The following is a 57,671-nucleotide window of genomic DNA, read 5'->3' as shown; positions in this document are numbered from 1 at the left end:
TGCTTGATGACCGGGGTCATCAGGCCCTTCTCCGAGTCCACCGCGATACCGACGTTCTCGGTGTCGAAGTAGGTGATCGTGCCCTCTTCCACGTTGATCCGGGCGTTGATGGCCGGGTGGGCCTTCAGCGCCTGGGCCGCCGCCTTCACGAAGAACGGCATCGGGGAGAGCTTGACGCCCTCGCGCGCGGCGAAGGAGTCCTTGGCCTGGGCGCGCAGCCGCATCAGGCGGGTGACGTCGACCTCGACGACCGAGGACAGCTGCGCCTGCTCGTGCAGCGCCTTGACCATGTTGTCGCCGATGACCTTGCGGATGCGGGGCATCTTGACGGTCTGGCCGCGGAGCGGGGAGGCCTCCAGCGCCGGCGCCTTCCTGGCAGCGGCGGCGGCCGGAGCGGCGGCCACGGGGGCCGGAGCGGCGGCGGCCTTCGCGGCCTCGGCGGCGGCGAGGACGTCCTGCTTGCGGATCCGGCCGCCGACGCCGGTGCCCTTCACCGAGGCCAGGTCGACACCGTTCTCGGCGGCGAGCTTGCGCACCAGCGGGGTGACGTAGGCACCTTCGTCGGTCGCCTGGGTGGCGGTCGGCGCGGTGGGCGCGGCGGCCGGGGTGACCGGAGCCGGGGTGACCGGAGCCGGAGCGGCCGGCGCGGGGGCCGGAGCGGCGGCGACCGGAGCGGGCGCCGGGGCCGGAGCCGGGGCGGCGGGCGCCGGGGCCGGAGCAGCCGGGGCCGGCGGGGCGGCGGGCGCGGCCGGGGCAGCGGCGGCGGGCGCCGGAGCCGGGGCGGCCGGGGCGGGGGCGGCCGCCGGAGCGGCGCCCGGGGCGCCGATGACGGCGAGCTTGGCGCCGACCTCGGCGGTCTCGTCCTCACCGACCACGATCTCCAGCAGCACACCGGAGGTGGGCGCCGGGATCTCGGTGTCGACCTTGTCGGTCGAGACTTCGAGCAGCGGCTCGTCGGCCTCGACGGAGTCGCCGACCGACTTCAGCCAGCGGGTGACGGTGCCCTCGGTGACGGACTCACCGAGCGCGGGCAGGACCACGTCCGTGCCGGAGGCGCCACCGGCCGGAGCGGCGGGGGCGGCCGCGGGGGCCGGGGCGGGGGTCTCGGCGACCGGGGCGGGGGCCTCGGCGACCGGCGCGGGGGCCGGGGCGGCGGCGGGCTCGGCGGCCGGGGCGGGAGCGGCGGCGGGCGCACCCGTGCCGTCGTCGATGATGGCCAGCTCGGCGCCGACCTCGACCGTCTCGTCCTCGGCGACCTTGATCGAGGCCAGTACGCCCGAGGCGGGGGCCGGGATCTCGGTGTCGACCTTGTCGGTCGAGACTTCGAGCAGCGGCTCGTCGGCCTCGACGCGTTCGCCCTCGGCCTTCAGCCAGCGGGTGACAGTGCCCTCGGTGACGCTCTCGCCGAGCGCCGGAAGGGTTACAGAAACCGCCATGGTTTCGGTTGCTCCTTACGAATTGCGGAAGTCTGAGTCGTCGCGTGTGTCGACCGAGGGTCAGTCGTGCGAGTGAAGGGGCTTGCCGGCCAGGGCCAGGTGGGCCTCGCCGAGCGCCTCGTTCTGCGTCGGGTGGGCGTGGATGAGCTGGGCGACCTCGGCGGGCAGCGCCTCCCAGTTGTAGATCAGCTGGGCCTCGCCGACCTGCTCGCCCATGCGGTCGCCGACCATGTGGACACCGACCACGGCACCGTCCTTCACCTGGACGAGCTTGATCTCGCCCGCGGTGTTGAGGATCTTGCTCTTGCCGTTGCCCGCCAGGTTGTACTTCAGAGCGACGACCTTGTCCGCACCGTAGATCTCCTTGGCCTTGGCCTCGGTGATGCCCACGGAGGCGACCTCCGGGTGGCAGTACGTCACCCGCGGCACGCCGTCGTAGTCGATCGGGACGGTCTTCAGACCCGCCAGGCGCTCCGCCACCAGGATGCCCTCGGCGAAGCCGACGTGCGCGAGCTGGAGCGTCGGGACCAGGTCACCGACGGCGGAGATGGTCGGGACGTTCGTCCGCATGTACTCGTCGACCAGGACGTAACCGCGGTCCATGGCGACGCCCTGCTCCTCGTAGCCGAGGCCCGCGGAGACGGGACCGCGGCCCACCGCGACCAGCAGGATCTCGGCCTCGAACTCCTTGCCGTCGGCGAGGGTGACCTTGACGCCGTCGGCGGTGTACTCGGCCTTCGAGAAGAAGGTGCCCAGGTTGAACTTGATGCCGCGCTTGCGGAAGGCGCGCTCAAGAAGCTTGGAGGAGTTCTCGTCCTCGACCGGGACGAGGTGCTTGAGGCCCTCGATGACCGTGACGTCGGCCCCGAAGGACTTCCAGGCGGAGGCGAACTCCACGCCGATGACACCGCCGCCCAGGATGATCGCGGACTTCGGCACGCGGTCCAGGACGAGGGCGTGGTCGGAGGAGATGATGCGGTTGCCGTCGATCTCCAGACCCGGCAGCGACTTCGGCACGGAACCGGTGGCGAGGAGCACGTGGCGCCCCTGGATCCGCTGGCCGTTGACATCGACGGAGGTGGGGGAGGACAGCCGCCCCGTGCCCTCGATGTACGTCACCTTGCGCGAGGCGACGAGACCCTGCAGACCCTTGTACAGACCGGCGATGACGCCGTCCTTGTACTTGTGGACGGCCGGCACGTCGATGCCCTCGAAGGTGGCCTTGACACCGAACTGCTCGCTCTCGCGGGCCTGGTCGGCGATCTCGCCCGCGTGCAGCAGGGCCTTGGTGGGGATGCAACCCCGGTGCAGGCAGGTACCGCCGACCTTGTCCTTCTCGATCAGGGCGACGTCCAGGCCCAGCTGCGCCCCGCGCAGGGCCGCGGCGTAACCACCGCTACCACCGCCGAGGATCACTAGGTCGAAAACGGTGCTGGCGTCGTTCGCCACGTCACGTCCTCCATGCATGTGCGCCGTACGCCGGTCTCCAGTGACCGCGCGGCGGCTGGTGTCCGGCCGCTCTTCTTCGGCCCTGTGGGTGGGGCCCTGTCCTGCCGAGCCCCATCTTCGCACTTGTCGGAGGTGAACGAGACGCGGGGCTGGGGTGTGAGACACCACACGCAGCGCCCCGCAAGGGGCGCGGGGAACTGCGCGAGAAGCCCCCACGACCTGCGGCCGCCGTACAGCAGCACCACCCGAGCTCTTGGGCGACGGGGCCCCGCCCTACCCGCACGCGAGGCCCCGCCCACAAAACCCGACGTCAGCCCAGGTCGCCCTCAGCCGTCAGCTCCGCCAGCCGCACCAGCGTCCGCACCGCGGACCCGGTGCCACCCTTCGGCGTGTACCCGAAGGGACCCCCCTCGTTGAAGGCCGGCCCCGCGATGTCCAGGTGCGCCCAGGTGATCCCGTCACCCACGAACTCACGCAGGAAGAGCCCCGCGACCAGCCCGCCGCCCATCCGCTCGCCCATGTTCGCGATGTCGGCGGTCGGCGAGTCCATCCCCTTGCGCAGGTGCTCCGGCAGCGGCATCGGCCACGCCGGCTCGCCCACCTCGTCCGCGGCCTCGTGCACCGCGGAGCGGAACGCCTCGTCGTTGCCCATGACGGCGAACGTCCGGCTGCCCAGCGCCAGCATCATCGCGCCGGTCAGCGTCGCCACGTCCACGATCGCGTCCGGCCGCTCCGCCGACGCCGCCCACAGCGCGTCGGCGAGGACCAGCCGGCCCTCCGCGTCCGTGTTGAGCACCTCGACGGTCTTGCCGCTGTACATGCGCAGCACGTCCCCCGGGCGCACGGCGGTGCCGGACGGCATGTTCTCGGCCAGCGCCAGCCACCCGGTCACGTTGACCGCCAGGCCGAGCCGTGCCGCCGCCACGACGGCCGCGAACACCGCCGCCGCCCCGCTCATGTCGCACTTCATCGTCTCGTTGTGGCCGGCCGGCTTGAGCGAGATGCCGCCCGAGTCGTAGGTGATGCCCTTGCCGACGAAGGCGAGGTGCTTGTCCGCCTCCGCGTGCGTGTACGACAGCTTCACCAGCCGCGGGGTCGCCGCCGAGCCGCCGCCGACGCCGAGGATGCCGCCGTAGCCGCCCTTGGCGAGCGCCTTGTCGTCGAGCACCTGGATCTTGAGGCCGTGCTCCTTGGCGGCGCCCTGCGCGATCGCGGCGAACGCGGCCGGCGTGAGGTCGTTCGGCGGGGTGTTGACCAGGTCGCGGGCCCGGTTGAGCTCCTCGGAGACGGCCGTGGCGCGGGCCAGGGCCGCCTTGTGGGCCGCGTCCCGCGGCTTGCCGCCGAGCAGCACGCCCTCGGCGAGCGGCGTCCTGCCGTTCTTCGCCTTCAGGTTCTTGCCGGTGCCGGCCCCGTTGTCCTTGTAGGTGTCGAAGGAGTAGGCGCCGAGCAGCACGCCCTCGCCGATCGCGCCCACGGCGGCCGCGTCCTCGACGGGCAGCGCGAAGGCGGCCTTCCTGGCCCCGGCCAGCGCGCGGGCGGCGACACCGGCGGCCCGGCGCAGCGCCTCGGCCTCGTAGTCCGCGTCCCGGCCGGGCTCGGCGCCCAGGCCCACCGCGATGACGAGCGGAGCCTTGAAGCCGGCCGGAGCGGGCAGTTTCGTCAGTTCGCCCTCGGCACCCGAGGCTCCGAGGGTCTCCAGGACGGCGGCGAGCCTGCCGTCGTAGGCCGTGTCCACGGCTTCGGCGCCCGGGGCGACGACCGGGCCCTTGGCGCCCTTGGCGACACCGATCACGATCGCGTCGGCCCGGAGGCCGGGCGCCGCTGAGGTGCTGAGTGTGAGAGCAGTCACGGTGGTGGAATCTCGCTTCCGATGTTGAGTTGCAGTGGCCGAACGGGTGGGTCGACCGGGCCCGGGAAGCGGCCCTGGGCAATGCCCTCGGGGCGCGTTGCGACCGGGGGCCTTCACCCTGTCGGCGAACACCCGGGACGAGCCTACGCGTGTGTATGCGCTCGCTCGTTCCTACGGGCGTTCACCTGGCGGTGGCATCCGGGCCACTTGCCGTCCCGCGCCCGGCATGGGAGATCATCGACCAGGTAACCCGCCGGCCGCCCTGGAGCTCACACCGTGATGTCCCGTACCCCGCCTCTGCTCGCCCTGCTGCTCCTGCCGGTCGTGCTGTCCGGCTGCACCCGGGCCCCCGAGGACGTGGGGCGCTGGCAACCGCGGCCCGGGGTCAGCTGGCAGTGGCAGCTGAGCGGCCGTGTCGACACCTCCGTCAAGGCATCCGTCTACGACATCGACGGCTTCGACCAGTCGAAGGCGACGGTCGCCACGCTGCACGGCAAGGGCCGCAGGACCATCTGCTACATCTCCACCGGCGCCTACGAGGACTGGCGCCCCGACGCGAAGAAGTTCCCCGCGTCGGTGCTCGGCCGCGGCAACGGCTGGGAGGGCGAGCGCTGGCTGGACATCCGCCGTACGGACGTGCTGAAGCCGCTGATGGCGGCCCGCTTCGACATGTGCAGGAAGAAGGGCTTCGACGCGGTGGAGCCCGACAACATGGACGGCTACAAGAACCGCACCGGCTTCCCCCTCACGGCGGCCGACCAGCTGCGCTACAACCGGCTCATAGCCCGGCTCGCCCACGACCGGGGCCTGGCGGTGGGCCTGAAGAACGACCTGGACCAGATCCCGCAGCTGGTGCGGGACTTCGACTTCGCGGTGAACGAGCAGTGCGCCCAGTACGGCGAGTGCGACGACCTGAAGCCGTTCATCAAGGCGGACAAGGCGGTCTTCCACGTGGAGTACGAACTGCCGGCGAGCGAGTTCTGCGGCCGGTCACGGAAGTTGAGGCTGAGCTCGCTGGAGAAGAAGTACGAGCTGGGGGCGTGGCGGAAGGCCTGCTGAAGCGCCCGTCCACGGCCCTCGTTCAGTGGCCGCCGATCGAGAAGACCACCAGGGCCGCAGTAGCCGCCACCTCCGCGAGCGCCCCGAACACATCGCCCGTCACTCCGCCCAACCGCCGTCGGCAGTGCCGCAGCAGCCCGTCCGTCGCGGCCTCGGCCACCACCACCGCGAGCAGCGCCCGCAGGCTGTCGCCCGCCCCGACCAGCGCCCCGGCGCCGGCTGCCAGCAGCATCACCGCGAACGTGACCACGGTCGCCCCCACCTTGGGCACCACCCCGGCCACCGCCGCCCCCAGCCCCTCCGGCCGGGCGGCGGGCACCCCCTCCACCGCGGCCAGCGTCAGCGCCAGCCGGGCCACCGTCGCCGCGACGACCGCCGCCAGGGCACCCCGGGCCCACCCGTCGCCGTACGCCTGGGCCAGCGCGGCCACCTGGGCGAGCAGGACGAGGACGAGCGTGATGACCCCGAACGGTCCGATGTCCGACTGCTTCATGATCCGCAGGGCGTCCTCGGCGGGCTTGCCGCTGCCCAGACCGTCGGCGGTGTCGGCGAGACCGTCCAGGTGCAGCCCCCGGGTGAGCACGGCCGGTGTCGCGACGGCGGCGACCGCGGCCAGCAGCGCACTCGCCCCGAGCACCACCAGCAGCGCGCCGACCGCCCCCGCGCAGAGGCCGATCGCGAGGCCGGCCAGCGGTGCGGACAGCATGCCGCCGCGGGCCGCCTCGCGGTCCCAGCGGGTGACCTTCACGGGGAAGACGGTGAGCGTGCCGAAGGCGAAGCGGACGCCGTCCGGCCAGGGAGTCGCAGAGGTCGCAGCCACCGGCGCAGGTTACCCGGTGGTCAGCAACGGCCGGGCCCCTGGCCACCCGGCCGGGAGAACGGCCAGGGATAAAGTGCGCACATGGGACATTGGCTGGAGCGGAACATCATCGAGCCGGGCAAACTCCCGCTGCTGCTGGCCCTGACCGCCTTCGTCCTGACCTTTGTGATCACCCGGGTCATCACCCGGCTCATCCGCGCCGGAAAGGGCCCCTTCGGCAACGTGCGGGCGGGCGGCCTGCACATCCACCACGTGGTCCCCGGGGTCGTCCTCGTCGTCATCGGCGGCTTCGGCGCGGTCGCCAGTTCCCGCAACGGTCTCGGCGCGGCCCTCGCCGCGGTCGTCTTCGGGATCGGCGCGGGGCTCGTCCTCGACGAGTTCGCGCTGATCCTGCACCTCGGCGACGTCTACTGGACCGAGGAGGGCCGCAAGAGCGTCGAGATCGTCGTCATCACGGCCGCCCTGGTGGGGCTGCTCCTCGCCGGGTTCTCGCCGTTCGGCGTCAACGACCTCACGGCGGACGAACTCCAGGACCGGGGGACCGTCATCGCGAACGTGGTGGCCAACTTCGGTTTCTCCCTCGTCGCCCTGAGCAAGGGCAAGACCCGCACGGCGATCTTCGGGGTGATCGTCCCGCTGGTCGCCATCGTCGGCGCGGTCCGCCTCGCCCGCCCCGGCTCGGCCTGGGCCCGCCGCTTCTACGGCGACCGGCCGCGCGCCCGGGCCAGGGCCGGACTGCGCTCCTACCACCACGACCGCCGCTGGTCCCGGCTCACCCGGACCCTTCAGGACTGGATCGGCGGCAAACCCGACCGCCCCGAACCGGCACGGCTGCCCGGCCCTGGCCCCGGACCCGGCCCCGGACCAGGTCCTGACCCCGGCCGCCGATGACGCCGGCGGTGCCACCGTCGCCGCCCCACCGGCACCACCGTGCACAGCGCGGCCACGCCCGCGATGGCCGCCAGGTGCTCCTTGCCGGCGAGGTTGTCCTTCAGCCCCACCTCGACCACCATCGCGGCCGCCACCGCCCCCGCGGTGACGTAGGCGCCGTACCGCCAGCCCAGGTAGACCGCGAGCCCGACGACGGCGGCCGACGGCCCGGTGTCCACCACCCGGGCGTCCGCGGCCGGCAGACCCAGCGCGTGCGGCCCCAGCGCGATGCCGGCCCGGGCGTACAGCGTGCCGGCGAGGGTCGCCACGTACCCGACGGCCAGGGTCCGCCACCAGCCAAGGCACACCTCGGCGATGCCGAACACCACCAGGATCTGGAGCAGCGCGCCCCACACCGGCAGGTCCAGGGCCGGCACGAACAGCGACAGGGGGGTGCGCAGCAGTGCCGCCCAGAGGGGGTCCGCCACGCGCACCGCCCCGACGTCCTGCACGACCCGGTAGCCCCACGACTGGTTCTGGGCGAACTGCAGCAGCGCGGTCAGGCACACCGCCCCTACCGTCATCGGCACCGCCCGCAGCCGGCGCTTGGCCAGCGGGCCGCGCACGGTGGCGTACAACAGCCCCCATTCGGCGCGGCCCCAGCGGGCGGGCGGCTTCATGCGGTGGTCCTCATCCGTGCGTGTCTCGCGATGTGGCGTGGGGTGTGTCCGTCCGGGTTTCCAGGTGTTTGCGGTGCACCCACTTCGGCAGCCCCGGCGCCTCCAGGAACCCCTCGGCGCGCGCCGACGCCAGGCCGATGCGGGGCAGGTCCGCGCTCTTCTCGAAGAGCAGGAACCGGGGTTCCCAGATGGGCCGGTACTTGGCGTTGGCCCGGTACAGCGACTCGATCTGCCACCACCGGGAGAAGAAGCTCAGCAAGGACCTCCACAGCCGCAGCACCGGTCCCGCGCCGAGACGCGCACCACGTTCGAAGACCGAGCGGAACATCGCGAAGTTCAGCGAGACCTGCGTGATCCCGATCTCTCCGGCGCGGCGCAGCAGTTCGATGACCATGAACTCCATCAGCCCGTTGTCGGAGTCCCGGTCCCGCCGCATGAGATCGAGGGAGAGCCCGCCCGGCCCCCAGGGCACGAAGGAGAGCAGGGCCCGCAACTCCCCCTCCCCGTCCGTGCACTCCAGCATCACGCACCGCCCGTCCCGGGAGTCCCCGAGCCGGCCCAGCGCCATGCTGAACCCGCGCTCGGTGGCCCCGTCCCGCCAGTCGTCGGCGCGCCGGACCAGGTACGACATCTCGTCCGCCGGGATGTCCTCGTGCCGGCGGATCCGCACCGCGTACCCCGCCCGCCCGACCCGGTTGCAGGCCTGCCGTACGGTCCGCATCGCCCGCCCCTCCAGCGTGAACTCGGCGACCTCGACGATCGCCTCGTCCCCGAGTTCCAGCGCGTCAAGCCCGTGCCGCGCGTACACGGTCCCGGCCTCCTCGCTCGCCCCCATCACCGCGGGGATCCACCCGTGCGCCCGCGCCTCGCCGAGCCACGGCACGATGGCCCCCGGCCAGGCCTCGGGATCCCCGAGCGGATCGCCGGAGGCGAGGCTCACCCCGCCCACCACCCGGTACGCCACCGCCGCCTTGCCGGTCGGCGACCACACCACGCTCTTCTCCCGCCGCAGCGCGAAGTACCCGAGCGAGTCCCGCTCGCCGTGCCGCTCCAGCAGCGCCCGCAGCTGCTTCTCGTCGTCCTCGGTGATCGGGTCGACGGCGCGGCGGGAGCGGAAGGCGGCGTAGAAGACGGCGAGCACGAGGAGCGTGCTGAGCACGTTGATGACGACGTTCACCCAGTTGGGCGGGGCGATGTACGGGAACCGGGAGGGGTCGGCGGCGACCGACACCAGGCGGAGGGTGCCGTAGTGCCAGCGCTCCAGGAACGTCGAACGCGCGGCGTGCGGTGCCTGGTCGGTGGCGGTCACCAGGAGGGCGGCGAGCAGCGAGGCGGCGAGGCCGCCGCCGACGGCGACGGTGGCGGCGAGCCGCGGGTTGGACCGGTCGCCCTTCGCGTAGAACTCCCGCCGGCCGACGAGGAGCGACCCCACGAAGGCGGCGGTCAGCACGATCGAGATCCAGTTCTGCGCGTACCGCCGGATCTCCGGGAACGCCATGGCGAACGCGAACAGTGCGAGGAAGAGCCCGCTCAGCACCAGGTTGAGAATCCACGCGGCCCGCTTGCGCCGCCGCATGGTGATCGCGAGGAACGCGGTGAACACACCGGAGGCGAAGCCGGCGGTCAGCAGGTACGGCGTGAAGAAGTTCTCCTGGTTGTGCCGCCGCACGTCCTGCCCCAGCGACAGCCACACCGCGCTGAGGAAGTTGACGAAGGCGACGGCCCGCAAGTACCACACAGCAAAGGCGGCGGCCCGCCCGGAAACCCCGGCACCCCGCCGCCCCGCCGCACGTCCATCACACCGCTCCACGGCAATTCGGACATCTCCCATGGAGAGCGATCATATGGGCGTCACCACATCAAACCCCGCCACACGCCCCCTGTTTCCGCCGGGCATACGGGGGCCGCGGGGTCTCGCCGCTGCCACCACCGGTCACATGCCGGGTGCCGGACCGCTGTGGCTGGTCGCGCAGTTCCCCGCGGCCCTGAGGGGTGCCGCTGTCGGCGCCGGCACGTACCGGGTGCGGGGCCGCTGTGGCTGGTCGCGCAGTTCCCCGCGCCCCTGAGGGGCGTTTGTGCCGGTTGCCCGGGTCGGCGCCCCGCTCATCCCTGTCGGCTTCACGCTTCTGCCGGTCTCTTCTGCCCGCCGCAACGGCGATCAGCCGGGACGGCGCGCCCCGGCGGTGCCGTCCCGGCCGTGCCCCGTCGGCTCGTCAGTCCTGCGGCTTCTCCTCGGCCTCCGGCTTCTCCGGGAGTTCCGCCGCCAGTGCCGCCGCGGCCTGGACCAGCGGCAGGGCGAGCAGCGCGCCCGCGCCCTCGCCGACCGTCACGCCCTGCGAAAGGAGCGGCTCCAGGGCCATCCGGTCCAGCGCCTTCGCCTGCCCCGGCTCCCCGCTGTCGTGCCCGGCCAGCCACCAGTCCGGCGCCCGGAACGCGATCCGCTGGGCGACCAGCGCGCACGCGGCCGCCACCACCCCGTCCAGCACCACCGGCAGCTTCCGCACCGCCGCCTGCAACAGGAACCCGGTCATCGCCGCCAGGTCCGCCCCGCCGACGGTCGCCAGCAACTGCAACTGGTCCCCGAGCACCGGCCGCGCCCGCCGCAGCGCATCCCGGATCGCCGCGCACTTCCGCATCCACGCGAGGTCGTCGATGGCGAGCCCGCCCCGCCCGGTCACCACCGACGCGTCCGTCCCGCACAACGCCGCGACCAGCACCGAGGCCGCCGTGGTGCCGCCGACGCTGACGTCGCCGAGCACCACCAGATCGGTCCCCGAGTCGGCCTCCTCGTCGGCCAGCGCGCCCCCCGCCCGGAAGGCCGTCTCGGCCTCCTCCAGGGTCAGCGCGTCCTCGATGTCGATACGGCCGCTGCCCCGCCGCACCCGGTGCCGTACGACCTCCTCGGGCAGCGAGTCCGGGTCGCAGTCCAGCGCCATGTCGATGATCCGCACGGGCACCCCGAGCCGCCGGGCCAGTACCGCCACCGGGCTGGCCCCCTCCAGGATCGCCCGCACCAGCAGCTCCGCGCTGCCCGCGGGCCGTGCGGAGACGCCGAGTCCGGCGACGCCGTGGTCACCGGCGAAGAGCAGGACCCGAGGCCGTTCGACCGGCCGTACCGGTACCGAACCCTGCGCCGCGGCCAGCCACTCACCCAGGTCGTCGAGGCGGCCCAGCGACCCGGGCGGCACGATCAGCCGCTCCCGGCGCGCCTCGGCGTCACGGCGCACACCGCCGTCGGGACGCTCGATCAGATCGGTGAAGTCGTCGAGATTAAGCGAGCTCATTCGCCGAACAGTACCGGCACCGAACGAACGCTTCGGCGCCAGATCGACACCACACCCGCACGGCGCCTTGGCACGGAAGATCGGTATCCCATACGTTCCGGTTTGCAGTGGATTGCGTTCATGGAGTACAGGGAGCTACAGGGAGCCGCCCATGCCGCCGCCCACGCCCGAACCCGCCCCGGGCCCCGACCGGTTCCACGAGCCGCGCCGCGAGGACTGCCCCTGGTGCGGCTCCAGGCGCCTGCGCACCCGCCTGCGCACGCCCGACCTCCTCCACCACCGGCCCGGCACGTTCACCGTCGACGAGTGCCGGGACTGCGCCCACGCCTTCCAGAACCCCCGGCTGTCCCCGGCGGGCCTCGCCCTCTACCACCGGGACTTCTACGACGGCCGCCTGGAGGACTACGCCGACCGCCTCCACGCCACCCGCGGCGGCCGCCGCCGGCACCGCGCCGCCGCCCGCGTGATGCTGGCGGTGCCGGAGCCGGAGAGCTGGCTGGACGTCGGCACCGGCCACGCCCACTTCCCACGCCAGGCGAAGGAACTCTTCACCTACACGTCCTTCGACGGCCTGGACCCGACCCTGCGCGTGGCGCGGGCCCAGGCCGAGGGCCACATCGAGGAGGCCCACTGCGGCTACCTGGCCGCCCCGGAGGTGCTGGCCCGGCTGCGCGCCCGCTACGACGTCGTCAGCATGTTCCATCACCTCGAACACACCCCCGACCCGCGCGCCGAACTCCGCGCCGCCCTCACGGCGCTGCGCCCCGGCGGCCATGTCCTGATCGACGTCCCGAACCCGCGCAGCGCGTACGCCCGGCTCCTCGGCAAGTGGTGGATCCCCTACGGCCAGCCCCGCCATCTGCACCTGATGCCGCTCGACAACCTACGGGCGGAACTGGAGTCCCAGGGCTGCGAGATCCTCAGAACCGACCGGAGGTCGCCCCACACGCCGTACGACATCTCGGCGGCGCTCGGCCTGGCCCTGGGCCGGCTCCTGCCGAAGCGATGGCTGCGGGCGGCGGCGCCGCTGATCGCCGCGGCGAGCGCCGCCGACCACGCCCTGGCCCCGCTGCTGCGCCGGACGCCGTTCTCGAACGCGTACCGGATCGTCGCGAGAAAGGGGTGGTGAGGGCCGTCGCGCGGCTGCGGGCCGGTGGGGGCGGGCCGCGCAGTTCCCCGCGCCCCTCAGGTTTCAGCCGCGGGCAGTCGTGCCTCCCCCAGTGCCTTGAGGGCCTGGGAGGTACCCCCAGACGGCACGGGTGGGCGGCACCCGGCAAGCGCCGGTGAGCGTCCCCACCCCGGCCCCACTACCTCAGCACCACCACCTGCCCCGCCACCACCAGCACCACCTGCTCGCACTCGTCCGCGAACGCCGCGTTCAGCCGCCCCAGCTCATCCCGGTACCGCCGCCCCGACGCCGTGGCGGGCACGATCCCCGACCCCACCTCATTGGAGACCGCGACCACCGTCCGCCGACTCGCCCGCACCGCGTCCGTCAGCTCCCGCACCCGCTCCCGCAGCGCCTTCTCGCCGCCCGACGCCCACTCCGTGTCGTCCCACGCCCCGACGGAGTCCATCGCGTCCGTCAGCCACAGCGACAGGCAGTCGACCAGCAACGGCGGCCCGTCCTCCGCCAGCAACGGCACCAGGTCGCACGTCTCCGTCGTACGCCACGACCCCGGCCGCCGCTCCCGGTGCGCGGCCACCCGCTCCGCCCACTCGGTGTCCCCGCCGCGCGTACCGCCGGTGGCGACGTACAGGACGTCGGGGAAGGACTCCAGCCGCCGCTCGGCCTCCACGGACTTCCCGGACCGGGCCCCGCCGAGCACCAGCGTCCGCCGCGGTACGTCGGGCACGTCCTCGTACACCCCCACCGTCAGCGTCGTACCGTCCGGCACCGCCCGCGCGCCGGCCGCCGCCAGCCGCCGGCTCAACTCCGGGCCGGGCGGCACGTCGTGGTCGAGATGCACGGCGACGACATCCGTGGTCGGCCCGGCCGAGCCGACCGCCCGCAGCCGCGCCAGCGCGTCGGGGCGCCCCACGACGTCGAGGAGCAGCAGGTCGTACGAGTCCGCGCTCCCGTTCGCCAGCCCGGCCGGCGCCCCGCCCGGCGGCAGGTACAGCAGCCGTTGTCCGTCGGGGCCGGTCACCGCGTACCCGGTGCCGCCCGCGTCCATCGCCACCGCCCGCACCCGATGCCCCGTCAGCAGCGCCAGCTCCCGCCCGTCCGGCACCCGCGCCGGCTGCGGCAGCCCGGCCGGTACCTCGACGGCGGGCCCGTCGTGCGGGTGCGACAGCAGCACCTGCCGTACGCCGCCGAGCGACCGCCCGGCCCGTGCCGCCGCGAACGCCGCGCCCGGCGTCAGATCGAGCAGCAGCGTCCCGTCGACGAGCACCGCGGTGGCGGCCCGCGCGTCCGCCCCGACGGCACACGCGCAGACCGCACAGGAACAACCGGGCCGAGGCAGCCCAGCGGGACCACCGGTACCGAGCAAAGTCACTTCCACGCCTCGATTTTCACCCGTCCCGACGGTTCCCGCTCCGGCGGACACCCCTGCGACGCGCCCCAAGGGGCGCGGGGCCGTATTCACATGCGGCTCCGCCGCGTGGGCGCGACAAGCCCCCACCGGCCCGGAACCGGCCCACAACCAGCGGAGTCGTATCGACGCCCCCGTCCCACGGCATACGATGCATCAGTTGGATCAAAGGGAGGCCTACATGGCGGCATGGACGTGGCGGTTCGAGAAGGCCGACGGGACGGAGGTCCAGCCCGCGGTGGAGCCCGAGGAGTTCACCACACAGGGCGACGCCGAGTCGTGGCTCGGTGAGCAGTGGAAGGCCCTGCTGGCCGGCGGCGCCGACCAGGTGCGGCTCTACGAGGACGCCACCGAGATCTACGGCCCGATGAGTCTGCACGCCGACGAGTCCTGAGACGTGCCGGTCCGGGGCGGCCGCCGTCGGCCGCCCCCGCCGGCGCCGGGTCACTGCTCGCCCAGCGTCACCTCCACCGTCCTGGTGATGCCCTCCCGGCTGTAGGTCACCGCCGTCTTCTGCCCCGGCCGGTCCGAGGCGAGCGACTCGGCCAGTGAGGTGATGGTGGTGATGCCGTCGTGACCCACCTTGGTGATGATGTCCCCGGGGCGGATGCCCGCCTTGTCGGCCGCGTCGCCCGGCTTCACCGTCACCACGGCCACCCCGGCCGGCTGGTAGTCCACGTCGACGACCGTGCGCCCGGTGATGCCGAGCGCGGCCCGGCCCGAGTCGGTGACCTTCCCCTGCTTGATGATCTGGTCGGCGACCGTCGTCACCATCGACGCCGGGATGGCGAACCCGATCCCCGGTGCCGCGCTGCCGCCCAGGTTGGGATCGCTCGCGGCCAGCGTCGGAATGCCGACGACCTGGCCGTCCAGGTTGACCAGGGCGCCCCCGCTGTTGCCGGGGTTGATGGCCGCCGAGGTCTGCACCATGTTCGGGATGGTGGCGCCGGTCCCGCCGCCCGCGCTGTTCTCGCTGACGGTCCGTCCGGTCGCCGACACGATCCCCTCGGTCACGCTGGACGACAGCCCGAGCGGTGACCCCATGGCCAGCGTGATCTGCCCGACCTGGACCTTCTCGGTGTCCCCGAAGACGGCCGCCTTCAGGCCCTGCGGGATCCTGTCGAGCCTGATGACCGCCAGGTCCTGCTGGGGATAGGAGTACACCAGGGTCGCGGTGAGCGGTTCCTCCGTGTTGGCGGTCGTCACCTTGAACTTCTTCTCGTCCCCCACGACATGCGCGTTGGTGACGATGTGTCCGTCGCCGTCGTAGACCACGCCCGAGCCCAGGTCGCTGCTGGCCTGGATCTGTACGACCGACGGCAGGACGTTCTTGATCACCTTCTGGTACTGGTTCTGCAGATCGGTCGCCGCCGGCGGGACGGCCGCCGCCCGGACGGCCGAGGTGTCCGCCGTCGCGTCGCTGCCGAAGGCGGAGCACCCGGAGACGAGGGCGAGGCAGCAGCAGCCGAGCGCGGCGGCCGTACGGAGGGTCCGGCGGGCAGGGGAAGCGTCCATGCCCCGAGTCTCGCCGCGGCGGTGACGCTCCGGCGCGTGCTGCTGGCCCGAACGAGCGGCACCGCGGCAGGAGTCAGCCGCGGACCCCGCACAGGTGCAGCAGTGCCGCGACCGCCCGGTACGGATCCGTCCGCCCGGCCCGCTCCTCCACCGCGAGCAGCGTCTCCAGGCCGGCGGGTGGTTCGGCGTCGTCCGCGGCGGTGTCCGTGAACACCCGTACCCCGTACCAGGACTGCAGAGGTGCGCCGATGCCGGCGAGGGCTCCGGTGAGCGTGCTCAGCCGGTCGGCCCGGACGTCCAGGCCCAGCCGGTTGCGGTAGGAGACGGTGTCGAAGGCGTCCAGGGCGCCCGCCCAGTCGCCGCTCAGCCCCGGCCGCATGGCCAGCGCGTCGGCGTTGCGCACCAGCAGGGACAGCAGCCCGCCCGGGGCCAGCATCCGGGCCAGCCCGGCGAGCAGCGCGTCCGGCTCCGCGACGTACATCAGCACCCCGTGACAGAGCACCACGTCGAAGCTGCCCGGCAGGAAGTGGACGCCGGTGTCCCGCCCGTCCCCCTGAACGATCCGCACCCGCTCGCGGATGCCTTCCGGCTCACCGGCCAGGGCCTCCCGCGCGGCCGCGACCATCGTCGGTTCCCGCTCGACGCCGGTCACGTGGTGACCGGCCCGGGCCAGCCGCAGCGCCTGCGTGCCCTGGCCCATCCCCACGTCGAGCACCCGCAGCCGCTGCCCGACCGGGAACCGCCCGGCTATCTGCTCGTCGAGCTGCCGGGCCACCAGCTCCTGCCGTACGACATCACGCAGCCCGCCCAGCCTGGTCAGCCAGGCCTTCGCCGCACCCCCGGAGAACGGCTCTGCGCTCAGGGCCGCTCTCCGCGCTTGACCTGCGGCTTGGGCAGCCGGAGCCGGCGCATCTGGAGGGAGCGCATCAGGGCGTAGGCGACGGCGCCCTTCTTGTTCTGGTCGGGGAAGCGCTCGGCGAGACGCTTGCGCAGCCGCAGGCCGCTGATCGCCGCGTCGAGCACGATGAGCACGATCACGACCAGCCACATCAGCAGCGCGATGTTCTTGATCGCCGTGTTGTTGACCACACTCATGACCAGGATGACCACGGCCAGCGGCAGGAAGAACTCCGCCACGTTGAAGCGCGAGTCGACCCAGTCGCGTGCGAACCTGCGGACCGGGCCCTTGTCACGGGCCGGCAGGTACCGCTCGTCGCCGGTGGCCAGCGCCTGGCGCTGCCGCTCCATGGCGGTGCGCCGCTCGTCGCGCTGACGCTTGGCGGCGTCCTTGCGCGTCGTCGGCGTGCTGGCCACGCTGCGCCGCTGGGTCTGGGCCTCACTGCGCTTGGGCGTGGGCCTGCCCTTGGGGGCCTGCGGGTCTCGGGTCTGCTTGGAGTCGGTCATGCCCGCCTTGTCGGCGGGGGCCTTCTCGTCCTTGGCGCGGCTACGGAACACAAAACCCAAGGGTAAGGGGTGGTGGGGTGTGGGCCCTAGTCCGGCGGGGAACGATCCCGCAACGCCAGTCGTCTCCATGGGGGACAGAGGGGACGTTGCAGGCGCTTCGCTCGGGGGCTCACCTACTACCTGTGCCGGAGCGGAGCTGTCGGTAGTCGTCCTTGGGGATGAGCGCATCGGTCCCCGAACAGTGCGGTAATGGAGGCAGGGCCCGTACTGTGGGTTCTGTCGCAGGATCGGTGAGCTGGAGTCCGTCAGAAGGGGGCGCGCGAAGCCCATGAGCGGTGTCATGAAGCGTATGGGGATGATCTTCCGCGCGAAGGCGAACAAGGCCCTGGACAGGGCCGAGGACCCGCGCGAGACCCTCGACTACTCGTATCAGAAGCAGCTGGAACTGCTGCAGAAGGTCCGCCGCGGCGTCGCCGACGTGGCGACCAGCCGCAAGCGCCTCGAACTCCAGCTGAACCAGCTCCAGCAGCAGTCCACCAAGCTGGAGGACCAGGGCCGCAAGGCGCTCGCCCTCGGCCGTGAGGACCTCGCCCGCGAGGCGCTCTCCCGCCGCGCCGCCCTCCAGCAGCAGGTGACCGACCTGGAGACGCAGCACGCCACCCTCCAGGGCGAGGAGGAGAAGCTCACCCTCGCGGCCCAGCGCCTGCAGGCCAAGGTGGACGCCTTCCGTACGAAGAAGGAGACCATCAAGGCCACCTACACCGCCGCCCAGGCCCAGACCCGCATCGGCGAGGCCTTCACCGGCATCTCCGAGGAGATGGGCGACGTCGGCCTCGCCATCCAGCGCGCCGAGGACAAGACGCAGCAGCTCCAGGCCCGCGCCGGCGCCATCGACGAACTCCTCGCCTCCGGCGCCCTCGACGACCCGACCGGCACGGCCAAGGACGACATCGCCGCCGAGCTGGACCGCCTCTCCGGTGGTACGGATGTGGAACTGGAGCTGCAGCGCATGAAGGCCGAGCTCGCCGGAGGTTCGCCCCAGCAGGCGATCGAGGGCGGCACCGGCCAGGGCCAGCAGTCGCAGCAGCCGCAGGACACCCCGCGCTTCGACAAGCAGTAGCCGACGCCTGGAGGGCGAGATGGCCGACATGGTCGTGAGGATCATGGGGGAGGGCCAGGTGAGGCTGGCCGACAGCCACCTCACCGAACTCAACAAGCTGGACGACGAGCTCCTCGCGGAGATCGAGTCCGGCGACGAGGCAGCCTTCCGCCGCACCCTGACCGCTCTCCTGGACAAGGTCCGGGACCTGGGCGCACCGCTCCCGGACGACGCCCTGGAACCCTCGGACCTGATCCTCCCCTCCCCGGACGCGACCCTGGAGGAGGTCCGGGCACTGCTGCGGGACGACGGTCTCATTCCAGGCTGACGGCTGGGAAACAGCCCGTCCGGCGTTCGAGGACGAGGCCGTCCAGGCCGAAGCGGGGGTCTGGGGCGGCAGCCCCCGCGGGCGGTGCCCGCCGCGGGCCGAACCGACAGTTCCGGCCCGCACGAACCAGCCGTACTGTTCACAGCGTGAGCCCCTTCGAGAGAGCCCGCTGCAGAGCCGGCGCCCATCCGCTCGCCGTGGACGCGGTCATCGCCGCGGGCGCCCTCGTCTGCATGGTCGTGAGCTCCTTCGCCGCCCCGCACGGCGCACACGGCGTCGCCTGGGGCATCCGCACCCCGGCCCCCCTCAGCCTGGTCCTGATGACGCTGGCCGCCGCGGCCCTGGTCTTCCGCCGCCACGCCCCGAAGACGGTCCTCGCGGTCACCGGCGCCGCCTCCGTCGCGGAGTGCGTCACCGGCGACCCCCGCGCCCCCGTCGCGATGGCGGCCGTGATCGCCCTGTTCACCGTCGCCGCCACCACCGACCGCCGCACCACCCTGCGGGCCGGACTGCTCACCATGACCGTGCTGACCACCGCCGCGATGGTCGCCGGCCCCCTGCCGTGGTACGCCCAGGAGAACCTCGCGATCTTCGCCTGGACCGGCATCGGCGCCACCGCCGGGGACGCCGTCCGCAGCCGGCGGGCCGTCGTCCAGGCCATCCGCGAGCGTGCCGAGCGCGCCGAGCGGACCCGTGAGGAGGAGGCCCGCCGCCGGGTCGCCGAGGAGCGGCTGCGGATCGCCCGGGACCTGCACGACGTGGTCGCCCACCACATCGCCCTGGTCAACGTGCAGGCGGGAGTCGCCGCGCATGTCATGGACAAGCGGCCCGACCAGGCCAAGGAGGCCCTCGCCCACGTCCGCGAGGCCAGCCGCTCCGCGCTGAACGAGCTGCGCGCCACCGTCGGTCTGCTCCGCCAGTCCGGCGACCCCGAGGCGCCCACCGAGCCCGCCCCCGGCCTGCACCGTCTGGAAGAGCTGGCCGACACGTTCCGCAACGCCGGCCTCCAGGTCGAGGTCGCCCGCGCCGACCAGGGCACCACCCCGCCCGCCGCCGTCGACCTGGCCGCCTACCGGATCATCCAGGAGGCCCTGACCAACGTGCAGAAGCACGCCGGACCCCATGCCAAGGCCGAGGTCAGCGTCGTACGCGTCGGACCGCACATCGAGGTCACCGTCCTCGACAACGGCTCCGGCGAGGACACCGCCCCCGAGGCGGGCGGCGGCCACGGCCTGCTCGGCATGCGCGAGCGTGTCACCGCCCTGCGCGGCACCCTCACCACCGGCCCCCGCTACGGCGGCGGCTTCCGCGTCCATGCGATCCTGCCGGTCAAGACCGGCACCGACGACCGTACGAGCGGTCGTACGAGGGGCCGTACGGCCGCCCTGGGGGATTCCGTATGACGATCCGTGTCCTGCTCGCCGACGACCAGGCACTGCTGCGCAGCGCGTTCCGGGTGCTCGTCGACTCCGAGTCCGACATGGAGGTGGTCGGCGAGGCCTCCGACGGCGCCGAGGCGGTGCGGCTGACCAAGGAGCGCGAGGCCGACGTCGTCCTGATGGACATCCGGATGCCGGGCACGGACGGGCTGGCCGCCACCCGGCTCATCAGCGCCGACCCCTCCCTCGTCCATGTCCGTGTCGTGATCCTCACGACCTTCGAGGTCGACGACTACGTCGTCCAGGCGCTGCGCGCGGGCGCCTCCGGCTTCCTCGGCAAGGGCAGCGAACCCGAGGAACTCCTCAGCGCCATCCGCCTCGCCGCCGGTGGCGAGGCGCTGCTCTCCCCGACGGCCACCAAGGGCCTGATCGCCCGTTTCCTCGCGCAGGGCGACCTCGGTGACGCCGGCCGCGACCCGGCCCGCACCGAGCGGCTCGACGCGCTCACCTCCCGGGAGCGCGAGGTCCTGGTGCAGGTCGCCGGCGGGCACTCCAACGACGAGATCGCCGAACGCCTCGAAGTCAGCCCGCTGACCGTGAAGACGCACGTCAACCGGGCCATGGCCAAGCTGGGCGCGCGGGACCGGGCGCAGCTCGTGGTGATCGCCTACGAGTCGGGACTGGTCCGCCCGAGGACGGACTGATCTCCACCCGGGCGTACCGCGAGCGGAGTAGGGGCCGGACAAGGCAACGGGCCGACGGCGAAGGCCGGACTCACCCCGGCCGCCCTCGCCCAGTTGCTCCAGGCGGCCGGCGCGACCGTCGCGGCCGGTGGGCCTGCCGTCCGCGGAGCCTGCCCCGGCGGCCGACGAGCCCGAGCCCGCGGCCGTGTGACGGTCCCGTGATCGGCGGCCGTACCCGGAATACCACCGGGTACGGCCGCCGACGCGTTTTCCGTTCCGTATGCTGACGCCTCGAACAGCCATGCGGCGAAGAGGAGTTTGAGCGTGCCGCTGCGCAAGGACGACCCGAGGTCCGTCGGCGGTTACAAGCTGGTCGACCGGCTCGGGGCCGGCGGCATGGGCGCCGTCTACCGGGGGCGGTCGCGCTCCGGGCGTGAGGTCGCCGTCAAGGTGGTGCACGCCCAGTACGCCGAGGACCCCGTCTTCCGCTCCCGGTTCCGGCAGGAGGTCGAGGCCGCCCGCCGGGTGAGCGGCGCCTTCACCGCGCCCGTCGTGGACGCCGACCCCGAGGCCGCCCGGCCCTGGATGGCGACCCAGTACGTGGCCGGGCGCTCGCTCGCCGACCGGCTGCGCGACCGGGGCCCGGTACGCGGCGTCGAACTGCGGCGGCTGGCCCTCGGGTTGGTGGAGGCACTGCGGGACATCCACCGGGCCGGGGTGGTGCACCGGGACCTCAAACCGGCCAACGTGCTGATCGCGGAGGACGGTCCCCGCGTCATCGACTTCGGCATCTCCCGCGCGGCCGAGAACCACCACACCCTCACCGAGACGGGCCAGATGATCGGCACCCCGCCGTTCATGTCCCCGGAGCAGTTCACCGACGCCCGCACCGTCGGTCCCCCCTCGGACGTCTTCTCGCTCGGCGCGCTGCTGGTCTACTGCGTCACCGGGCGCGGCCCCTTCGACGCCGACAGCCCCTACCTGACCGCCTACCGGGTGGTCCACCACGAGCCCGTACTCGACGGCGTGGGCGGCCCGCTGCGCACGGTCTTGGAGCGCTGTCTGCACAAGGAGGCCGCCCACCGGCCCGAACTGGACCAGTTGGCACAGGAGTTGGCGACCGCCCTGCCCGAACCGGCGGCGGGCGACCCGGCGGTGTACGAGTCGCCGGAGGACGATCCGCGCACCATGGGGCTGCGCGGCGAGGCCTGGCCGGCCGGCGCGGCGACCGGCCAGGGCGCCGACTTCGACCGGACGACCGGCACCGGCTCCGGCCGCCGCCGGGGCCGGGGCCGGGGCCGGGTCCGGGGCCGCCGTACTCTCTGGACGGCGGTCGGCACGGTGGGCGCGCTGACGCTGGGGCTGCTGGGGTACATCCGGTTCGGACCGGGTTTCCCGGACGACTCCCGGACGGCGAGCTCCTCCTCGGCCTCGCGCTGGGCCGCGGTGCCCACCGGCTGGCGGGCCTGGCAGACGACGGTGTACAAGCCGGCGGACCGGGGCGAGGTCAAAGCGCTGGGCTCGGCGGCGGAAGGCCAGTCGGACTGCCTGAGCCAGGGAGCCAGCGTCTACTGCGGAGGCCACGGCGTCCTGCCGGTACGGCTGGACGGCCGGACCGGCAGGACCCTCTGGCGCGCCGGGCTCGCGGCGCCGGGCGACGACCCCACCCAGTACGACTCCTGGGTCCTCGGGGTGTACGACGGCATCGTCCTCGTCCGGGAGACGATCACCGAAGAAGGCGCCGCGGACAACCCGACCCACATCGTCGCCCTCGACGCGACGAGCGGCTCGCAACTGTGGAGCCGCAAGGTCAACGACGAGAACGTCGACCTGATCATGGCCGGCGACGTCGTGCTCACCGCCGAGAGCGACGGCCGGACGGTGACGGCCCGCTCCCCGCGCACGGGCGAGGCGCGCTGGGCCATGACGCTTCCGGCCCGTGACTACTGCACGTTCCTGTCGGCGGGCACCGACCTGTACGCGCAGTGCTTCCCCACCGAGCAGAACGCCAAGTACTCCGCGCTCCTGCAGCTGGACCGCGCCGACGGAACAGTCCTCGCGCGTCGGCAGATCCCCTTCGAGAGCGGCTTCCTCGGCGTCGTCGACGGCCATCCGGCCATGGTCCTGGCCGACGAGGAGAGCGGCTCGACGTCCCTGCAGGACTCCACGTTCGCCAAGATCCTCCTGACGGACCCGACGACCGGCGGTCAGACGACGACGAAGCTCGCGAAGACGTACCAGGGCTCGGTGACCCTCGCCTCGGACACCCTGTGGATCACCGGCGCGAACGGCGAGGTGGCGGCGGTGTCCCCGCTGACCGGCAAGGAACTCTGGCACACCCGCACCAGCGTGGAGAACTCCGGCTCCCCGACGTACGACTCCCGCACCCACACCCTCTACCTGGCCAGTCCCAGCGGCCGGGTGGCGGCTCTGGACACCCGCAAGGGCACCCTCCTGTGGGAGACCGCCCCCCGCGTCGGCACGGCCTCGACGGACGACGCGTCCGATCCCAAGGCGCTCCTCTACGGAGGCGTGGTGACCGTCATGACCCCCGACGGCACCCTCTTCAGCCTCGACCCCGCGCACCCCGAGCGGAAGTCCGGCCCGGGGTGACACACGGTGTGAACGGCTGCGGCGACGGCTACGGCAGCGCCAGCATCCGTTCCAGCGCCAGCCTGGCGAACGCCTCCGTCTCCTTGTCCACCTCGATGCGGTTGACCAGGTTGCCCTCGGCCAGCGACTCCAGGGTCCACACGAGGTGGGGGAGGTCGATGCGGTTCATGGTCGAGCAGAAGCAGACCGTCTTGTCGAGGAAGACGATCTCCTTGCCCTCCGGAGCGAAACGGTTCGCGAGGCGGCGGACCAGGTTCAGCTCGGTGCCGATCGCCCACTTGGAGCCGGCGGGCGCGGCCTCCAGCGCCTTGATGATGTACTCCGTCGAGCCGACGTGGTCCGCCGCCGCCACGACCTCGTGCCTGCACTCGGGGTGGACGAGGACGTTGACACCCGGGATGCGCTCGCGGACGTCGTTGACCGAGTCCAGGCCGAAGCGGCCGTGCACCGAGCAGTGGCCGCGCCACAGGATCATCTTCGCGTCGCGCAGCTGGTCGGCCGTGAGGCCGCCGTTCGGCTTGTGCGGGTTGTAGACCACGCAGTCGTCCAGGGACATGCCCATGTCCCGGACGGCGGTGTTGCGGCCCAGGTGCTGGTCGGGCAGGAACAACACCTTTTCGCCCTGCTCGAAGGCCCACTCCAGCGCCCGCTGCGCGTTCGACGAGGTGCAGATCGTGCCGCCGTGCTTACCGGTGAACGCCTTGATGTCGGCGGACGAGTTCATGTACGAGACCGGGACCACCTGCTCGGCTATGCCGGCCTCGGTCAGCACGTCCCAGCACTCGGCGACCTGCTCGGCGGTCGCCATGTCCGCCATCGAGCAGCCCGCAGCCAGGTCCGGCAGGACCACCTTCTGGTCGTCCGAGGTCAGGATGTCGGCGGACTCGGCCATGAAGTGCACACCGCAGAACACGATGTACTCCGCCTCCGGGCGGGCGGCCGCGTCCCGGGCCAGCTTGAAGGAGTCGCCCGTGACGTCGGCGAACTGGATGACCTCGTCGCGCTGGTAGTGGTGGCCGAGCACGAAGACCTTGTCGCCGAGCTTCTCCTTGGCGGCGCGGGCCCGCGCGACCAGGTCCGGGTCGGACGGGGAGGGCAGGTCGCCGGGGCACTCGACGCCCCGTTCGCTCTTCGGGTCGGCCTCACGGCCGAGCAGCAGCAGGGCGAGCGGAGTCGGCTGTACGTCGAGCTCCGTGGTCTGGGCGGTGGTCACGACACGCACCCTTTCTACTTTTCGTCGTTCTGACGTTATCTATCATAACTGCTTCACGTCACTTTGACGATGGCGATAGCGTCGATGTGACATCAATCCCGGTGCCGCACATGTGCGAGCATGAAGAGGTAGAGAAGAAGCGAGAACGCGAGAACGCGAACGCCGCGGCCCGGAATGAATCAGCGGACCCGCCGGTTGCACTCGTCGGCAAGCAGACTCCGTACAACCCGGGAGAGATGTAGATGTCCGTATCGGACGAGACCAGCACCGCCACCGACGGCATCATCCTGAGCGACGCCGCCGCGGCCAAGGTCAAGGCCCTGCTCGACCAGGAAGGTCGTGACGACCTCGCCCTGCGCGTCGCCGTCCAGCCCGGTGGCTGCTCCGGCCTGCGCTACCAGCTCTTCTTCGACGAGCGTTCCCTCGACGGCGACGTCGTCAAGGACTTCGGCGGGGTCAAGGTCGTCACCGACCGCATGAGCGCTCCGTACCTGGGTGGCGCGTCGATCGACTTCGTCGACACCATCGAGAAGCAGGGCTTCACGATCGACAACCCGAACGCGACCGGTTCCTGCGCCTGCGGCGACTCCTTCAGCTGAGCCGAAGGGCGAACGGCACGAAGAAGGCGGCGGCCCCTCGTCCTGAGGGGCCACCGCCTTCGTGCGTACGTGCTCAGCCCACCTGCGGGTCCAGCGTCGTCGCCTTCTCCTTCGGGACGGCCCTGCCGTCCGTGCCGACCACCTTCCGGCCGTCCAGCGGCGCGTCCAGGCGGATCGTCTGGTGGTACTGCTTGGCGATCATGACGCAGATCTTGTCCGGCCACGGCGTCGCGGTCACCTTCACCACCACCTGCTCCGAGCCCTCGTCCGCCGTCGCCTTGTAGTCGGCGCACACCCCGCCGGTGAAGGCGACGGTCAGATCGCGGCCGTCGGCCGTGTAGCCGTCCACCTTCACGTCCCTCGTGCTGCCCGCCGAGGCGCTCGCGCTCGCACTCGCCGAGGGCGCCGGCGTCGAGGCGGACGCCAGGTACTTCGGGTCCACCGCCGGATAGGTCACGGTGTACGAGTCCGCCGCGCCGCGCACCTGGAACAGCCAGGACGGGACCAGCGCCTGCCGGCCGCCGACCGACTGCGACGCCAGCCCGAACACCGCCTTGTCGATCACGGCCGAGGACGCGGACGGCGTCGACGCGCCGCACGGCTGCTCCAGCCGGTCCTTCAGCGGTACGGAACTTGCGCAGCCCCCGATGCCCATCCGGTGGCCGGAGACCGGCGCCGCGTTCAGCAGGGCCAGCGTCTTCGCGGCGCTCAGCACCGGATACGTGTCGCCCTTCGCCGGCGTGGCGAGCATCCCGTTGCCGCCGACCACCTCGCCCTGCTCGCCGACGGTCAGCCCGGTCGCCCAGCCGTAGGTCGGCAGCCCGCCGACCACCGGTTCGGCGTTCACCACCCGCTGGGCGCCCATCACCTGGCTCGCGTCGAGCTTCGCGGCGTCCTGGCCGAGCGCCTTCAGCACCGGCGCCGCCGCCTTCTCGGCGGCTGCGACGCTCACCGGGTCACCGGCGGGCGCCATCGGGTCCTGCCCGCACACCGGGCCGCTCTTGCAGTTGTCGGTGCCCGGTGCGTAGCGGCTGTACGTCCAGATACCCGGGGCGGTCCGGTTCACCTGGAGGCTCCCGCCGGAGCCGTCGTTGTCGGTGCCGACCTTCCAGACCTGGCCCTCGGCCACCGGCGTCCCCTCGACCCCGAGCGCCTTCGCGAGCGCGGCGACCCGGTCCTCGGAGACCGCGCCGGAGGGCTGGTAGACGGCGGCCGAGCCGGGGCCTGCGGGCAGCGTCCCGCTCGCCCGGTAGGTCACGCCGTAGGGGTTGGGCTCGCCCGGGGCTATGCCGTTGCCGCCGGAGGAGTAGCCGTCCAGGGCGAGGGGCGGGGGAGTGGACCCGCCGGACGCGCCCGCGCCCGCGCCGGTACCGCCGCCGGAGCCGGTGCTCGCGGCGAGGTAGGCACTGCCACCGCCGATCAGGAGGACGGCGGCGGCCACGGAGGCGATGACGAGGACGGGGGAGCGGCGGCGGGAGGCGGCGAGGTCCTCGGTGTCCGCCTCGGCTTCGGCCTCGGGCGCCGTCTCGGAAGCCTGGGGGGCATGGGAGGCACTGAGAGCCGCTTCCGGCTCGGCGGGGGAGTCCGAGGGCTCCGGGGCGGCCTCGGCGGCAGGGGCCACGTCCGGCTCGGGGGTCTCCTCCGGTTCCGGAACCTCTGCTGCGGCGGGCTCGGCGGGCTCGGCGGGCTCGGTGGGCTCGGTGGACTCCGCGGTGGGCTGCGCGTCGGCCTCTTCGGCCTCGGCGGCGGCTTCGGCCTCGGCAGCCTTCGGCGACTCCGTTGCCTGCCGGTCCTCGGGGGGCTCCCCGGTGCTGCCCGCGGCCGCGCCGTCGTCGTTCTCGGGTCGCTCGCTCTTCACCGCATCGCTCCTTGCCGTGTCGTATCCCGCCTCCCCCTCGCGGGGGACGGCGATGGGACGCGGGAGGGGAGCGCGCGGTTCCCTGGGAACGCGCCGGGCGAGACTCAGTCGCCGTAGTCGGACATCGCGTCCAGAAGCCTGGCGGACTTCTTCGGCACGGTCACCCCGTGGATGAGTGACGGCGGCACCGGACGGGCATCGCTGTGATCAGGAACCGCCCAGTGCCGGGCCATCCGGGCGCAGTCCCCGCGCAGCGACGCGAGGTCGCCGTCGAGGTCGGCCGGAGCGGGGGCGTGGACCTTGAGGTTCGTCATGACGGCACCGTACGCACGTCAGGGGCTGCGAAGAAAGATCTACTATCGGGTAGTTTTGGCACCTTCAGGGTGCCCACGCCGACCCGGTAGCGTTAACTGTCAATTACGCCTCCCCGTCAGGAGAGTCTCCGCCGTGCGCATCGCAGTCACCGGCTCCATCGCCACCGACCACCTCATGACCTTCCCCGGCCGCTTCGCGGACCAGTTGGTCGCGGACCAGCTGCACACGGTCTCGCTGTCCTTCCTGGTCGACAACCTGGACGTCCGCAGGGGCGGCGTCGGCGCCAACATCGCGTTCGGCATGGGACAGCTCGGCACCCGGCCGATCCTGGTCGGCGCGGCGGGTTTCGACTTCGACGAGTACCGGGCCTGGCTCGACCGGCACGGCGTCGACACGGACTCCGTCCGCATCTCGGAGACCCTGCACACCGCGCGCTTCGTGTGCACGACCGACGCCGACCACAACCAGATCGGCTCCTTCTACACGGGCGCGATGAGCGAGGCCCGGCTGATCGAGCTCAAGACGGTGGCCGACCGGGTGGGCGGACTCGACCTGGTCCTGATCGGCGCGGACGACCCGGAGGGCATGCTCCGTCACACGGAGGAGTGCCGGGCCCGGGCCATCCCCTTCGCCGCCGACTTCTCCCAGCAGATCGCCCGGATGAACGGCGACGAGATCCGGATACTGCTGGAGGGCGCGACGTACCTCTTCTCCAACGAGTACGAGAAGGGGCTCATCGAGACGAAGACCGGCTGGAGCGACGAGGAGATCCTCGCGAAGGTCGGCCACCGGGTGACGACGCTCGGCGCGCGCGGGGTGCGGATCGAGCGGGTCGGCGAGGAGACCATCGAGGTCGGCTGCCCCGACGAGGAGCGCAAGGCCGACCCGACGGGCGTCGGCGACGCGTTCCGCGCGGGGTTCCTCTCGGGCCTCGCGTGGGGGGTCTCGCTGGAGCGGGCGGCTCAGGTGGGCTGCATGCTGGCGACTCTCGTCATCGAGACGGTGGGTACGCAGGAGTACCAGCTGCGTCGGGGCCACTTCATGGAGCGGTTCACGAAGGCGTACGGGGACGAGGCCGCGGAAGAGGTTCGGGGCTACCTGGTCTGATCTGGGCCGCGGGTGCGCGGGGGCTGGTGGCGCCCACGCGGCGGCAGCCGCAGGTCGACACAGCCCCGCGCCCCCAAGGGGGGCGGTCAGGTGAGCCGGCGTACCAAGTAGGCCGTTCCTTTTACCGCCGCTTCCTCACCCTCGTACCGCTGGCCCCGCATCTCGCACCACGCCGGGATGTCCAGGCGGGCCGCCTCGTCGTCGGACAGGACCCGTACCCTGCCGCCCACCGGCACGGTGCCGATGACCTTCGCCAGCTCGATGACCGGGATCGGGCAGCGCTTCCCGAGTGAGTCGACGACCACTTCCTCCGTCTGCTGCACGGTCGTCGCCGGCACCGGCGCGCCCAGCTTCTCCCGCACCCCCGCCACCACCCCCGGCAGCACCTCCAGGAACCGCTCCACATCCGCCTCCGTCGCCCCCGTCGGCAGCGACACCCGTACGTTCCCCTCGCTCAGCACTCCCATCGCCTTGAGCACATGGCTCGGTGTCAGGGTGCTGCTCGTGCAGGACGATCCGGACGAGACGGAGAAACCCTCCCGGTCCAGCTCGTGGAGCAAGGTCTCTCCGTCGACATAGAGACAGGAGAAGGTGACGATCCCGGGCAGCCGCCGCTCGGCATCGCCCACCACCTCCACGTCCGGCACCAACTCCGGCACCCGCGCCCGGATCCGTGCCGTCAGCCCCCGCAGCCGTACCGCCTCCTGTTCGGCCTCCGCCCGTACGGCCCGCAGCGATGCGGCGGCGGCGACGACCGCCGGCAGGTTCTCGAAGCCGGGCGCCCGCCCCGACTCCCGTTCGTCCGAGGCGCCTTGGACGGCGAACCGCACCCCCTTGCGCACGACCAGCAGCCCGACCCCGCTCGGCCCACCCCATTTGTGCGCACTCGCCGTCAGCAGCGACCAGTCGCCCGCCACCCGCCCCCACCCCAGCGACTGCGCCGCGTCCACCAGCAACGGCACCCCGGCCGCGCGGCACACCTCGGCCACCTCCGCCACCGGCTGCACGGTGCCCACTTCGTGGTTGGCCGACTGGAGGCACGCGAGCGCGGTGTCGGGCCGCAGGGCAGCCTCATAGGACCCGGCCTCCACGCCACCTGTCCGCCCCACCGGCACCTGGGTCACCGCCCCGCCCTCCGCTTCGAACACCTCGGCCGAATGGAGTACCGAGGAGTGTTCGACGGCTGACACGATCAGGTGACGTCCGGTCCGGCGCCGCCCGGCCAACGCGCCCGCGATGCCCGTATGGACGGCCCGCGTCCCGGACGGCGTGAACGCCAGCTCGTCCGCCCGACAGCCGACGGCCTCGGCAGCCGCCTCCCGCGCGGCGTCCAGCAGCATCCGCGCCTTGCGCCCTTCCCGGTACAGGCGCGATGGATCCGCCCACCCGTCGTCGAGCGATGCCAACAACGCCTGACGGGCGACGGGATGAAGGGGAGCGGCCGATGCGGCGTCGAAGTAGGGCACACAGCAACGTTAAAACGCCCTGCACCGAACAGGGGCGCGGGCTGTGCCGAGATGCGGCTCCGCCGCGTGGCGCGACCAGCCACAACGCACCCGCACCCGCACCGCAAACCGCGACAACCCGAGCTATTGGGCGCCCATTCCCACCCCAACCGAGTGACAGGCGACGCGTATGCCCCCCTCCCCGCGACCCCCTGAATCGCGTCGGCTAGGGTTTGGTCCGCATAAACATCCAAACCCCTGCCCGACGCAGGGCGGCGACCGACCAGCGAGAAGGCCGCAGCCGACCGCGCGGGCGAGACTCTCGGGAAGGCGCTACGTGAGTCCCAACGGCTCCGACCGCTCGCCGCGGCGCCCGATGCGGCGGAAGCTGCTGCAGGCAATGACCGCGGGCCTGGTCCTGGCGACCGCTACCGGTTGCACATACAAGGACTTCCCCCGCCTTGGTATGCCCACCCCGACCACGGAAGAGGCTCCGCGGATCCTCTCCCTGTGGCAGGGCTCCTGGGCCGCCGCGCTCGCCGTCGGCGTGCTGGTGTGGGGTCTGATCATCTGGAGCGCCATCTTCCACCGGCGCAGCCGCACCAAGATCGAGGTCCCGGCCCAGACCCGGTACAACATGCCGATCGAGGCCCTGTACACGGTGGTGCCGCTCATCATCGTCTCGGTGCTGTTCTACTTCACGGCCCGCGACGAGACGAAGCTGCTCAGCCTCACCGACAAGAAGCCCGACGTCACGGTCAACGTGGTCGGCTTCCAGTGGAGCTGGGGCTTCAACTACATCACGCCCGTCGACGGTGTCACCGGTGACGCGAAGACCGACACGAACCTGGACGCCATTCCGGACCGGTTCAAGAAGGACTTCCCGGCGGCCGCCGGCGGTGTCTACGACGTCGGCACGCCGGGCACGAAGAACCCGCAGACCGGCAACCCCGGTCCCACGCTCTGGCTGCCCAAGGGCGAGACCGTCCGCTTCGTCCTCACCTCGCGTGACGTCATCCACTCCTTCTGGGTGGTGCCGTTCCTGATGAAGATGGACGTCATCCCGGGCCACACCAACGCGTTCCAGGTGACTCCCAACCAGGAGGGCACCTTCCTCGGCAAGTGTGCCGAGCTCTGCGGCGTCGACCACTCCCGGATGCTGTTCAACGTGAAGGTCGTCTCGCCTGAGCGTTACCAGCAGCACCTCAAGGACCTCGCCAAGAAGGGGCAGACCGGTTACATTCCCGCCGGCATCGCGCAGACGAGCCACGAGAAGAACCGGGAGACGAACAACCTGTGAGCATCCTCAACGAACCCCAGGGTGCCGCGGCAGCTGAGGACTCGTACGAGAACGAGCTGCCGGTCAGGCGCAAGCAGCCCGGCAACGTGGTCATCAAGTGGCTCACCACCACCGACCACAAGACCATCGGAACGCTGTATCTGGTCACGTCGTTCGCGTTCTTCCTGATCGGCGGTGTGATGGCGCTGCTGATGCGCGCCGAGCTCGCTCGCCCCGGTCTGCAGATCATGTCGAACGAGCAGTTCAACCAGGCGTTCACGATGCACGGCACGATCATGCTGCTGATGTTCGCGACGCCGCTGTTCGCCGGCTTCACGAACTGGATCATGCCGCTGCAGATCGGCGCGCCGGATGTCGCCTTCCCGCGGCTGAACATGTTCGCCTACTGGCTCTACCTGTTCGGCTCGACCATCGCCGTCGGCGGCTTCCTCACCCCGCAGGGTGCGGCCGACTTCGGCTGGTTCGCCTACTCCCCGCTGTCGGACGCGGTCCGCTCGCCGGGCATCGGCGCCGACATGTGGATCATGGGTCTGGCCTTCTCCGGCTTCGGCACCATCCTCGGTGCGGTCAACTTCATCACCACGATCATCTGCATGCGTGCCCCGGGCATGACGATGTTCCGCATGCCGATCTTCGTGTGGAACGTGCTGCTGACCGCCGTCCTGGTCCTGCTCGCCTTCCCCGTCCTCGCCGCCGCGCTGTTCGCGCTGGAGGCGGATCGGAAATTCGGGGCACATGTCTTCGACGCGGCGAACGGCGGAGCGCTGCTCTGGCAACACCTCTTCTGGTTCTTCGGACACCCAGAGGTGTACATCATCGCGCTGCCGTTCTTCGGCATCATCAGCGAGGTCATCCCGGTCTTCTCCCGCAAGCCGATGTTCGGCTACATGGGCCTGATCGCCGCGACGATCTCGATCGCCGGTCTGTCCGTGACGGTGTGGGCGCACCACATGTACGTCACCGGCGGTGTGCTGCTGCCGTTCTTCTCCTTCATGACCTTCCTGATCGCGGTACCGACCGGTGTGAAGTTCTTCAACTGGATCGGCACCATGTGGAAGGGCTCACTGTCCTTCGAGACACCGATGCTCTGGGCGACCGGCTTCCTGATCACCTTCACCTTCGGTGGTCTGACCGGTGTCATCCTGGCCTCGCCGCCGATGGACTTCCACGTCTCCGACTCGTACTTCGTGGTGGCGCACTTCCACTACGTGGTCTTCGGTACGGTCGTCTTCGCGATGTTCTCCGGCTTCCACTTCTGGTGGCCGAAGATGACGGGCAAGATGCTCGACGAGCGGCTCGGCAAGATCACCTTCTGGACGCTGTTCATCGGCTTCCACGGCACCTTCCTGGTGCAGCACTGGCTGGGTGCCGAGGGCATGCCGCGCCGGTACGCCGACTACCTGGCGGCCGACGGCTTCACCACGCTGAACACGATCTCGTCGATCAGCTCCTTCCTGCTCGGCCTGTCGATCCTGCCGTTCCTCTACAACGTGTGGAAGACGGCGAAGTACGGCAAGAAGGTCGAGGTCGACGACCCGTGGGGCTACGGCCGGTCGCTGGAGTGGGCGACCTCCTGCCCGCCGCCGCGGCACAACTTCGTCACCCTGCCGCGGATCCGCAGCGAATCCCCGGCGTTCGACCTGCACCACCCTGAGATCGCCGCCCTGGAGCAGCTGGAGCACGGCCACGCCGCCACCGCTGTCGCGGGCAGCAAGGAGGCCGGCAAGTGAAGATCCAGGGCCGCATGTTCGTGTGGCTTGCCGTCTTCGTCCTCGCCATGGCGATCGTCTATGGCGTGTGGTCGAAGGAGGCGGCCGGCACCACGGCACTCTTCATGGCCTTCGGCCTGTGCATCATGATCGGCTTCTACCTGGGCTTCACGGCCTCGCGGGTGGACGCCGGTGCCCAGGACAACAAGGAGGCCGACGTCGCGGACGACGCGGGCGAGATCGGCTTCTTCAGCCCGCACAGCTGGCAGCCGCTCGCCCTCGGCGTCGGCGGCGCGCTGGCCTTCCTCGGTGTCGCCGTCGGATGGTGGCTGCTGTACTTCGCGGCGCCCATCATCGTGATCGGTCTCTTCGGCTGGGTGTTCGAGTACTACCACGGTGAGAACCGCACCCAGTAGGCACGCGCCGAGCGCACCGGGAGCCCGGACCCTCCGTCAGGAGAGTCCGGGCTCCCGCCGTTCCCGGCCCGGTCCGGGCCCGGACCCGCCTTCGATGCGGTGGCGGTCCCTCGTCCGGACCACCTGTCGTGCCGGTCCGGAAAACATCTCATAGCGTGACAATATGAGTCACTCTCCGTGCGCCCGTACCGTCGTCAGCTGCGCCCTGCTGGTGATCGCCCTCGGCGCGGGCGTCACCGCCTGTGGGTCGGACGGCAACCCCCTCGCGGACAAGCCGTACGACGCGGCGGACCAGATCACCTTCAACACCCCCACCGGGGCGGGGAAGCGGGCCGACCCCGACAAGCCCCTGGAGGTCGTCGCCAAGAGCGACGAGGACCGCATCACGGACGTCACGGCCGAGGACGCCACCGGTCGCCATGTGGCGGGCGAACTCGACGCCGACGGCCACCGCTGGCACAGCACCTCCCCGCTGGCCGCCAACGCCCACTACACGGTCCAGGTGAGCACCGAGGACGAGGACGGCGCGCCCGGCCGCAAGGTCCTCACCTTCGACACCAGCATGCCCACCACCCGGCAGCGGCTGAAGGTCACCTTCGGCCCGAAGGCGGGCGAGTACGGCGTGGGCCAGCCGGTCACCGCCCAACTCGACCACGAGGTCAAGGACAAGGCCCAGCGCGCCGTCGTCGAGCGTGCCCTGAGGGTCGACTCCATCCCGGCCGTGGAAGGCTCCTGGTACTGGGTGAGCGACAAGGAGCTCCACTACCGGCCCAAGGACTACTGGCCCGCCCACGCCACCGTCCAGGTGCACAGCAACCTGGACGGCGTGCGGATCAGCGACCGCCTGTGGGGCGGCGCGGCCAAGCCCCTCACGCTCACCACCGGCGACAAACTGCTCGCCGTCACGGACGCCGGCGACCACCAGATGACGGTCTACAGGAACGACGCGGAGATCAAGCAGATCCCCGTCACGACCGGCAAACCGGGCTACGAGACCCGCAACGGCGTCAAGGTCGTCCTGGAGAAGCAGTCCTTCGTACGCATGCGCAGTACCACGGTCGGCATCGCCGCGGGCACCTCGGACTCCTACGACCTGCCGGTCTACTACGCGACCCGGGTGACCTGGTCAGGCGAGTACGTGCACGCCGCCCCCTGGTCGGTGGGCTCCCAGGGCTACGAGAACGTCAGCCACGGCTGCACCGGCATGAACACCGCGAACGCCGAGTGGTTCTTCGACACCTTCCACCCGGGCGACCTGGTGAAGGTCGTCAACTCCAACGGCAAGGAGATGGAGAACTTCGGCAACGGCTTCGGCGACTGGAACCTGGCCTGGAAGGACTGGCGCAAGGGCAGCGCCCTCACCAACGGCACCCCGGACGGCCCGAAGCCGGAGGACGCGGTGAGAGTGCAACCGGCAGCCCTTTGAAACGCCCCCAGCGGCAAGCGCCCCGTCAGGGGCGCGGGGCTGTGCTCGAAATGCGGCTACCGCCACGTGGGCGCGAACGGCCCCCACCGGCCCGCACCCGCGCACGCACCGCGCCCCACCCCCTCCTAGGCGCTCTGCAGCCTCTTCTGCCGCAACAACGAAGCCAGAGCCGACGCGAACTCCACCGGCTCCACAGGCAGCGTCACAGCCGCGTCCGCCCGGCTCCACGTGGCAAGCCACGCATCCTGCGGCCGCCCGATGAGCAACAGCACCGGCGGGCAGTTGAACACCTCGTCCTTGATCTGCCGGCACACCCCCATGCCCCCCATCGGCACGGCCTCGCCGTCCAGGACACACACGTCGATGCCGCCCTTGTCCAGCTCGGCGACCACCGCCGCGGGCGTGGCGCACTCCACGAACTCGACGAACGGCACATCGGGAGCCGGTCGCCGGCCGGCGGCCAGCCGTACCTGCTCGCGGGTGTTGGAGTCGTCGCTGTAGACCAGCACCGTGGCGGTCGGCTGCATTGTTCCTCCGAGACGTCAGCGTCGTACGAACAGGACCGATGCGCCGGATGCTACTCCCCTGGACACCTCGTCAACACCTGTTGGAACACCGCTTCGATGGGCCATCCGGGCACTACACAGGGGGCGAACACTCCGAACGGCACCCCCCGGAGTGAGCGCGAGATAAGCGACCGACATAATGTCGGTCGTGGCGACAGCAACGACAGTAGAAACCGGGCACGCGCACCCGTCGGTCAACAGGCCGAACCTCACCAGCGTCGGAACCATCATCTGGCTGAGTTCCGAGCTGATGTTCTTCGCGGCCCTCTTCGCGATGTACTTCACCCTGCGATCGGTGACCGGCGAGGCTCACTGGAAGGAGATGGCGAGTCATCTCGACATCCCCTTCTCGGCGACCAACACCACGATCCTGGTGCTCTCCTCCCTCACCTGCCAGCTCGGCGTGTTCGCCGCCGAGCGCGGGGACGTGAAGAAGCTCCGGGGCTGGTTCATCGTCACCTTCATCATGGGTGCGATCTTCATCGGCGGTCAGATCTACGAGTACACGAACCTGGTCAGGGAGGACGGGATCTCCCTCTCCTCCGACCCGTACGGTTCGGTGTTCTACCTGACCACCGGCTTCCACGGCATGCACGTGACGGGCGGCCTCATCGCCTTCCTGTTCGTCCTGGGGCGCACCTATGCGGCGAAGAGGTTCACGCACGAGCAGGCGACCGCGGCCATCGTCGTGTCCTACTACTGGCACTTCGTCGACGTCGTCTGGATCGGCCTCTTCGCCACGATCTACCTGATCAAGTAGCCGGGCCGGCTCCACGCGCCGTAGAAGCGCACTTTCCAGAAGCATCGACGCAGAAGATCCTGACACCGGGGTAATCCGTGAAAAAGCTCTCCGCACGACGACGCCATCCGCTGGCGGCGGTCGTCGTCCTACTCCTCGCGCTGGTGGGCACCGGGGGGGCCTACGCCGCGCTCGCACCGGCGAGCAAGGCGCAGGCCGATGAGACCTCCCAGTCCCTGACGATCGAGGAGGGCAAGAAGCTCTACTCGGTCGGCTGCGCCAGCTGCCACGGCACCGGGGGTCAGGGCTCGTCCGACGGCCCCAGCCTGGTGGGCGTGGGCGCCGCGGCCGTCGACTTCCAGGTCGGCACCGGCCGTATGCCGGCCGCCACCTCGCAGGGCCCGCAGGTCGTCAAGAAGAAGAACATCTACACCCAGGCCCAGATCGACCAGCTCGCGGCGTACATCGCCTCGCTGGGCGCCGGTCCCGAGGTTCCGACCAAGGAGCAGTACGGCCCGGACGGTGCCGACATCGCCAAGGGTGGCGAGCTCTTCCGCACCAACTGCGCGCAGTGCCACAACTTCGTGGGCTCGGGCGGTGCGCTGACCAAGGGCAAGTTCGCGCCGAGCCTTGAGGGTGTCGACCCGAAGCACATCTACGAGGCCATGCAGACGGGCCCGCAGAACATGCCGTCCTTCCCCGACACGACGCTGACGGAGAAGAACAAGAAGGACATCATCGCGTACCTGAACGCGGTCAACAGCAGCAACACGGAGAACCCCGGCGGTCTCGACCTGGGCGGCCTCGGGCCGGTCAGCGAGGGTCTGTTCGCGTGGATCTTCGGTCTCGGTGCACTGATCGCGGTCGCCGTCTGGGTCGCCGCTCGGACCGCAAAGGCCAAGAAGTCATGAGTAGCCAAGACATTCCAGAAGAGAACCTGCCCGCTGAGCAGGACCACGCGCACACCGCCGTGAGTGTGGCGGACGAGAAGGACCCGTTCTCGGACCCGGGTCTGCCGCCCCACGAGCACCGCATCCAGGACATCGACGAGCGGGCCGCCAAGCGGTCCGAGCGCGTCGTGGCCATGCTGTTCACGGTGTCGATGCTGGCCACCGTCGGCTTCATCGCCTCCTATGTGACGATCCCGAAAGACAAGTCGATCTTCGTCTTCCCGATCGGTCACATCAGCGCGCTGAACTTCGCGCTGGGCCTGACCCTCGGTGCGGCGCTGTTCTGCATCGGCGCGGGCGCGGTCCACTGGGCCCGCACCCTGATGTCCGACGTGGAGGTCGCCGACGAGCGGCACGCCATCTCGGCCCCGCCGGAGGTCAAGGCCAAGGTCCTGGCCGACTTCAAGCAGGGCGCCAAGGAGTCGGCGCTCGGCCGGCGCAAGCTGATCCGCAACACCATGTTCGGCGCGCTGACCCTGGTCCCGCTCTCCGGTGTCGTGCTGCTGCGCGACCTCGGCCCGCTGCCCGGCACCTCGCTGCGGCACACGGCGTGGTCGAAGGGCAAGCTGCTCGTCAACATGAACACCAACGAGCCGCTGCGTCCCTCCGACGTCGCCGTCGGCTCGCTGACCTTCGCCAAGCCCGAAGGCGTCGAGGAGTCCCAGGAGGACTTCCAGAACGTGATGGCGAAGGCCGCCCTGATGATCATCCGGCTGCAGCCGGACAACATCAAGGACAAGCGCGAGCTGGAGTGGTCGCACGAAGGCATCGTCGCCTACTCGAAGATCTGCACCCACGTGGGCTGCCCGATCTCGCTGTACGAGCAGCAGACCCACCACGTGCTCTGCCCGTGCCACCAGTCCACCTTCGACCTCTCCGACGGCGCCCGAGTGATCTTCGGCCCGGCCGGTCACGCCCTGCCGCAGCTGCGCATCGGCGTGAGCGAAGAGGGTTACCTCCAGGCGCTCGGCGACTTCGAGGAGCCCGTCGGTCCTGCATTCTGGGAGCGCGGATGAGTACTACAGAGAACACCGAGGCCCGCGAACGCGGGAAGGCACCGGCCGGCGAGCGCGTCGCCGACTGGGCCGACGGACGGCTCGGGATCTACTCCCTGGCCAAGTCCAACATGCGCAAGATCTTCCCCGACCACTGGTCGTTCATGTTGGGCGAAGTGTGCCTGTACAGCTTCATCATCATCATCCTGACGGGTGTGTATCTGACGCTGTTCTTCCACCCGTCGATGAACGAGGTGGAGTACCACGGCAGCTACGTCCCGCTCCAGGGACAGCTGATGTCCGAGGCGTTCAGCTCGACCCTGCACATCTCCTTCGACGTGCGCGGTGGTCTGCTCATCCGGCAGATCCACCACTGGGCCGCGCTGATCTTCCTCGCCGGCATGTTCGTGCACATGATGCGCGTGTTCTTCACCGGCGCGTTCCGCAAGCCGCGTGAGATCAACTGGCTGTTCGGCTTCCTGCTGTTCGTCCTCGGCATGTTCACCGGTTTCACCGGTTACTCGCTCCCGGACGACCTGCTCTCCGGCACCGGTGTCCGCTTCACCGAGGGCGCCATCCTGTCGATGCCGATCGTCGGCACGTACATCTCGTTCTTCCTCTTCGGCGGGCAGTTCCCCGGCCACGACTTCGTCGCCCGGTTCTACTCGATCCACATCCTGCTGCTGCCGGGCATCATGCTCGGCCTGGTGGTGGGCCACCTGATCCTGGTCTTCTACCACAAGCACACGCAGTTCGCGGGTCCCGGAAAGACCGAGAAGAACGTCGTCGGCATGCCGCTGCTGCCGGTCTACATGGCCAAGGCCGGAGGCTTCTTCTTCCTGGTCTTCGGTGTCATCGCGGCCATCGCGGCGACCACCCAGATCAACCCGATCTGGGCCATGGGTCCCTACCGCCCGGACCAGGTGTCCACCGGCGCCCAGCCCGACTGGTACATGGGCTTCGCCGAGGGCCTGATCCGGTACATGCCCGGCTGGGAGATCAACTTCTGGGGCCACACGCTGGTCCTGGGCGTCTTCATCCCGCTGATCCTGTTCGGTGTGGTCCTCGCGGCGATCGCGCTCTACCCGTTCATCGAGTCCTGGGTCACCGGCGACAAGAGCGAGCACCACATCCTGGACCGGCCGCGCAACGCCCCGACCCGTACCGGGTTCGGTGTCGCCTGGGTGACCGTGTACATGGTGGGCCTGGTCGGTGGTGGCAACGACCTCATCGCCACCCACTTCCACCTGTCGATCAACGACGTGACCTGGTTCGTCCGGATCTTCTTCTTCGCCGGACCGGTGATCGCGTTCATCGCCACCAAGCGCATCTGCCTCGGCCTGCAGCGCCGGGACCGCGACAAGGTGCTGCACGGCCGCGAGACCGGCATCATCAAGCGGCTGCCGCACGGTGAGTTCATCGAGGTCCACGAGCCGCTCTCGCAGGAGCAGCTGCACACCCTCACGGCGCACCACCAGTACGAGCCGGCCCAGGTCGGCCCGGCGGTCGACGAGAACGGTGTCGAGCGCAAGATCAAGGGCTCCGAGAAGCTCCGCGCCAAGCTGAGCAACGCCTACTACGGCGAGGACAACCAGATCCCGAAGCCGACCGTCGAGGAGTACAAGGAGATCACGAGCGGCCACGGCCACCACTGATCCGCGGCGTCGCCACGCCACAGCCGAAGGGCCCCCGTCCGGGGTACGGACGGGGGCCCTTCGCCGTGCCCGGAGCTGGATAGGGTAGGCCTGGAGAACCTCCCTTTCCCGTACGACGATCAGGAGCGGCCTTATGAGCGCTGTGACCCCCGCTGGAGGCGACACCGCGGCGGGCCGTTCCTGGCCCGAGGTGCTGAACGCGCTGCTGTACGGCCAGGACCAGAGCGCCGACGCGACGGCCTGGGCGATGGACCAGGTCATGCGCGGCCAGGCCACCGACGCCCAGATCGCGGGCTTCGTCGTCGCCCTGCGGGCCAAGGGCGAGACCGTCGAGGAGATCAACGGGCTCGTCCGCACGATGTACGAGCACGCCAACGTCATCGAGGTGCCGGGCCGCACGGTCGACATCGTCGGGACGGGCGGCGACGGCGCGAAGACGGTGAACATCTCCACGATGTCGGCGCTGGTGGTGGCCGGCACCGGGGCGAAGGTCGTCAAGCACGGCAACCGCGCGGCCTCCTCCGCGTCCGGTGCCTCGGACGTCCTGGAGAAGCTCGGCGTCAACCTCGACCTGACCCCGCAGCGGGTCGCCGAGGTCGCCGACGAGGCCGGCATCACCTTCTGCTTCGCCATCAAGTTCCACCCCGCGCTGCGTCACGCGGGCGCCGCGCGCGGCCAGTTGGGCATCCGCACGGTCTTCAACATCCTCGGCCCGCTGACCAACCCCGCGAAGGTCCGGGCCCAGGCGGTCGGTGTCGCGGACCCGCGTATGGCACCGGTCGTCGCGGCCGTCTTCGCGGAGCGCGGCAACTCCTCCCTGGTCTTCCGTGGCGACGACGGCCTCGACGAACTGACGACGACCGCCACGTCCCACGTCTGGACCGTCCGCGACGGCAAGGTCACCGAGGAGACCTTCGACCCCCGGGACGTCGGCATCGACCTGGTCCCCGTGGAGGCCCTGCGGGGCGGCGACCCGTCGTACAACGCGGAGGTCGCCCGCAGGCTCCTGGACGGCGAGACGGGCCCGGTACGGGACGCGGTGCTGCTCAATTCGGCGGCGGCCCTGGTGGCCTTGGACCCGGGTCCGGGCACGCTGGCCGAACAGCTCCGGGCCGGCATGTCCAGAGCGGCCGAGTCCATCGACTCGGGTTCGGCCAAGCGGGTGCTGGAACGCTGGGCGGCGGCGACGAACAAGTAGGGGCGGCGCCGTCAGGGGGCTGAGGCGCGGTACGGCACCGCCGGACCGCGCCGTCGTGGCTGGCCGCCGTTGCGGCGGAGAAGGAAACCCGGCGCCGGTGCCGATGAAATCGGCCGGCGTGCACCTTCCTTCTCCGCCGCAACGGTGCGCAACCACACGCGGCCTTCCCGGCGGTGCCGAACCGTCCTCGCCCCCATCCCGTCATCCGGACAGGAGTTGCGCGGCGGCGATCATCTCACTTACGTTTCTTCCCAGGTCATGAGTGACAGTCATGAGGCCCCGGCCGACTGTCCGGCAACCCTCCGTCCGTGGCGGGGTGCCCCGGGTGAGGACCAGGCCGTGGGCAGTGAGGTCCACGGCAAGCGCGGACCCCTCGCACACCAGGGGTCCTGGTCGTCGAGGAGCCTTCCGTGAGCAAGCGAATGCGATAGGGCCGCAGAGCCCCGCCTCCGCATCCCCCTTTTCCCCTGCCGCTGCTTGAGCGCATCCGCTCGCACGGCGGATTTCACCTGCTCACACGGGAGTTCACCCATGTCCGTCTCCACCGCTGCCGCCGCCCGGTCCGTTTGTGCCCCGCTGCCCGTTCTGGGCCGGGACGTCACCGTCCCGCTCGTCACCGGCGGCGAGGTCACCTACGCCGCCCTCGACTACGCGGCCAGTGCCCCCGCCCTCCAGCGGGTCTGGGACGACGTGGCGGCGTACGCCCCCTACTACGGCAGCGTCCACCGCGGTGCCGGCTACCTCTCCCAGCTCTCCACGGACCTCTTCGAGAACGCCCGCCGGACCGTCGCCGAGTTCCTCGACTGCCGCCCCGACGACCAGCTGATCTTCACCCGCTCCACGACGGACTCCCTGAACCTCCTGGCCCGCACCCTGCCCGCGGACTGCCAGGTCTTCGTCTTCGAGACCGAACACCACGCCTCCCTGCTGCCCTGGCAGGACACCCGGGTCACCTACCTCGACGCCCCGCGCACCCCGCAGCAGGCCGTGGCGACCCTGGAGCAGGCCCTCGCCGACCGTACCGCGCCGATCGAAGGGGGCTACGGCCCGGCCCTGGTCTGTGTCACCGGCGCCTCCAACGTCACCGGCGAGCTGTGGCCGGTGCGCGAACTGGCCGCCACCGCACACGCCCACGGCGCCCGGATCGTCCTGGACGCCGCCCAGCTGGCCCCGCACCACCCCGTCTCCGTCCGGGACCTGGACGTCGACTGGGTCGCCTTCTCCGGTCACAAGCTGTACGCCCCCTTCGGCGCCGGCGTCCTGGCCGGCCGCGCCGACTGGCTGCAGGCCGCCGAGCCCTACCTCGCGGGCGGCGGCGCCAGCCGCAAGGTCACCCGGCGCGAGGACGGGGGAGTGGCCGTCGAGTGGCACGAGAGCGCCGCGCGGCACGAGGCCGGGTCGCCCAACGTCATCGGCGCCTACTCCATCGCCTCCGCCTGCAAGGCGCTGACCGAGGCGGGCTGGGACACCCTGGTCGCCCGGGAGGAGCACCTGATCGCCGAGGTCCGCGCGGGCCTCGCCGAGGTCCCCGAGGTCAAGGTCCTCTCCCTCTTCGGCGACGACGCCCCGCGCGTCGGCGTGATCAGCTTCGTGGTGGAGGGCTGGAACAGCTCCCACTTCGCCGCCGCCCTCTCCGCCGAGTACGGCATCGGCGTCCGCGACGGCCTCTTCTGCGCCCACCCGCTGGTCAGGACCCTGCTGGGCTCCGACCCCCAGACCCAGGGCGAGTGCGGAGCGCCGGAGGCGGCACCGGGCGAGAAGTCCCTCAACGCCATCCGGGTGAGCTTCGGGGCGGGAACGCCGGACGAGCACGTGGAGCGCTTTGTGACGGCGGTACGGGAGCTGGTGACCGACGGCGCCAAGTGGACGTACCGCACGGAGGACGGCCGCTGCGTCCCGGCGGTGAGCTGACCTACCTGTTTTTTTGGGGGCGCGGGGAACTGCGCGACAAGCCACGACGCACCCGCAGGGAACCACACTGCGGGCCGGTGGGGACCGAGCGCGCACTTCCTCCCCCAGCCTTCTGCCGGGGGCACCCCCAGCGCCCCATTGGGGCGCGCTGCAGCCGGCGGCGCCTGCTAGCTGTCCAGGCCGATCGCGAACGCCGCCTCCAGGTCGTGCTGGGAGTACGTGCGGAACGCCACGTGCGTGTCCGTGGCCTCGACGCCGGGGATCTTGCTGATGGAGCCGGGGATGACCTCGGCCAGGTCCTCGTGCTGCTTCACCCGGACCATGGCGATGAGGTCGTACGTACCGGTGACGGAGAAGACCTCGCTGACGCTCTCCAGCGCGGCGATCCGTTCCGCGATCTCGGGGATCCGGTCCACGCTGGTCTTGATGAGGACGATCGCGGTGATCACGGCTGGTTCTCTCCCTCGGGTGCCGGAGCTGGGGCGGAGCTCACTTTAGTCGCCCGCCCATCGTCCACCACCGCCCTTCCAGGGCCGCGCTTCGCGCCTTTCTTTTTTCCGTACCGGACCCACGCGTAGCCGAAGCCGAGTCCGAAGCCGACCAGGTGGGCGAGGTAGGCCACGCCGGGGCCGGCCGGGGCCTGGCTCAGCGCCACCCACTGCAGGGCCGCCCAGAAGGGCAGGACGACCCAGGCCGGGAAGCGGAGCGGGAGGAAGAAGAGGAAGGGGAGGAGACTGGTCACACGGGCGCTGGGGAACAGGTAGAGGAACGCTCCGAGGACCGCCGAGATCGCCCCCGACGCCCCCACCAGCGACTGCTGGGACGTGGCGTTGGCGGCCGCGTAACCGAGCAGCGCGAGATAGCCGCAGCCGACGTAGAAGAGAGTGAACTCCACCCGGCCCATCCGTTCCTCGGTCATCGCCCCGAAGACGAAGAGGAAGAGCATGTTGCCGAGCAGGTGCACCCAGCTGCCGTGGATGAACAGCGCCGTGGCCGGGGTGAGCGCCTCCCGTGCAGGACCGGCGAACAGGTCGGCGGGCACCACTCCCCACCGCCGGAAATACGCCTGCTGGGCGGTGGCGAGGGCCTCTCCGATGCCGTAGGACGGCGTGAGGCCCGAGGCGGGGCCCAGCACGAAGATCAGGCAGCACACGGCGATCAGGGCGTACGTCATGGGCGCCGACGTCCCCCGCAGGCTGCGCAGGGTCCGGGCGGCCGTCGTGTTCCGGTTGCCGATCATGGACATAGAGCATGGCGTAACGGGATGCAGTGGTGCAGATCGCCTCGCCGCCATGGACGGGGCGGCGTCGAGTACCCGCCAGGCCGTAGGGTTACGAGCCACACGCGTCGGGGCGGCGCGTCACGGACACTAGAAGGAAGCGAACAAGCCACGATGACGGTTCCCCTGCCGACCGCCACGACGCGGTGGCGCTGCACCCTCTGCGGCAACCTCACGCGCTTCGACGTGACCCGCTCGTCCAAGGTGGTCGAGTACGTGCACCTCGACCTGGCCGGTGAGCCCAAGGTCGAGGAGCGCGAGGTGGTCAGTGAGACCATCGAGTCGGTGCGCTGCCGCTGGTGCAACGCGGTGGACCAGGTGGAACTAGTGGACAGGCCGGGCGCCGACTCCTGAGACCGGGAGCCGGCCCCGTACAGGCGATGGGGTGTGACGGATGGTGGAGACCACAGGCGGGGGGCCGGGCGACGGCACCGCCGAGGTGCTTGACCGTCCGTTGCCGGACGGTGTGCGACGGCGTGTCGTGCAGATCGTGTCGGACGGGTTCGGCGGGCTGACCGTGGCCGAACTTCCGGCGCAGCTACGGCAGTACGCCCGCTTCGCCCCCAATCGCCGGGCCAAGTTCGCCGGGAACGCCATGGCCGCCGCGCTGGAGACCGACACCCTCTTCCGGCAGCGGATCGGGGAGAAGCTGAGAGAGGCCCAGCCGGAACTGGCCGGCGCCCTGGACTCCGGCTCCCCGCCCCCGGCCGCGGACCCGCTCGATGTGGCGGCCGCGGCCTATGTGCTGCGCCCCGCCGGCTGGGTGAAGCTGGTGGCGGCGGCCGGCGAGGAGGCCCAGCGGGCCGACGCCGAGCGGGCCGACGAGGAGAGCCGGGCCGAACTGGAGCGGCTGCGCGAGGAGCTGGACCGGGCCCGGGAGCAGACCCGGTCCGAGACGGAGCGGCTGCGCACCGAGCTGGACGCGGTGAAGAAGGAAGCGGAATCGCTTCACCGCAAACTGCGGGCCGCGCTGAGCGACGTGAAGCGCGGCGAGGCGGCGCTGCGCAAGCTGCAGGTCGAGATGGAGGCGGGGCGGGCGGAGGGGCAGTTGCTGGTCTCCGCCGCCGAGAGCGAGAGCCGGCGGCTCAAGGCCCGGCTCGGCGAGGTCGAGGCGGCCCTGGAGGCCAGCCGCCGGGCCGCCCGCGAGGGGCGCAGCGTCGAGGACATGCGGCTGCGGCTGCTGCTCGACACCGTGCTGGACGCGGCCCAGGGGCTGCGCCGCGAACTGGCGTTGCCGCCGGTGTCGATGCGGCCGGCCGACACCGCGGATGCGGTCGAACCGGGACGGATGACGCCAAAGGACATCGCCGCCCGTGCCCTGTCCGAGCATGATCCGGCCATCCTCGATCAGCTACTCGCCCTGCCGCAGGCGCACTTGGTCGTCGACGGCTACAACGTGACCAAGACCGGCTATCCGCAGATGCCGCTGGAGAAGCAGCGGCTGCGGCTGCTCGGCCAGCTCTCCCAGCTCGCCGCCCAGACCGGCGCCGAGGTCACCTGTGTCTTCGACGGCGCCGAGCTGGCCGCGCCGGTGCTGCTCGCCCCGCCGCGCGGGGTCCGCGTCCTCTTCTCCAAGCCCGGTGTCACCGCGGACGAGTTGATCCGCCAGCTGGTGCGCGCCGAGCCGCCGGGCCGCCCGGTGATCGTCGCCTCCACGGACCGCGAGGTCGCCGACGGGGTCGCCAGGGCAGGTGCCCGACCGGTCGCTTCTGCGATGCTTCTGAAGCGACTGTCCTGAACGTGCAACCTGCATATGCAATGCCCGAATTGACCGAACCGTCACGCAACGTAGCGTCAATCGCGCATTACTGGTCGTGAGTTATGTGCAAAGAGTGCGTTGCGTGACCACTTTTTTGGCTGCTGGGTTTGAACTGATCACAGGTAGGTCACTAGGGTCTGGCCTCGAACCTCCACACGGGTGATCACTCAAACGAAGGAGCCCGTCTCCGTGGCGTCCCATCGTCGACCCAAGCAGCCGAACCGTGCGCGCGTGACCGTGCTCACGACCGCAGCGGCAGCCGCCGTAGTCCTCAGTGCCAACGCCGCCAACGCGGCGCCCAGCGAGAAGCTGACCAAGGACGAGGTCAAGGCGAAGGTCGACAAGCTCTACGAGGAGGCCGAGCAGGCCACCGAGAAGCTGGACGGCGCCAAGGACAAGCAGCAGAAGCTGCAGAAGGAGATCTCCACGATCCAGGACAACGTGGCTCGTGGTCAGGAGGATCTCAACAAGCTGCGGGACAGCCTCGGTTCGCTGGCCACCGCGCAGTACCGCTCCGGCGGTATCGACCCGTCGGTCCAGCTCTTCCTCTCGTCCGACCCGGACGACTACCTCGACAAGGCGTCCACGCTCGACCAGTTGAGCAGCCAGCAGGTCGAGGCCCTGAAGAAGATCCAGGACAAACAGCGCGAACTCGCCCAGGAGCGGGCAGAGGCCACCGACAAGCTCAAGGACCTCTCCGCCACCCGCACCGAGCTGGCCAAGCAGAAGAAGGCCGTCCAGTCCAAGCTCGCCGACGCGCAGAAGCTGCTGAACACGCTGACCGCCAAGGAGAAGGCCGCCCTCGACGCCGAGCAGGCCCAGGCCGCCAGCCGCGCCTCCTCCCGCGTCGACCTCGGCAACACGGGCTCCGCCTCCAGCCGGGCCGCCGCCGCCTTCGCCGCCGCCCAGTCCGTGATCGGCTCCCCGTACGTCTACGGCGCCTCCGGCCCGTCCTCCTTCGACTGCTCGGGCCTGACCTCCTGGGCCTACGCCCAGGCCGGCGTGACGATCCCCCGCACCTCCGAGGCGCAGGCCAACGCCGGCACCCGCATCTACAGCGCGAGCGACCTCAAGGTCGGCGACCTGGTCATCTTCTACGGCGACTACCACCACGTCGGCCTCTACGCCGGCAACGGCCAGGTGCTGCACGCCCCGCACACCGGCGCCGTCGTCCGCTACGAGGCGATGAGCGACATGACCTTCGAGTTCGGCGTCCGCATCTGACCCCACCGGGTTACGCCGACACCCGTACGGCCGAAGATCGACTCGCCGTGGCGCCCGAACGGGCGAATCGCGGCAACCAGAACTGACTCCACGCCCCGCCGGTGACCTGCGTCAGCGGCGGGGCGTCACGTTCTGTTGCCGTCGAGGTCTTTGGCCGTCGGCCGGTCATATGGCTAGCATCGCCGCGTCCGGCGACCGAGTTGTCGGACCTACCGCCGGACGGGCGGGAAGTCACGCCTGCGGAGGCCGCGTAGGACCAGCCCACATGGGTTGGCGGCGGCCTGTGAAACAGGAACCCGTGGTGGCGCCGCAGTGCGGTGCGGACCGGAATTCCCCGTCTTCGGGCGGGGGAGGGCGTCAAGGTCTGGCGCGTTTCCCCCTGTACCCGGGGGAGACCGTCGGCGTCCGACAAGCGGAAGGGGTGCCGTTTCCCGTGGGGTCTCATCGCCGTATCGCACCGTCGTCCGGGTTCAACCGGGGCGCCGGTGCCGCTCTCTGCGTGCTGTCGGCCACGGCCGCCGCGCTCGGTGCCGTACCGGCGAGCGCCGCCCCGCACGCCGACGGCCGGGCCGAGGTGGACCGGCTGTTCCAGCAGGCCGAGGAGGCGACCCAGGCCTACGACAAGGCCGACGAGCGGGCCGGCGCGCTGCGCCGCGAGGTGAACGACTCCCAGGACCGCGTCGCCCGCCAGCAGGAGCGCATCAACACCATGCGGGAGGCGCTCGGTTCGCTCGCCGGCGCCCAGTACCGCTCCGGCGGCATCGACCCCACCGTGGCCCTGCTGTTCTCCGACAACCCCCAGGACTACCTCGACCGGGCCTCCCTCCTCGACCGCATCGACGTCCGCCAGGCCGGCCGGCTCAAGGACCTCCGGACGGCGATGCGCGAACTGGCCCAGGAGCGCGCCGAGGCCGCCGGGAAACTCGCCGAACTGGAACGCAGCCGCAAGGCGGTCGCCTCCCACAAGGCCGTCGTGGAGCGGAAGCTCGCCAGGGCCCGGCAACTCCTCAACGCGATGCCCGCCGCCGACCGCGCCGCCTTCGAGCACGCCTCCCGCGGCGACGGCCGCGACGAGCTGCCCGGCCTCTCCGGTGCCGCCGCCCCCGACGGCCGCGCCGCCGCCGCGATCGCCGCCGCCCGTTCCGCCCTCGGCAAGCCGTACGTCTGGGGCGCGAACGGCCCCTCCGGGTTCGACTGCTCGGGCCTGATGCAGTGGGCGTACGCCCACGCCGGGATCCAGCTGCCGCGCACCTCGCAGGAGCAGCGCCACGTCGGCCGTCAGGTCCCGCTCTCCCAGGCGCAACCCGGTGACCTGGTCGTCTACCGCTCCGACGCCAGCCATGTGGCCATGTACGTCGGCAACGGCCAGGTCATCCACGCCCCCTATCCGGGCGCCCCGGTCCGCTACGACCCGGTCGGAATGATGCCCGTCTCCTCCGTCACCCGGCCCTGATTCGCGGGCTCCTACCCCTACGATCGGAAAGTGGCTGGTCGTGGACGGGCGTGGCGCTCAGGAGCGGTGGGGCTGTGTCTGCTGCTCCTGCCGCTGGTCGGATGCGGCGGCGGACAGACGCCGACCGGCACGGCGATGGCCGAGGTGCAGCAGGTCCTGGACCGCCGCGCGGCCGCGGTCCTCGGCCACGACGAGAAGGCGTACGCCGAGACCGGCACCCGGAGTTCGTACGCGAACCTGCGGGCCGTACCGCTCGCCGACTGGAGCTACCGGCTGACCGCCCTCCACACCGACGGTGCCGGCGCCACCGCCGACGCGCGGCTCAGCTACCGGATACGGGGCTACGACAAGGCGCCGGTCACGACGGACCGCACGCTCACCCTCAGCCGCACCGCCGACGGTCAGTGGTATGTCACACACGACAAGCCCGCCCGGAAGTCCGGGCAGCAGCTCTGGGACCAGGGCAGGGTGAGCGCCGTCAGGAGCGCCCACAGCCTCGTCCTCGGCGTCGGCCAGTCCGGGGCCACGCTGCGCGGCTACGCCCGGCTCGCCGACACCGCGGTCCCCGAGGTCACCAGGGCCTGGGGCAGGGACTGGACCCAGCGGGTGGTCCTGCTGGTGCCCGGGTCGCTGAACGGCATGGCCGGCCTGCTGGCCGCCCCCGCCGCCAACTACCGGGGCATCGCCGCCGTCACCACCGGCGAGGCGGGAGGGTCGGGCCAGGCCCCGGCGGACCGGGTCATCCTCAACCCGGAGGCGTACGCCGTCCTCGGCTCGGTCGGCAGGCAGGTCGTCCTCACCCACGAGACGACCCATGTGGCCACCCGCGCCCACACCACGGCGGCCACCCCGCTCTGGCTCTCCGAGGGCTACGCCGACTGGATCGGCTACCTCGACACCGGCCGTACGCCCACCGAGGTCGCGCCGGAACTCGCCCGTGCCGTCGAGGCCCAGGACGCCCCCGAGGACCTCCCGGCGGACAAGGACTTCGGTTTCACCGACGACCCCACCAAGCTGGCCCAGGCCTACGAGGGCGGCTGGCTGGCCTGCCGGATGATCGCCGGCCGCTGGGGCGAGGCGAGGCTCGGCGCGTTCTACCGGGCCGTCGGCGCGCACAGGGAGCGGGCGGGCGCGGTCGAGGACGCGCTGAAGACGGAACTCGGGACCACCCTGCCGGACTTCACCGCACGCTGGCGGGACTACGTGACGGCTCAGCTCGGCGACTGAGCTGGGCTCAGGAGGAGACCGGGGTCTCCTTCGTGCGGGTGGCCTGGGCCGGGAAGGGGGCGGTGGCGGCCTCGGCCACCGTGGAGCGCCACAGCACGCGGGCCGCCGTGGCGGTGGCCGCGAGGAGCAGGCCGTTGCGCAGGACCAGCAGGGTGATGCCGTACCAGTCGCTGACCACGACGTGCGAGAAGCCGACCGGGAACTCCAGGACCGTCACGAAGGTGGCCAGCAGGACCAGGACGGCCGGGAGGGTCATGCGGCCGGCCCGGAAGCACAGGCAGACGGCGGCCAGGCCCACCAGCCACACCATGTACTGCGGGCTGATCACCCGGCTGGTGATCGTGAACATCAGGACGGCGGTGAAGGCCGCGTCCGCGAGCGTGTGGGACCGGAAGCGGACCGCCGACAGCCGCCACAGCAGCAGCCAGCCGAAGGCGAGCGCGGTGAGCAGCAGGGCCGCCGTGCTCACCGCCTGCACGTGCGGGCCGAGGAATTCGATCGAGCCGTAGTTGAGCAGCACCTCGCCGTGCCAGCCGAAGTGCCGGGCGATGTGGAGGACCAGCGCGCCCAGCGACTCCACCTCGGTGCCCCGGTCCCGCTGGAAGGTCAGGAAGGCGAAGGCGCCCGGCATGGCCACCGCGAACAGGGCGCCGACCGCGCCCGCCGTGACCGCCGCCGCCCCCCAGGCCCGCCGCCGTACTGCCCCCACGAGCAGCAGCGCCGGCCACACCTTGACCATCGCGCCGAGGCCGGCGAGGGCGCCCATGATCCGGGGGTGCCGGGCCCCGGCGAGCAGTGCGGCGACGGCGACTGCGGTGACCATCAGGTCGTAGCGGGAGTAGACGGTGGGGCCGAGGAGCGGGACGCCGAGCACCCAGACGAGGGCGCCGCGCAGGGTGCGGCCGGGGCGCAGGCCGGCGTAGAGCAGGAGGGAGAGGACCGCCAGGTCGGCGAGGCAGGCCAGGACGAAGAAGGCGGTCGGGTAGTCCAGGAAGGGGAGGAGCGCAGGGGAGAGGATCGCCAGGGCGGCCGCGGGCGGGTACTGCCAGGTGACGTCGTCCAGCGGAAACGTTCCGTGCCGCAGGACCTCGTACCAGCCCTGGTAGATGACCGACACGTCGCTCGTGACGTCCGCGCCCGGGAACGCGAACACCTTCAGGACGAAGAGCAGCAGCACCAGCCGGGTGACACCCCAGGTGACCAGCAGCAACGCCAGGGCACGCTTCACGCCCGTCCTGTCCACCTGAGCCCCTGTCCGTCGGCGTCGCCGTGTCGAGTGGGCCACATGATCTCCCGACGTCCTGTGCGGGGGCCATGAAGCACGGCCGAACACACTGTGCGGGTAGGGTCGGCGCCGATGAACAAGACCCTGGTCGTGACCAATGACTTCCCGCCCCGGCCGGGCGGTATCCAGGCATTCCTGCACAACATGGCCCTGCGGCTGGACCCCGAGCGGCTGGTCGTCTACGCGTCCACGTGGAAGCGGGGCCGGGAGGGCGCCGAGGCCACTGCCGCGTTCGACGCGGAGCAGCCCTTCACCGTCGTACGCGACCGTACGACGATGCTGCTGCCGACGCCGGGGGCGACCCGGACGGCGGTCGGGCTGCTGCGGGAGCACGGGTGCACGTCCGTCTGGTTCGGGGCGGCGGCTCCGCTGGGCCTGATGGCGCCGGCGCTGCGCCGGGCCGGGGCGGAGCGGCTGGTGGCCACCACGCACGGGCACGAGGCCGGCTGGGCGCAGCTGCCCGCGGCCCGGCAGCTGCTCGGGCGGATCGGGGACGCGACCGACACGATCACCTATCTCGGGGAGTACACGCGGTCCCGGATCGCGGGCGCGCTGAGCGCGCAGGCCGCGGGGCGGATGGTGCGGCTGCCGCCGGGGGTGGACGAGAAGACCTTCCATCCCGGGTCGGGCGGGGACGCGGTGCGGGCGCGGCTGGGGCTGAGCGAGCGGCCGGTGGTCGTGTGCGTGTCGCGGCTGGTGCCGCGCAAGGGGCAGGACACGCTGATCCTCGCGATGCCGCTGATCCTGGCCGCCGAGCCGGACGCGGTGCTGCTGATCGTGGGCGGCGGGCCGTACGAGAAGGAGCTGCGGCGGCTGGCGCGGGAGACCGGGGTCGAGGCGTCGGTGCGGTTCACGGGGGCGGTGCCGTGGGCGGAGCTGCCGGCGTACTTCGGTGCGGGGGACGTGTTCGCGATGCCGTGCCGGACCCGGCGGGGCGGGCTGGACGTGGAGGGGCTCGGGATCGTGTACCTGGAGGCCTCGGCGACCGGGCTGCCGGTGGTGGCGGGGGATTCGGGCGGGGCGCCGGATGCCGTGCTCGACGGGGAGACCGGGTGGGTGGTGCGAGGCGGGTCCCCCGAGGAGGCCGCCGAGCGCATTGTGGCGCTGTTGGGGGACTCCGAACTACGTCAGAGGATGGGGGAGCGCGGGCGGCGGTGGGTCGAGGAGCGGTGGCGGTGGGATCTCCTTGCGGAGAGGTTGAAGGCGTTGCTGTAGAGGGTGGGGTCGCGTTTCGTCCGCGGGTGCGTTGCGGCTGGTCGCGCAGTTCCCCGCGCCCCTGTGGGGCGCGTTGTCACTAACTCTGTCGTACCTCTAGGCGGAACCGAAAAATCCGCACATGCTGCGCGCATGACAGTAAAACTGATGCAGCGTCAGCTGAGTAGGCGTCAGATTCTGGGCATGATCGCCCTCCAGACGGCCGCCGCGGCCGGTCTCACCCGTGTCGGGCTCCAGTCGGCGCAGGCCGCCGAGGAAGCGGCCGACGTCGACAACGCCACGGCCGTCGTGGTCGGTTCCGGGTACGGCGGGGCCGTGGCCGCGCTCCGGCTCGGCCAGGCCGGGATCCGGACCGTCATGATCGAGATGGGCCAGCTGTGGAACACGGCCGGCTCCGACGGCAAGATCTTCTGTTCCACCGCCGCCCCGGACAAGCGGTCCATGTGGTTCAAGGCCCGCACGGAGGCCCCGCTCGCCACCTTCCTCTGGCTGGACGTCGTCAACAAGGACATCACCCCCTACGCCGGAGTGCTCGACCGGGTCCACTACGACAACATGTCCGTGTACGTCGGCCGGGGTGTCGGAGGCGGTTCGCTGGTCAACGGCGGAATGGCCGTCACACCGCTCCAGTCGTACTTCACCGAGCAGTTCCCCACCGTGGACGCGACGGCGATGTACAACACGTACTTCCCGCGTGCCCGCACCATGCTCGGCGTCAACACCATCGACGCCACCTGGTTCGAGTCGACCGAGTGGTACCAGTTCACCCGGACGTCCCGGAAGGCCGCCACCAACACCGGGCTCAAGACCACCTTCGTGCCCAACGTCTACGACTTCGGGTACATGGAGCAGGAGGCCGCCGGCACCGCCACCAGGTCCGCGCTCGCCCAGGAGGTCATCTACGGCAACAACTACGGCAAGAAGAGCCTCGACAAGACCTATCTCGCCGCCGCCCTCGGCACCGGCAACGTCACCATCCACACCCTGGAGAAGGTGAAGGCCGTCACGCGGGCGAGCGACGGCAGCTGGCTGCTGAGCGTCGACCGGATCGACACGTCGGGCAACGTTGTCGAGAGCAAGCAGTACAGCTGCACCTACCTGTTCCTGGGCGGGGGGAGCCTCGGGACCACCGAGCTGCTTGTCCGGGCCCGGGACACCGGTGCGCTGCCCGCCCTCAACTCCAGTGTGGGGGGCGGCTGGAGCACCAACGGCAACACCATGCTCGGGCGCGCCAACCACATCTGGGACACCACCGGCGCCAACCAGGCGACCATGCCGGTGATGGGCATCGACGACTGGGCCAACACCGACAACCCGGTCTTCGCGGAGATCGCCCCGCTGCCCATCGGGTTCGAGACCTGGGTGAGCCTCTACCTGGCGATCACCAAGAATCCCCAACGGGCCTCCTTCACCTACGACTCCGCGAGCGACGGGGTGAAGCTGGGCTGGACCGCGGCCCAGAGCGCGGTCTCGGTCGCCATGGCCAAGAAGCTGTTCGACCGGATCAACTCGGCCAACGCGACGATCTACCGGTACGACCTGTTCGGGTCGAGCAGCAAGGTGTTCGCGGACGACTTCTGCTACCACCCGCTGGGCGGCTGCGTACTGGGGCAGGCGACCGACAACTACGGCCGGGTGAAGGGGTATTCCAAGCTGTACGTCACGGACGGCTCCCTCGTGCCCGGGAACATCGGCGTGAACCCGTTCGTCACCATCACCGCACTCGCCGAGCGGACGATGGAACGGGTTCTCGCCGCGGACTTCTGAGTTCCGGAGTTCCCGGATGCCTGAAGTGCCGTGCTACTTCTGGTAGATGGCCTCGATCTCGTCCGCGTAGTCCTTCGCCACCACATTGCGCTTGAGCTTCAGCGACGGCGTCAGGTGGCCCGACTCCTCCGAGAACTGGGAGGACAGAATGCGGAACTTCCGCACCGATTCCGCCTTCGACACCGCGGCGTTGCCGTCGTCGACAGCGGCCTGGATCGCAGCGTTCAGATCCGGGTCGTCACGCAGCGACGCCGCGGTGGCACCCGCCGGCTTGCCGTGGTCGGCCGCCCAGCGGCCCAGGAACTCCTCGTCGATGGTGACCAGCGCGCCCACGAACGGCCGCCCGTCGCCCACCACCATGCACTCCGCGACCAGCGCGTGCGCCCGGATCCGGTCCTCGATCACGGCCGGGGCGACGTTCTTGCCGCCCGCGGTGACGATGATCTCCTTCTTGCGGCCGGTGATCCCGAGGTAGCCGTCCTCGTCGAGGGTGCCGATGTCACCGGTGTGGAACCAGCCGTCGGCCAGCGCCTCGGCGGTCGCGGCCTCGTTGTTCCAGTAGCCCTTGAACAGGTGCTCGCCGTGCAGCAGCACCTCGCCGTCGTCCGCGATCCGGATCACCGAGCCCGGCAGCGGCTGCCCGACCGTGCCGATCTTCTGCCGGTCCCAGGGGTTGAACGCGGTCGCCGCGCACGACTCGGTCAGGCCGTAGCCCTCCAGGACCGTGAAGCCGATACCGCGGAAGAAGTGGCCCAGACGCTCGCCAAGGGGGGCGCCGCCGGAAATCGCATATTCGCCCTTGCCGCCGAGCACCGCGCGCAGCTTGCTGTAGACGAGCTTGTCGAAGGTCCTGTGCTTGATCTTCAGGCCGAGGGTGGGGCCCGACGGGGTGTCCAGCGCCTTGCTGTACGCGATCGCGGTGTCGGCCGCCTTGTCGAAGATCTTGCTCTTGCCGTCCGCCTGCGCCTTGGCGCGCGCCGAGTTGTAGACCTTCTCGAAGACGCGGGGGACGCCGAGGACCAGCGTCGGCCGGAACGCGGCCAGCTCGTCGGTGAGGTTCTTGATGTCCGGGACGCAGCCCAGCTTGATCGGCGCCATCATCGGGGCGATCTGCACGAGCCGGCCGAAGACGTGCGCGAGCGGCAGGAAGAGGAGGACGGAACACTCGCCGGTGCGGAACAGGGGCCGCAGCCGCTCCACGATGTTGCCGCACTCGGCGAAGAAGGCGCGGTGGGTGAGGACACAGCCCTTGGGGCGGCCGGTCGTACCGCTCGTGTAGACGATGGTCGCCGGGTCGTCCGCCTTCGCCTGCGAGCTGCGCTCGTCGACCGTGGCGTCGGTGACGCCCTGGCCGAGTCCGCCGAGTTCCTCCAGGGCGCCGGCCTCGATCTGCCAGACGTGCTTGAGGGCGGGCAGCGTCTCGCGCACCGACTCGACGGCGGCCGCGTGGCTGTCGAGCTCCACGATGCAGGCGGTCGCGCCGGAGTCGCTGAGGATCCACTGCACCTGCTCCGGCGAGCTGGTCTCGTACACCGGCACGGTGACCGCGCCGGCGCTCCAGATCGCGAAGTCGAGGAGCGTCCACTCGTAACGGGTCCGGGACATCAGGCCGACCCGGTCGCCCGGCTGGACACCGGAGGCGATGAGGCCCTTGGCGGCGGCGTGCACCTCGGCCAGGAAGGCCGTGGCGGTCACGTCCTGCCAGACACCCCCGACCTTGCGGGCCATGACGGCGACGTCCGGATGCTGCGCGGCGTTTCTGCGGACGATGTCGGTCAGATTGCCGTCCGCGGGGACCTCGTACAAAGCCGGAAGGCTGAACTCGCGCAAGACTGCTGCTCCTCATAGGGCGCCGGCGCCACGACGTTGTGCGATGCGACGGTGCGGTCCAAGGCTCGGGCAGGTGCTCAGGGCTCGCCACGGGCTGGAAGATCCGTTGGTTGAAATCCTGAGCACGACTGGACTGCCCGGACGTTACCCGCCGGTATGGCTTCTTCGACAGGGGGTCCCGGCGAGATGTTCGGTGCGTCACACAGGTTGGTGTTCCTTCGCGTACGGTAGTCCACGGCCTTAGTGACTGACCAGTAACCGCAGGCCCGCCCACCGCCTGTTCACGTTTGCCGCACAGGCCTACCCTTGATCACCATGGCAGCCACACCCTCCGGCACCCGAAGGACCCGCGTCCACGTGGTCAGCGACGTGCATGGCAACGTCCGTGACCTGGCCAGAGCCGGCGACGGCGCCGACGCCCTGATCTGTCTCGGCGACCTCGTCCTCTTCCTCGACTACGCCGACCACTCCCGCGGCATCTTCCCCGACCTGTTCGGCGTCGAGAACGCCGACCGCCTTGTCGAACTGCGCACCGCCCGCCGCTTCGAGGAGGCGCGGGAGCTGGGCGCCCGGCTGTGGGGCGGGATCGCCATGGACCGGGCGACGGCGATCGAGAAGGCGGTGCGCAAGCAGTACGCCGAGATGTTCGCGGCGTTCCCGACGCCGACGTACGCGACCTACGGGAACGTCGACATGCCGCCGCTGTGGCGGGAGTACGCGGGCCCGGGCACCACCGTTCTGGACGGCGAGCGGGTCGAGATCGGCGGGTGGGTCTTCGGCTTCGTCGGCGGCGGACTGCGGACCCCGATGCGCACCCCCTACGAGATCTCCGACGAGGAGTACGCGGCGAAGATCGAGGCGCTCGGCGAGGTCGACGTGCTCTGCACGCACATCCCGCCCGAGGTACCGGAGCTGGTGTACGACACCGTCGCGCGCCGTTTCGAACGGGGCAGCCGGGCGCTGCTGGACGCCATCCGCCGCACCCGCCCCCGGTATTCGCTCTTCGGGCATGTCCACCAGCCGTTGGTGAAGCGGATGCGGATCGGGGCCACCGAGTGCGTGAACGTCGGGCACTTCGCCGGTACCGGCCGGCCCTGGGCGCTGGAATGGTGACGGACCAGGACAGGGGGTGAAGTCGGCTGGTCGGGCGCGCGGTAGCCTTCACGCGGCACGCGTGTGCGCACGCCCGCGCACGCCGACCCCTTTACCGGTCCCACCGGTCCCACCGGCCCGCATCTGGAGGAGCCACGGCGATGGCGGAACACACCAGCTCGAACATCACGATCGAGGCGGCCCCGGCCGACGTCATGGCGGTCATCGCCGACTTCGGCCGTTACCCGGACTGGACCGGCGAAGTGAAGGAGGCGGAGGTCCTGAAGACCGACGCCCAGGGCCGTGCCGAGCAGGTCCGCCTGGTCATGGACGCCGGCGCGATCAAGGACGACCAGGTCCTCGGATACACCTGGACCGGCGACAACGAGGTCTCCTGGACGCTGGTGAAGTCCCAGATGCTCCGCTCCCTGGACGGCTCGTACCTGCTGAAGCCGGCGGGCGCGGGTTCGACCGAGGTCACGTACTCGCTGACCGTGGACGTGAAGATCCCGATGCTCGGCATGATCAAGAGGAAGGCCGAGAAGGTCATCATCGACCGGGCGCTGGCCGGACTGAAGAAGAGGGTCGAGTCGGGGGAGAAGTGAGGTAGGGACGCGTCGCGGGGGTACGCGTGATCGCCCGGGTGCGGGTCCGCGGTGGCCGGCCGCGCAGTTCCCCGCGCCCCTGACGGGGCGCTCTTCAGCCGCCTCCTGCACAGCTGCGGGCAGTCGTGCCGCGGGGCGGCACGGGTGGGCGCTGGGGGTCCCCCGGCCGAAGGCTGGGGGAGGCACCCTGCCAGCGCCGGTAAGCGCCCCCCCGGCCCCCCAGCGCCGGGTACCGATCAAGCGAGGCCCGCTTCAGTTACGGTTCACCCTCATGCGCACCATCCTGATCACCGGCCCGGGCGGCAGCGGCCGTACGACCGTCGCCGCGGCCACCGCCCTGCGCGCCGCAGCCGAGGGCACCCCCACCCTCGTCCTGAGCGCCGACCGCACGGACACCCTCGGCACCGTCCTGGGCGCGGCGACAGGAGCGGAGCCCACCCGTCTCACCCCCACCCTCACCGCCTGGCGCCCCGACGCGGCCGCCCGCTTCCGCGAGGACCTCACCGCCTTCCAGAGCCGCGCCGCGAA

51 protein-coding genes and 1 riboswitch (2 of these 52 cut by a window edge) are annotated in these 57,671 nt (G+C 71.2%); of the genes, 31 read left to right on the top strand and 20 right to left on the bottom strand.

What is annotated here, in order from left to right; genetic code table 11:
• From sucB to OHB00_RS14665, 3 genes are all read right to left on the bottom strand, one after another.
• Positions 1–1,436, bottom strand: partial view of a 2-oxoglutarate dehydrogenase, E2 component, dihydrolipoamide succinyltransferase gene (gene sucB, locus OHB00_RS14675; RefSeq protein WP_406434997.1) — the 5' portion only. The gene continues 376 nt to the left of window position 1, outside the view; only the first 1,436 of its 1,812 coding nucleotides appear in the window; its start codon is at positions 1,434–1,436; the stop codon falls past the left edge of the window.
• A 60-nt stretch (positions 1,437–1,496) separates the two neighbouring features.
• Complete coding sequence (gene lpdA / locus OHB00_RS14670; protein ID WP_406434995.1) at positions 1,497–2,885, bottom strand: dihydrolipoyl dehydrogenase; 1,389 nt, start codon at positions 2,883–2,885, stop codon at positions 1,497–1,499.
• Positions 2,886–3,195: 310 nt separating this feature from the next.
• On the bottom strand, positions 3,196–4,734 hold the full coding sequence (locus OHB00_RS14665; RefSeq protein WP_406434993.1) for a leucyl aminopeptidase: 1,539 nt from the start codon (positions 4,732–4,734) through the stop codon (positions 3,196–3,198).
• A gap of 279 nt (positions 4,735–5,013) precedes the next feature.
• On the opposite strand from OHB00_RS14665, the gene OHB00_RS14660 reads away from it, so the two are divergent.
• The gene (locus tag OHB00_RS14660; protein WP_406434991.1) at positions 5,014–5,793 is read left to right on the top strand and encodes an endo alpha-1,4 polygalactosaminidase; all 780 of its coding nucleotides are present in this window, start codon (positions 5,014–5,016) and stop codon (positions 5,791–5,793) included.
• 22 nt (positions 5,794–5,815) lie between these two features.
• Here OHB00_RS14660 and OHB00_RS14655 read toward each other — a convergent pair whose 3' ends face one another.
• A complete protein-coding gene (locus OHB00_RS14655; protein WP_406434989.1) occupies positions 5,816–6,613 on the bottom strand; it encodes an adenosylcobinamide-GDP ribazoletransferase in 798 nt (265 codons plus the stop codon).
• Positions 6,614–6,694: 81 nt separating this feature from the next.
• Between OHB00_RS14655 and OHB00_RS14650 the strand changes: the two genes are divergently transcribed.
• A complete protein-coding gene (locus OHB00_RS14650; protein WP_406434987.1) occupies positions 6,695–7,504 on the top strand; it encodes a hypothetical protein in 810 nt (269 codons plus the stop codon).
• On the opposite strand, the gene OHB00_RS14645 is transcribed toward OHB00_RS14650, so the two are convergent.
• From OHB00_RS14645 to cobT, 3 genes are all read right to left on the bottom strand, one after another.
• Complete coding sequence (locus tag OHB00_RS14645; RefSeq protein ID WP_406434985.1) at positions 7,399–8,163, bottom strand: hypothetical protein; 765 nt, start codon at positions 8,161–8,163, stop codon at positions 7,399–7,401. The genes OHB00_RS14650 and OHB00_RS14645 overlap by 106 nt on opposite strands.
• A gap of 10 nt (positions 8,164–8,173) precedes the next feature.
• A complete protein-coding gene (locus tag OHB00_RS14640; RefSeq protein WP_406434983.1) occupies positions 8,174–9,994 on the bottom strand; it encodes a phosphatidylglycerol lysyltransferase domain-containing protein in 1,821 nt (606 codons plus the stop codon).
• Between the two features lie 382 nt (positions 9,995–10,376).
• Positions 10,377–11,447 (bottom strand): nicotinate-nucleotide--dimethylbenzimidazole phosphoribosyltransferase, encoded by a 1,071-nt coding sequence (gene cobT / locus OHB00_RS14635; RefSeq protein WP_406434981.1) that lies wholly within the window; start codon positions 11,445–11,447, stop codon positions 10,377–10,379.
• 151 nt (positions 11,448–11,598) lie between these two features.
• Here cobT and OHB00_RS14630 point away from each other — a divergent pair, with 151 nt between their 5' ends.
• Positions 11,599–12,576, top strand: a complete 978-nt coding sequence (locus OHB00_RS14630; protein WP_406434979.1) for a class I SAM-dependent methyltransferase — start codon at positions 11,599–11,601, stop codon at positions 12,574–12,576.
• 178 nt (positions 12,577–12,754) lie between these two features.
• Here OHB00_RS14630 and OHB00_RS14625 read toward each other — a convergent pair whose 3' ends face one another.
• On the bottom strand, positions 12,755–13,954 hold the full coding sequence (locus tag OHB00_RS14625) for a bifunctional adenosylcobinamide kinase/adenosylcobinamide-phosphate guanylyltransferase (RefSeq protein WP_406434977.1): 1,200 nt from the start codon (positions 13,952–13,954) through the stop codon (positions 12,755–12,757).
• 211 nt (positions 13,955–14,165) lie between these two features.
• On the opposite strand from OHB00_RS14625, the gene OHB00_RS14620 reads away from it, so the two are divergent.
• On the top strand, positions 14,166–14,378 hold the full coding sequence (locus OHB00_RS14620) for a hypothetical protein (protein ID WP_406434975.1): 213 nt from the start codon (positions 14,166–14,168) through the stop codon (positions 14,376–14,378).
• Between the two features lie 50 nt (positions 14,379–14,428).
• On the opposite strand, the gene OHB00_RS14615 is transcribed toward OHB00_RS14620, so the two are convergent.
• From OHB00_RS14615 to OHB00_RS14605, 3 genes are all read right to left on the bottom strand, one after another.
• Positions 14,429–15,499 (bottom strand): S1C family serine protease, encoded by a 1,071-nt coding sequence (locus OHB00_RS14615; RefSeq protein WP_406434973.1) that lies wholly within the window; start codon positions 15,497–15,499, stop codon positions 14,429–14,431.
• A gap of 73 nt (positions 15,500–15,572) precedes the next feature.
• Entirely contained in the window at positions 15,573–16,274 is a 702-nt protein-coding gene (locus OHB00_RS14610; RefSeq protein ID WP_406434972.1) for a class I SAM-dependent methyltransferase, read from the bottom strand.
• An 83-nt stretch (positions 16,275–16,357) separates the two neighbouring features.
• Positions 16,358–17,032, bottom strand: a complete 675-nt coding sequence (locus OHB00_RS14605; protein ID WP_406434970.1) for a DUF3043 domain-containing protein — start codon at positions 17,030–17,032, stop codon at positions 16,358–16,360.
• A 199-nt stretch (positions 17,033–17,231) separates the two neighbouring features.
• On the opposite strand from OHB00_RS14605, the gene OHB00_RS14600 reads away from it, so the two are divergent.
• The 5 genes from OHB00_RS14600 (at position 17,232) to OHB00_RS14580 (ending at position 23,005) form a co-directional block, all read left to right on the top strand.
• Positions 17,232–18,023: a PspA/IM30 family protein gene (locus OHB00_RS14600; protein WP_093503936.1), complete on the top strand. Its 792-nt coding sequence runs from the start codon at positions 17,232–17,234 to the stop codon at positions 18,021–18,023.
• A 28-nt stretch (positions 18,024–18,051) separates the two neighbouring features.
• On the top strand, positions 18,052–18,330 hold the full coding sequence (locus OHB00_RS14595) for a hypothetical protein (RefSeq protein ID WP_406445779.1): 279 nt from the start codon (positions 18,052–18,054) through the stop codon (positions 18,328–18,330).
• A 146-nt stretch (positions 18,331–18,476) separates the two neighbouring features.
• On the top strand, positions 18,477–19,733 hold the full coding sequence (locus tag OHB00_RS14590; RefSeq protein WP_406434968.1) for a sensor histidine kinase: 1,257 nt from the start codon (positions 18,477–18,479) through the stop codon (positions 19,731–19,733).
• Positions 19,730–20,413: a response regulator gene (locus OHB00_RS14585; protein ID WP_406434966.1), complete on the top strand. Its 684-nt coding sequence runs from the start codon at positions 19,730–19,732 to the stop codon at positions 20,411–20,413. The genes OHB00_RS14590 and OHB00_RS14585 overlap by 4 nt, the downstream gene beginning before the upstream one ends.
• A gap of 303 nt (positions 20,414–20,716) precedes the next feature.
• Complete coding sequence (locus OHB00_RS14580; RefSeq protein WP_406434964.1) at positions 20,717–23,005, top strand: protein kinase domain-containing protein; 2,289 nt, start codon at positions 20,717–20,719, stop codon at positions 23,003–23,005.
• A gap of 28 nt (positions 23,006–23,033) precedes the next feature.
• On the opposite strand, the gene nadA is transcribed toward OHB00_RS14580, so the two are convergent.
• On the bottom strand, positions 23,034–24,218 hold the full coding sequence (nadA, locus tag OHB00_RS14575) for a quinolinate synthase NadA (RefSeq protein ID WP_406434962.1): 1,185 nt from the start codon (positions 24,216–24,218) through the stop codon (positions 23,034–23,036).
• Positions 24,219–24,460: 242 nt separating this feature from the next.
• Between nadA and OHB00_RS14570 the strand changes: the two genes are divergently transcribed.
• A complete protein-coding gene (locus OHB00_RS14570) occupies positions 24,461–24,817 on the top strand; it encodes an iron-sulfur cluster assembly accessory protein (RefSeq protein ID WP_030951236.1) in 357 nt (118 codons plus the stop codon).
• Positions 24,818–24,890: 73 nt separating this feature from the next.
• Here OHB00_RS14570 and OHB00_RS14565 read toward each other — a convergent pair whose 3' ends face one another.
• Complete coding sequence (locus tag OHB00_RS14565) at positions 24,891–26,675, bottom strand: hypothetical protein (RefSeq protein WP_406434960.1); 1,785 nt, start codon at positions 26,673–26,675, stop codon at positions 24,891–24,893.
• Positions 26,676–26,779: 104 nt separating this feature from the next.
• Positions 26,780–26,989, bottom strand: coding sequence for a hypothetical protein (locus OHB00_RS14560; RefSeq protein ID WP_406434958.1), 210 nt, complete (start codon positions 26,987–26,989; stop codon positions 26,780–26,782).
• Positions 26,990–27,122: 133 nt separating this feature from the next.
• Here OHB00_RS14560 and OHB00_RS14555 point away from each other — a divergent pair, with 133 nt between their 5' ends.
• Complete coding sequence (locus OHB00_RS14555) at positions 27,123–28,097, top strand: carbohydrate kinase family protein (protein ID WP_406434956.1); 975 nt, start codon at positions 27,123–27,125, stop codon at positions 28,095–28,097.
• An 86-nt stretch (positions 28,098–28,183) separates the two neighbouring features.
• Here the strand turns inward: OHB00_RS14555 and OHB00_RS14550 are convergent, their stop codons facing one another.
• Complete coding sequence (locus OHB00_RS14550) at positions 28,184–29,563, bottom strand: cysteine desulfurase/sulfurtransferase TusA family protein (protein ID WP_406434954.1); 1,380 nt, start codon at positions 29,561–29,563, stop codon at positions 28,184–28,186.
• Positions 29,564–29,879: 316 nt separating this feature from the next.
• Here OHB00_RS14550 and coxB point away from each other — a divergent pair, with 316 nt between their 5' ends.
• The 4 genes from coxB (at position 29,880) to OHB00_RS14530 (ending at position 34,393) form a co-directional block, all read left to right on the top strand.
• Complete coding sequence (coxB, locus tag OHB00_RS14545) at positions 29,880–30,842, top strand: cytochrome c oxidase subunit II (RefSeq protein WP_234542631.1); 963 nt, start codon at positions 29,880–29,882, stop codon at positions 30,840–30,842.
• Positions 30,839–32,572: a cytochrome c oxidase subunit I gene (ctaD, locus tag OHB00_RS14540; protein WP_406434952.1), complete on the top strand. Its 1,734-nt coding sequence runs from the start codon at positions 30,839–30,841 to the stop codon at positions 32,570–32,572. The genes coxB and ctaD overlap by 4 nt, the downstream gene beginning before the upstream one ends.
• Positions 32,569–32,967: a cytochrome c oxidase subunit 4 gene (locus OHB00_RS14535; RefSeq protein ID WP_406434950.1), complete on the top strand. Its 399-nt coding sequence runs from the start codon at positions 32,569–32,571 to the stop codon at positions 32,965–32,967. The genes ctaD and OHB00_RS14535 overlap by 4 nt, the downstream gene beginning before the upstream one ends.
• A 163-nt stretch (positions 32,968–33,130) precedes the next feature.
• On the top strand, positions 33,131–34,393 hold the full coding sequence (locus OHB00_RS14530; RefSeq protein WP_406434948.1) for an Ig-like domain-containing protein: 1,263 nt from the start codon (positions 33,131–33,133) through the stop codon (positions 34,391–34,393).
• Between the two features lie 125 nt (positions 34,394–34,518).
• Here OHB00_RS14530 and OHB00_RS14525 read toward each other — a convergent pair whose 3' ends face one another.
• The gene (locus OHB00_RS14525; protein WP_406434946.1) at positions 34,519–34,920 is read right to left on the bottom strand and encodes a hypothetical protein; all 402 of its coding nucleotides are present in this window, start codon (positions 34,918–34,920) and stop codon (positions 34,519–34,521) included.
• A 178-nt stretch (positions 34,921–35,098) separates the two neighbouring features.
• Between OHB00_RS14525 and OHB00_RS14520 the strand changes: the two genes are divergently transcribed.
• From OHB00_RS14520 to OHB00_RS14495, 6 genes are all read left to right on the top strand, one after another.
• Complete coding sequence (locus tag OHB00_RS14520) at positions 35,099–35,719, top strand: heme-copper oxidase subunit III (protein ID WP_406434944.1); 621 nt, start codon at positions 35,099–35,101, stop codon at positions 35,717–35,719.
• A 77-nt stretch (positions 35,720–35,796) separates the two neighbouring features.
• A complete protein-coding gene (locus OHB00_RS14515) occupies positions 35,797–36,609 on the top strand; it encodes a c-type cytochrome (RefSeq protein WP_406434942.1) in 813 nt (270 codons plus the stop codon).
• On the top strand, positions 36,606–37,664 hold the full coding sequence (locus OHB00_RS14510; protein WP_406434940.1) for a Rieske 2Fe-2S domain-containing protein: 1,059 nt from the start codon (positions 36,606–36,608) through the stop codon (positions 37,662–37,664). Before OHB00_RS14515 ends, OHB00_RS14510 begins: the two co-directional genes overlap by 4 nt.
• A complete protein-coding gene (locus OHB00_RS14505) occupies positions 37,661–39,298 on the top strand; it encodes a cytochrome bc complex cytochrome b subunit (RefSeq protein WP_406434938.1) in 1,638 nt (545 codons plus the stop codon). Before OHB00_RS14510 ends, OHB00_RS14505 begins: the two co-directional genes overlap by 4 nt.
• A 133-nt stretch (positions 39,299–39,431) precedes the next feature.
• Positions 39,432–40,496 (top strand): anthranilate phosphoribosyltransferase, encoded by a 1,065-nt coding sequence (gene trpD, locus OHB00_RS14500; protein ID WP_406434936.1) that lies wholly within the window; start codon positions 39,432–39,434, stop codon positions 40,494–40,496.
• A gap of 254 nt (positions 40,497–40,750) precedes the next feature.
• Positions 40,751–40,867: riboswitch (SAM riboswitch) on the top strand.
• 160 nt (positions 40,868–41,027) lie between these two features.
• The gene (locus OHB00_RS14495; RefSeq protein WP_406434934.1) at positions 41,028–42,407 is read left to right on the top strand and encodes an aminotransferase class V-fold PLP-dependent enzyme; all 1,380 of its coding nucleotides are present in this window, start codon (positions 41,028–41,030) and stop codon (positions 42,405–42,407) included.
• A gap of 167 nt (positions 42,408–42,574) precedes the next feature.
• On the opposite strand, the gene OHB00_RS14490 is transcribed toward OHB00_RS14495, so the two are convergent.
• Positions 42,575–42,856 carry an Lrp/AsnC family transcriptional regulator gene (locus OHB00_RS14490; protein ID WP_020137395.1) on the bottom strand — a complete coding sequence of 94 codons (282 nt, stop codon included), beginning with the start codon at positions 42,854–42,856 and terminating at the stop codon, positions 42,575–42,577.
• Positions 42,853–43,647, bottom strand: coding sequence for a rhomboid family intramembrane serine protease (locus tag OHB00_RS14485; RefSeq protein WP_406434932.1), 795 nt, complete (start codon positions 43,645–43,647; stop codon positions 42,853–42,855). Before OHB00_RS14485 ends, OHB00_RS14490 begins: the two co-directional genes overlap by 4 nt.
• 153 nt (positions 43,648–43,800) lie before the next feature.
• Here OHB00_RS14485 and OHB00_RS14480 point away from each other — a divergent pair, with 153 nt between their 5' ends.
• From OHB00_RS14480 to OHB00_RS14460, 5 genes are all read left to right on the top strand, one after another.
• Positions 43,801–44,040 (top strand): hypothetical protein, encoded by a 240-nt coding sequence (locus OHB00_RS14480; protein WP_009309707.1) that lies wholly within the window; start codon positions 43,801–43,803, stop codon positions 44,038–44,040.
• 40 nt (positions 44,041–44,080) lie between these two features.
• Positions 44,081–45,424, top strand: coding sequence for an NYN domain-containing protein (locus tag OHB00_RS14475; RefSeq protein ID WP_406434930.1), 1,344 nt, complete (start codon positions 44,081–44,083; stop codon positions 45,422–45,424).
• A gap of 210 nt (positions 45,425–45,634) precedes the next feature.
• Entirely contained in the window at positions 45,635–46,669 is a 1,035-nt protein-coding gene (locus tag OHB00_RS14470) for an NlpC/P60 family protein (RefSeq protein WP_406434928.1), read from the top strand.
• Positions 46,670–47,102: 433 nt separating this feature from the next.
• Complete coding sequence (locus tag OHB00_RS14465) at positions 47,103–48,122, top strand: NlpC/P60 family protein (protein WP_406434926.1); 1,020 nt, start codon at positions 47,103–47,105, stop codon at positions 48,120–48,122.
• A gap of 30 nt (positions 48,123–48,152) precedes the next feature.
• Positions 48,153–49,349 carry a hypothetical protein gene (locus OHB00_RS14460; RefSeq protein ID WP_406434923.1) on the top strand — a complete coding sequence of 399 codons (1,197 nt, stop codon included), beginning with the start codon at positions 48,153–48,155 and terminating at the stop codon, positions 49,347–49,349.
• A gap of 7 nt (positions 49,350–49,356) precedes the next feature.
• Here the strand turns inward: OHB00_RS14460 and OHB00_RS14455 are convergent, their stop codons facing one another.
• On the bottom strand, positions 49,357–50,577 hold the full coding sequence (locus tag OHB00_RS14455) for a glycosyltransferase 87 family protein (protein ID WP_406434921.1): 1,221 nt from the start codon (positions 50,575–50,577) through the stop codon (positions 49,357–49,359).
• Between the two features lie 129 nt (positions 50,578–50,706).
• On the opposite strand from OHB00_RS14455, the gene OHB00_RS14450 reads away from it, so the two are divergent.
• Together OHB00_RS14450 and OHB00_RS14445 are read left to right on the top strand one after the other, a co-directional pair.
• Positions 50,707–51,849, top strand: coding sequence for a glycosyltransferase family 4 protein (locus OHB00_RS14450; RefSeq protein WP_406434919.1), 1,143 nt, complete (start codon positions 50,707–50,709; stop codon positions 51,847–51,849).
• A gap of 183 nt (positions 51,850–52,032) precedes the next feature.
• Positions 52,033–53,616, top strand: coding sequence for a GMC oxidoreductase (locus tag OHB00_RS14445; protein WP_406434917.1), 1,584 nt, complete (start codon positions 52,033–52,035; stop codon positions 53,614–53,616).
• 33 nt (positions 53,617–53,649) lie between these two features.
• Here OHB00_RS14445 and OHB00_RS14440 read toward each other — a convergent pair whose 3' ends face one another.
• The gene (locus OHB00_RS14440) at positions 53,650–55,446 is read right to left on the bottom strand and encodes an AMP-dependent synthetase/ligase (RefSeq protein WP_406434915.1); all 1,797 of its coding nucleotides are present in this window, start codon (positions 55,444–55,446) and stop codon (positions 53,650–53,652) included.
• Positions 55,447–55,761: 315 nt separating this feature from the next.
• On the opposite strand from OHB00_RS14440, the gene OHB00_RS14435 reads away from it, so the two are divergent.
• The 3 genes from OHB00_RS14435 to OHB00_RS14425 form a co-directional block, all read left to right on the top strand.
• Positions 55,762–56,559 carry a metallophosphoesterase gene (locus OHB00_RS14435; RefSeq protein WP_406434913.1) on the top strand — a complete coding sequence of 266 codons (798 nt, stop codon included), beginning with the start codon at positions 55,762–55,764 and terminating at the stop codon, positions 56,557–56,559.
• A 140-nt stretch (positions 56,560–56,699) separates the two neighbouring features.
• Positions 56,700–57,143: an SRPBCC family protein gene (locus OHB00_RS14430; protein ID WP_093503999.1), complete on the top strand. Its 444-nt coding sequence runs from the start codon at positions 56,700–56,702 to the stop codon at positions 57,141–57,143.
• 271 nt (positions 57,144–57,414) lie between these two features.
• Positions 57,415–57,671 carry the beginning of an ArsA family ATPase gene (locus tag OHB00_RS14425; protein WP_406434911.1) on the top strand. It continues 898 nt past the right edge of the window, so 257 of the gene's 1,155 nt are visible here — the first part of the coding sequence; the start codon lies at positions 57,415–57,417; its stop codon lies off the right edge, out of view.

This window comes from Streptomyces sp. NBC_00631, assembly GCF_045206895.1.
Lineage (GTDB): Bacteria > Actinomycetota > Actinomycetes > Streptomycetales > Streptomycetaceae > Streptomyces.
This window is presented reverse-complemented; position numbering and strand designations above follow the sequence as displayed.

Coding starts and splice junctions, on each gene's coding strand:
- OHB00_RS14660 (WP_406434991.1), top strand. CDS start 5,014: ATGTCCCGTACCCCGCCTCTGCTCGCCCTGCTGCTCCTGCCGGTCGTG.
- OHB00_RS14650 (WP_406434987.1), top strand. CDS start 6,695: ATGGGACATTGGCTGGAGCGGAACATCATCGAGCCGGGCAAACTCCCG.
- OHB00_RS14645 (WP_406434985.1), bottom strand. CDS start 8,163: ATGAAGCCGCCCGCCCGCTGGGGCCGCGCCGAATGGGGGCTGTTGTAC.
- OHB00_RS14640 (WP_406434983.1), bottom strand. CDS start 9,994: ATGGGAGATGTCCGAATTGCCGTGGAGCGGTGTGATGGACGTGCGGCG.
- cobT (WP_406434981.1), bottom strand. CDS start 11,447: ATGAGCTCGCTTAATCTCGACGACTTCACCGATCTGATCGAGCGTCCC.
- OHB00_RS14630 (WP_406434979.1), top strand. CDS start 11,599: ATGCCGCCGCCCACGCCCGAACCCGCCCCGGGCCCCGACCGGTTCCAC.
- OHB00_RS14620 (WP_406434975.1), top strand. CDS start 14,166: ATGGCGGCATGGACGTGGCGGTTCGAGAAGGCCGACGGGACGGAGGTC.
- OHB00_RS14615 (WP_406434973.1), bottom strand. CDS start 15,499: ATGGACGCTTCCCCTGCCCGCCGGACCCTCCGTACGGCCGCCGCGCTC.
- OHB00_RS14605 (WP_406434970.1), bottom strand. CDS start 17,032: ATGGAGACGACTGGCGTTGCGGGATCGTTCCCCGCCGGACTAGGGCCC.
- OHB00_RS14600 (WP_093503936.1), top strand. CDS start 17,232: ATGAGCGGTGTCATGAAGCGTATGGGGATGATCTTCCGCGCGAAGGCG.
- OHB00_RS14595 (WP_406445779.1), top strand. CDS start 18,052: ATGGTCGTGAGGATCATGGGGGAGGGCCAGGTGAGGCTGGCCGACAGC.
- OHB00_RS14585 (WP_406434966.1), top strand. CDS start 19,730: ATGACGATCCGTGTCCTGCTCGCCGACGACCAGGCACTGCTGCGCAGC.
- OHB00_RS14570 (WP_030951236.1), top strand. CDS start 24,461: ATGTCCGTATCGGACGAGACCAGCACCGCCACCGACGGCATCATCCTG.
- OHB00_RS14560 (WP_406434958.1), bottom strand. CDS start 26,989: ATGACGAACCTCAAGGTCCACGCCCCCGCTCCGGCCGACCTCGACGGC.
- OHB00_RS14530 (WP_406434948.1), top strand. CDS start 33,131: ATGAGTCACTCTCCGTGCGCCCGTACCGTCGTCAGCTGCGCCCTGCTG.
- OHB00_RS14525 (WP_406434946.1), bottom strand. CDS start 34,920: ATGCAGCCGACCGCCACGGTGCTGGTCTACAGCGACGACTCCAACACC.
- OHB00_RS14520 (WP_406434944.1), top strand. CDS start 35,099: ATGTCGGTCGTGGCGACAGCAACGACAGTAGAAACCGGGCACGCGCAC.
- OHB00_RS14510 (WP_406434940.1), top strand. CDS start 36,606: ATGAGTAGCCAAGACATTCCAGAAGAGAACCTGCCCGCTGAGCAGGAC.
- OHB00_RS14505 (WP_406434938.1), top strand. CDS start 37,661: ATGAGTACTACAGAGAACACCGAGGCCCGCGAACGCGGGAAGGCACCG.
- trpD (WP_406434936.1), top strand. CDS start 39,432: ATGAGCGCTGTGACCCCCGCTGGAGGCGACACCGCGGCGGGCCGTTCC.
- OHB00_RS14495 (WP_406434934.1), top strand. CDS start 41,028: ATGTCCGTCTCCACCGCTGCCGCCGCCCGGTCCGTTTGTGCCCCGCTG.
- OHB00_RS14485 (WP_406434932.1), bottom strand. CDS start 43,647: ATGATCGGCAACCGGAACACGACGGCCGCCCGGACCCTGCGCAGCCTG.
- OHB00_RS14480 (WP_009309707.1), top strand. CDS start 43,801: ATGACGGTTCCCCTGCCGACCGCCACGACGCGGTGGCGCTGCACCCTC.
- OHB00_RS14475 (WP_406434930.1), top strand. CDS start 44,081: ATGGTGGAGACCACAGGCGGGGGGCCGGGCGACGGCACCGCCGAGGTG.
- OHB00_RS14450 (WP_406434919.1), top strand. CDS start 50,707: ATGAACAAGACCCTGGTCGTGACCAATGACTTCCCGCCCCGGCCGGGC.
- OHB00_RS14445 (WP_406434917.1), top strand. CDS start 52,033: ATGATCGCCCTCCAGACGGCCGCCGCGGCCGGTCTCACCCGTGTCGGG.
- OHB00_RS14435 (WP_406434913.1), top strand. CDS start 55,762: ATGGCAGCCACACCCTCCGGCACCCGAAGGACCCGCGTCCACGTGGTC.
- OHB00_RS14430 (WP_093503999.1), top strand. CDS start 56,700: ATGGCGGAACACACCAGCTCGAACATCACGATCGAGGCGGCCCCGGCC.